Origin of the sequence: uncultured Psychrobacillus sp., assembly GCF_938022135.1 — a bacterium.
GTDB lineage: Bacteria > Bacillota > Bacilli > Bacillales_A > Planococcaceae > Psychrobacillus.
In genome coordinates this window covers 57,672-115,342 of the sequence record NZ_CALIED010000023.1, presented here as the reverse complement: position 1 = coordinate 115,342, position 57,671 = coordinate 57,672, and the positions used below count along the sequence as shown (strand labels likewise).

61 protein-coding genes and 1 other RNA gene (2 of these 62 cut by a window edge) are annotated in these 57,671 nt (G+C 37.2%); 8 read left to right on the top strand and 54 right to left on the bottom strand.

All coding sequences use genetic code 11. From position 1 onward, the window contains the following. The 6 genes in view from Q0371_RS06140 to Q0371_RS06115 are tightly spaced (at most 18 nt apart) and all read right to left on the bottom strand, a layout consistent with a single transcriptional unit that may run on beyond the window. A protein-coding gene (locus Q0371_RS06140; protein WP_169359556.1) for a biotin--[acetyl-CoA-carboxylase] ligase crosses the window boundary here: on the bottom strand, nucleotides 1-316 show its beginning. It extends 671 nt beyond the left edge of the window; 316 of the gene's 987 nt are visible here — the first part of the coding sequence; the start codon lies at nucleotides 314-316; its stop codon lies beyond the left edge, outside the window. Further along, the gene (locus Q0371_RS06135; RefSeq protein WP_169359557.1) at nucleotides 300-1,481 is read right to left on the bottom strand and encodes a CCA tRNA nucleotidyltransferase; all 1,182 of its coding nucleotides are present in this window, start codon (nucleotides 1,479-1,481) and stop codon (nucleotides 300-302) included. The genes Q0371_RS06140 and Q0371_RS06135 overlap by 17 nt, the downstream gene beginning before the upstream one ends. After that, on the bottom strand, nucleotides 1,482-2,612 hold the full coding sequence (gene bshA / locus Q0371_RS06130) for an N-acetyl-alpha-D-glucosaminyl L-malate synthase BshA (protein WP_169359558.1): 1,131 nt from the start codon (nucleotides 2,610-2,612) through the stop codon (nucleotides 1,482-1,484). It lies immediately after the preceding gene. Between the two features lie 18 nt (nucleotides 2,613-2,630). Further along, nucleotides 2,631-3,038: a methylglyoxal synthase gene (gene mgsA, locus Q0371_RS06125; protein ID WP_169359559.1), complete on the bottom strand. Its 408-nt coding sequence runs from the start codon at nucleotides 3,036-3,038 to the stop codon at nucleotides 2,631-2,633. 12 nt (nucleotides 3,039-3,050) lie between these two features. Next, nucleotides 3,051-3,827, bottom strand: coding sequence for a 4-hydroxy-tetrahydrodipicolinate reductase (gene dapB / locus Q0371_RS06120; RefSeq protein ID WP_298469467.1), 777 nt, complete (start codon nucleotides 3,825-3,827; stop codon nucleotides 3,051-3,053). A 2-nt stretch (nucleotides 3,828-3,829) separates the two neighbouring features. Next, nucleotides 3,830-4,162 (bottom strand): nucleotide pyrophosphohydrolase, encoded by a 333-nt coding sequence (locus Q0371_RS06115; protein ID WP_251555909.1) that lies wholly within the window; start codon nucleotides 4,160-4,162, stop codon nucleotides 3,830-3,832. A gap of 102 nt (nucleotides 4,163-4,264) precedes the next feature. Between Q0371_RS06115 and Q0371_RS06110 the strand changes: the two genes are divergently transcribed. Further along, a complete protein-coding gene (locus tag Q0371_RS06110; RefSeq protein ID WP_298469464.1) occupies nucleotides 4,265-5,134 on the top strand; it encodes a YitT family protein in 870 nt (289 codons plus the stop codon). Nucleotides 5,135-5,403: 269 nt separating this feature from the next. Here the strand turns inward: Q0371_RS06110 and Q0371_RS06105 are convergent, their stop codons facing one another. From Q0371_RS06105 to Q0371_RS06035, 15 genes are all read right to left on the bottom strand, one after another. Next, complete coding sequence (locus tag Q0371_RS06105; RefSeq protein WP_169359602.1) at nucleotides 5,404-6,078, bottom strand: zinc metallopeptidase; 675 nt, start codon at nucleotides 6,076-6,078, stop codon at nucleotides 5,404-5,406. 62 nt (nucleotides 6,079-6,140) lie between these two features. After that, on the bottom strand, nucleotides 6,141-6,725 hold the full coding sequence (locus Q0371_RS06100; protein WP_298469494.1) for a DUF1405 domain-containing protein: 585 nt from the start codon (nucleotides 6,723-6,725) through the stop codon (nucleotides 6,141-6,143). Between the two features lie 136 nt (nucleotides 6,726-6,861). Beyond that, nucleotides 6,862-7,641: a menaquinol-cytochrome c reductase cytochrome b/c subunit gene (locus Q0371_RS06095; RefSeq protein WP_298469461.1), complete on the bottom strand. Its 780-nt coding sequence runs from the start codon at nucleotides 7,639-7,641 to the stop codon at nucleotides 6,862-6,864. Nucleotides 7,642-7,682: 41 nt separating this feature from the next. After that, a complete protein-coding gene (gene qcrB, locus Q0371_RS06090) occupies nucleotides 7,683-8,357 on the bottom strand; it encodes a menaquinol-cytochrome c reductase cytochrome b subunit (RefSeq protein ID WP_144536871.1) in 675 nt (224 codons plus the stop codon). A gap of 20 nt (nucleotides 8,358-8,377) precedes the next feature. After that, nucleotides 8,378-8,881 (bottom strand): ubiquinol-cytochrome c reductase iron-sulfur subunit, encoded by a 504-nt coding sequence (locus tag Q0371_RS06085; protein ID WP_251555915.1) that lies wholly within the window; start codon nucleotides 8,879-8,881, stop codon nucleotides 8,378-8,380. Nucleotides 8,882-9,038: 157 nt separating this feature from the next. Continuing rightward, complete coding sequence (locus Q0371_RS06080; protein WP_169359566.1) at nucleotides 9,039-9,485, bottom strand: DUF2487 family protein; 447 nt, start codon at nucleotides 9,483-9,485, stop codon at nucleotides 9,039-9,041. Nucleotides 9,486-9,495: 10 nt separating this feature from the next. Next, nucleotides 9,496-10,047, bottom strand: coding sequence for a ReoY family proteolytic degradation factor (locus Q0371_RS06075; RefSeq protein ID WP_169359567.1), 552 nt, complete (start codon nucleotides 10,045-10,047; stop codon nucleotides 9,496-9,498). A 20-nt stretch (nucleotides 10,048-10,067) separates the two neighbouring features. Next, nucleotides 10,068-11,312, bottom strand: a complete 1,245-nt coding sequence (locus Q0371_RS06070) for a tetratricopeptide repeat protein (RefSeq protein WP_251555917.1) — start codon at nucleotides 11,310-11,312, stop codon at nucleotides 10,068-10,070. A 98-nt stretch (nucleotides 11,313-11,410) separates the two neighbouring features. Further along, a complete protein-coding gene (gene aroA, locus Q0371_RS06065) occupies nucleotides 11,411-12,700 on the bottom strand; it encodes a 3-phosphoshikimate 1-carboxyvinyltransferase (protein ID WP_251555921.1) in 1,290 nt (429 codons plus the stop codon). A 13-nt stretch (nucleotides 12,701-12,713) separates the two neighbouring features. Then, nucleotides 12,714-13,811 carry a prephenate dehydrogenase gene (locus Q0371_RS06060; RefSeq protein WP_169359569.1) on the bottom strand — a complete coding sequence of 366 codons (1,098 nt, stop codon included), beginning with the start codon at nucleotides 13,809-13,811 and terminating at the stop codon, nucleotides 12,714-12,716. After that, nucleotides 13,812-14,912: a histidinol-phosphate transaminase gene (gene hisC, locus Q0371_RS06055; protein WP_298469445.1), complete on the bottom strand. Its 1,101-nt coding sequence runs from the start codon at nucleotides 14,910-14,912 to the stop codon at nucleotides 13,812-13,814. A gap of 19 nt (nucleotides 14,913-14,931) precedes the next feature. Next, nucleotides 14,932-15,300 carry a chorismate mutase gene (gene aroH, locus Q0371_RS06050; RefSeq protein ID WP_169359571.1) on the bottom strand — a complete coding sequence of 123 codons (369 nt, stop codon included), beginning with the start codon at nucleotides 15,298-15,300 and terminating at the stop codon, nucleotides 14,932-14,934. Then, nucleotides 15,301-16,389: a 3-dehydroquinate synthase gene (aroB, locus tag Q0371_RS06045; RefSeq protein WP_251555922.1), complete on the bottom strand. Its 1,089-nt coding sequence runs from the start codon at nucleotides 16,387-16,389 to the stop codon at nucleotides 15,301-15,303. It lies immediately after the preceding gene. Nucleotides 16,390-16,392: 3 nt separating this feature from the next. Then, nucleotides 16,393-17,574: a chorismate synthase gene (gene aroC / locus Q0371_RS06040; RefSeq protein ID WP_169359573.1), complete on the bottom strand. Its 1,182-nt coding sequence runs from the start codon at nucleotides 17,572-17,574 to the stop codon at nucleotides 16,393-16,395. A 147-nt stretch (nucleotides 17,575-17,721) separates the two neighbouring features. Next, nucleotides 17,722-18,492 (bottom strand): protein-glutamate O-methyltransferase CheR, encoded by a 771-nt coding sequence (locus Q0371_RS06035; protein ID WP_298469440.1) that lies wholly within the window; start codon nucleotides 18,490-18,492, stop codon nucleotides 17,722-17,724. A gap of 501 nt (nucleotides 18,493-18,993) precedes the next feature. Between Q0371_RS06035 and Q0371_RS06030 the strand changes: the two genes are divergently transcribed. Further along, on the top strand, nucleotides 18,994-19,203 hold the full coding sequence (locus Q0371_RS06030; RefSeq protein ID WP_298469437.1) for a hypothetical protein: 210 nt from the start codon (nucleotides 18,994-18,996) through the stop codon (nucleotides 19,201-19,203). Between the two features lie 588 nt (nucleotides 19,204-19,791). Here the strand turns inward: Q0371_RS06030 and ndk are convergent. The 18 genes from ndk to sleB all read right to left on the bottom strand — a co-directional run bounded on the left by ndk (nucleotide 19,792) and on the right by sleB (nucleotide 34,895). Then, the gene (ndk, locus tag Q0371_RS06025) at nucleotides 19,792-20,238 is read right to left on the bottom strand and encodes a nucleoside-diphosphate kinase (RefSeq protein WP_169359576.1); all 447 of its coding nucleotides are present in this window, start codon (nucleotides 20,236-20,238) and stop codon (nucleotides 19,792-19,794) included. Between the two features lie 80 nt (nucleotides 20,239-20,318). Then, nucleotides 20,319-21,284 (bottom strand): heptaprenyl diphosphate synthase component II, encoded by a 966-nt coding sequence (gene hepT / locus Q0371_RS06020; protein ID WP_285841705.1) that lies wholly within the window; start codon nucleotides 21,282-21,284, stop codon nucleotides 20,319-20,321. Nucleotides 21,285-21,313: 29 nt separating this feature from the next. Next, nucleotides 21,314-22,018 carry a demethylmenaquinone methyltransferase gene (locus tag Q0371_RS06015; RefSeq protein ID WP_169359577.1) on the bottom strand — a complete coding sequence of 235 codons (705 nt, stop codon included), beginning with the start codon at nucleotides 22,016-22,018 and terminating at the stop codon, nucleotides 21,314-21,316. 15 nt (nucleotides 22,019-22,033) lie between these two features. Continuing rightward, nucleotides 22,034-22,783, bottom strand: a complete 750-nt coding sequence (locus Q0371_RS06010; RefSeq protein ID WP_169359578.1) for a heptaprenyl diphosphate synthase component 1 — start codon at nucleotides 22,781-22,783, stop codon at nucleotides 22,034-22,036. Between the two features lie 88 nt (nucleotides 22,784-22,871). Beyond that, a complete protein-coding gene (gene mtrB, locus Q0371_RS06005) occupies nucleotides 22,872-23,093 on the bottom strand; it encodes a trp RNA-binding attenuation protein MtrB (protein ID WP_169359579.1) in 222 nt (73 codons plus the stop codon). A 67-nt stretch (nucleotides 23,094-23,160) separates the two neighbouring features. Next, nucleotides 23,161-23,730 carry a GTP cyclohydrolase I FolE gene (gene folE / locus Q0371_RS06000; RefSeq protein ID WP_169359580.1) on the bottom strand — a complete coding sequence of 190 codons (570 nt, stop codon included), beginning with the start codon at nucleotides 23,728-23,730 and terminating at the stop codon, nucleotides 23,161-23,163. Nucleotides 23,731-23,903: 173 nt separating this feature from the next. Beyond that, on the bottom strand, nucleotides 23,904-24,176 hold the full coding sequence (locus tag Q0371_RS05995; RefSeq protein WP_169359581.1) for an HU family DNA-binding protein: 273 nt from the start codon (nucleotides 24,174-24,176) through the stop codon (nucleotides 23,904-23,906). Nucleotides 24,177-24,350: 174 nt separating this feature from the next. Then, complete coding sequence (gene spoIVA / locus Q0371_RS05990; RefSeq protein ID WP_169359582.1) at nucleotides 24,351-25,829, bottom strand: stage IV sporulation protein A; 1,479 nt, start codon at nucleotides 25,827-25,829, stop codon at nucleotides 24,351-24,353. Between the two features lie 80 nt (nucleotides 25,830-25,909). Next, nucleotides 25,910-26,617, bottom strand: coding sequence for a hypothetical protein (locus tag Q0371_RS05985; protein WP_169359583.1), 708 nt, complete (start codon nucleotides 26,615-26,617; stop codon nucleotides 25,910-25,912). Between the two features lie 13 nt (nucleotides 26,618-26,630). Continuing rightward, on the bottom strand, nucleotides 26,631-26,810 hold the full coding sequence (locus Q0371_RS05980) for a DUF2768 domain-containing protein (protein ID WP_277347097.1): 180 nt from the start codon (nucleotides 26,808-26,810) through the stop codon (nucleotides 26,631-26,633). A 109-nt stretch (nucleotides 26,811-26,919) separates the two neighbouring features. Beyond that, complete coding sequence (locus Q0371_RS05975) at nucleotides 26,920-27,939, bottom strand: NAD(P)H-dependent glycerol-3-phosphate dehydrogenase (RefSeq protein ID WP_298469426.1); 1,020 nt, start codon at nucleotides 27,937-27,939, stop codon at nucleotides 26,920-26,922. A 20-nt stretch (nucleotides 27,940-27,959) separates the two neighbouring features. Continuing rightward, the gene (der, locus tag Q0371_RS05970; RefSeq protein ID WP_298469423.1) at nucleotides 27,960-29,270 is read right to left on the bottom strand and encodes a ribosome biogenesis GTPase Der; all 1,311 of its coding nucleotides are present in this window, start codon (nucleotides 29,268-29,270) and stop codon (nucleotides 27,960-27,962) included. A 120-nt stretch (nucleotides 29,271-29,390) separates the two neighbouring features. Next, on the bottom strand, nucleotides 29,391-30,533 hold the full coding sequence (rpsA, locus tag Q0371_RS05965) for a 30S ribosomal protein S1 (RefSeq protein ID WP_169359586.1): 1,143 nt from the start codon (nucleotides 30,531-30,533) through the stop codon (nucleotides 29,391-29,393). Between the two features lie 278 nt (nucleotides 30,534-30,811). Beyond that, nucleotides 30,812-31,399, bottom strand: coding sequence for a lysophospholipid acyltransferase family protein (locus Q0371_RS05960; RefSeq protein WP_169359587.1), 588 nt, complete (start codon nucleotides 31,397-31,399; stop codon nucleotides 30,812-30,814). Then, nucleotides 31,400-32,074, bottom strand: coding sequence for a (d)CMP kinase (gene cmk, locus Q0371_RS05955; protein WP_205964054.1), 675 nt, complete (start codon nucleotides 32,072-32,074; stop codon nucleotides 31,400-31,402). A gap of 74 nt (nucleotides 32,075-32,148) precedes the next feature. Next, complete coding sequence (locus Q0371_RS05950) at nucleotides 32,149-32,796, bottom strand: flagellar brake domain-containing protein (protein WP_169359588.1); 648 nt, start codon at nucleotides 32,794-32,796, stop codon at nucleotides 32,149-32,151. Nucleotides 32,797-32,867: 71 nt separating this feature from the next. Then, nucleotides 32,868-34,151 (bottom strand): PepSY1/2 domain-containing protein, encoded by a 1,284-nt coding sequence (locus Q0371_RS05945; protein WP_298469417.1) that lies wholly within the window; start codon nucleotides 34,149-34,151, stop codon nucleotides 32,868-32,870. Between the two features lie 9 nt (nucleotides 34,152-34,160). Further along, nucleotides 34,161-34,895, bottom strand: a complete 735-nt coding sequence (gene sleB, locus Q0371_RS05940; protein WP_298469490.1) for a spore cortex-lytic enzyme — start codon at nucleotides 34,893-34,895, stop codon at nucleotides 34,161-34,163. Between the two features lie 694 nt (nucleotides 34,896-35,589). On the opposite strand from sleB, the gene Q0371_RS05935 reads away from it, so the two are divergent. From Q0371_RS05935 to Q0371_RS05925, 3 genes are read left to right on the top strand one after another with little or no spacing between them, the layout of a single operon-like run. Continuing rightward, nucleotides 35,590-35,712 (top strand): cytochrome c oxidase subunit 2A, encoded by a 123-nt coding sequence (locus Q0371_RS05935; RefSeq protein WP_298469414.1) that lies wholly within the window; start codon nucleotides 35,590-35,592, stop codon nucleotides 35,710-35,712. Nucleotides 35,713-35,732: 20 nt separating this feature from the next. Beyond that, complete coding sequence (locus Q0371_RS05930; RefSeq protein ID WP_298469411.1) at nucleotides 35,733-36,209, top strand: cytochrome B5; 477 nt, start codon at nucleotides 35,733-35,735, stop codon at nucleotides 36,207-36,209. A 1-nt stretch (nucleotide 36,210) separates the two neighbouring features. Continuing rightward, the gene (locus Q0371_RS05925) at nucleotides 36,211-37,878 is read left to right on the top strand and encodes a b(o/a)3-type cytochrome-c oxidase subunit 1 (RefSeq protein WP_298469408.1); all 1,668 of its coding nucleotides are present in this window, start codon (nucleotides 36,211-36,213) and stop codon (nucleotides 37,876-37,878) included. Nucleotides 37,879-38,142: 264 nt separating this feature from the next. Here Q0371_RS05925 and Q0371_RS05920 read toward each other — a convergent pair whose 3' ends face one another. The 14 genes from Q0371_RS05920 to aceA form a co-directional block, all read right to left on the bottom strand. Beyond that, complete coding sequence (locus Q0371_RS05920) at nucleotides 38,143-38,883, bottom strand: CsxC family protein (protein WP_340883687.1); 741 nt, start codon at nucleotides 38,881-38,883, stop codon at nucleotides 38,143-38,145. 413 nt (nucleotides 38,884-39,296) lie between these two features. After that, nucleotides 39,297-41,168 (bottom strand): hypothetical protein, encoded by a 1,872-nt coding sequence (locus Q0371_RS05915; protein ID WP_298469405.1) that lies wholly within the window; start codon nucleotides 41,166-41,168, stop codon nucleotides 39,297-39,299. A 182-nt stretch (nucleotides 41,169-41,350) separates the two neighbouring features. Next, nucleotides 41,351-43,252, bottom strand: coding sequence for an ATP-dependent DNA helicase (locus tag Q0371_RS05910; protein ID WP_298469402.1), 1,902 nt, complete (start codon nucleotides 43,250-43,252; stop codon nucleotides 41,351-41,353). A 57-nt stretch (nucleotides 43,253-43,309) separates the two neighbouring features. Beyond that, on the bottom strand, nucleotides 43,310-44,437 hold the full coding sequence (locus tag Q0371_RS05905) for a class I SAM-dependent RNA methyltransferase (protein WP_169359540.1): 1,128 nt from the start codon (nucleotides 44,435-44,437) through the stop codon (nucleotides 43,310-43,312). After that, on the bottom strand, nucleotides 44,437-46,161 hold the full coding sequence (locus tag Q0371_RS05900; RefSeq protein WP_298469399.1) for an EAL domain-containing protein: 1,725 nt from the start codon (nucleotides 46,159-46,161) through the stop codon (nucleotides 44,437-44,439). The genes Q0371_RS05905 and Q0371_RS05900 overlap by 1 nt, the downstream gene beginning before the upstream one ends. A gap of 218 nt (nucleotides 46,162-46,379) precedes the next feature. Next, an RNA gene (rnpB, locus tag Q0371_RS05895) (RNase P RNA component class B) lies at nucleotides 46,380-46,763 on the bottom strand. Nucleotides 46,764-46,828: 65 nt separating this feature from the next. Continuing rightward, nucleotides 46,829-47,125 (bottom strand): cell division regulator GpsB, encoded by a 297-nt coding sequence (gpsB, locus tag Q0371_RS05890; RefSeq protein ID WP_169359541.1) that lies wholly within the window; start codon nucleotides 47,123-47,125, stop codon nucleotides 46,829-46,831. A 79-nt stretch (nucleotides 47,126-47,204) separates the two neighbouring features. Next, complete coding sequence (locus Q0371_RS05885; protein WP_298469394.1) at nucleotides 47,205-48,479, bottom strand: ribonuclease H-like domain-containing protein; 1,275 nt, start codon at nucleotides 48,477-48,479, stop codon at nucleotides 47,205-47,207. Continuing rightward, the gene (locus Q0371_RS05880; protein WP_298469391.1) at nucleotides 48,469-50,748 is read right to left on the bottom strand and encodes a DEAD/DEAH box helicase; all 2,280 of its coding nucleotides are present in this window, start codon (nucleotides 50,746-50,748) and stop codon (nucleotides 48,469-48,471) included. The genes Q0371_RS05885 and Q0371_RS05880 overlap by 11 nt, the downstream gene beginning before the upstream one ends. 1 nt (nucleotide 50,749) lies before the next feature. Further along, nucleotides 50,750-51,109, bottom strand: a complete 360-nt coding sequence (locus Q0371_RS05875; RefSeq protein WP_298469388.1) for a YppE family protein — start codon at nucleotides 51,107-51,109, stop codon at nucleotides 50,750-50,752. Between the two features lie 75 nt (nucleotides 51,110-51,184). Next, entirely contained in the window at nucleotides 51,185-51,340 is a 156-nt protein-coding gene (locus Q0371_RS05870) for a hypothetical protein (protein WP_169359545.1), read from the bottom strand. 555 nt (nucleotides 51,341-51,895) lie between these two features. Beyond that, nucleotides 51,896-52,018, bottom strand: a complete 123-nt coding sequence (locus tag Q0371_RS05865) for a YhfH family protein (RefSeq protein ID WP_205964027.1) — start codon at nucleotides 52,016-52,018, stop codon at nucleotides 51,896-51,898. A gap of 12 nt (nucleotides 52,019-52,030) precedes the next feature. Beyond that, nucleotides 52,031-53,626: a malate synthase A gene (gene aceB / locus Q0371_RS05860; protein ID WP_298469382.1), complete on the bottom strand. Its 1,596-nt coding sequence runs from the start codon at nucleotides 53,624-53,626 to the stop codon at nucleotides 52,031-52,033. A 27-nt stretch (nucleotides 53,627-53,653) separates the two neighbouring features. Continuing rightward, the gene (gene aceA / locus Q0371_RS05855; protein WP_298469379.1) at nucleotides 53,654-54,937 is read right to left on the bottom strand and encodes an isocitrate lyase; all 1,284 of its coding nucleotides are present in this window, start codon (nucleotides 54,935-54,937) and stop codon (nucleotides 53,654-53,656) included. Nucleotides 54,938-55,135: 198 nt separating this feature from the next. Here aceA and Q0371_RS05850 point away from each other — a divergent pair, with 198 nt between their 5' ends. From Q0371_RS05850 to Q0371_RS05840, 3 genes are all read left to right on the top strand, one after another. After that, on the top strand, nucleotides 55,136-55,792 hold the full coding sequence (locus Q0371_RS05850) for a LytTR family DNA-binding domain-containing protein (protein WP_298469376.1): 657 nt from the start codon (nucleotides 55,136-55,138) through the stop codon (nucleotides 55,790-55,792). 145 nt (nucleotides 55,793-55,937) lie between these two features. Beyond that, nucleotides 55,938-56,294 (top strand): nuclear transport factor 2 family protein, encoded by a 357-nt coding sequence (locus Q0371_RS05845; protein WP_298469373.1) that lies wholly within the window; start codon nucleotides 55,938-55,940, stop codon nucleotides 56,292-56,294. Between the two features lie 19 nt (nucleotides 56,295-56,313). Continuing rightward, complete coding sequence (locus tag Q0371_RS05840; RefSeq protein ID WP_298469496.1) at nucleotides 56,314-56,484, top strand: hypothetical protein; 171 nt, start codon at nucleotides 56,314-56,316, stop codon at nucleotides 56,482-56,484. Nucleotides 56,485-56,498: 14 nt separating this feature from the next. Here the strand turns inward: Q0371_RS05840 and Q0371_RS05835 are convergent, their stop codons facing one another. Beyond that, on the bottom strand, nucleotides 56,499-57,671 hold the 3' portion of the coding sequence (locus Q0371_RS05835; protein WP_298469370.1) for a DUF4652 domain-containing protein. Its footprint extends 186 nt past the window's final position; only the last 1,173 of its 1,359 coding nucleotides appear in the window; the start codon falls outside the window, past its right edge; it ends in the stop codon at nucleotides 56,499-56,501.

Genomic DNA, 57,671 nt, shown 5'->3' with positions numbered 1-57,671 from the left:
CCTCTCTCGCTTTGTTTGTAGCAATCGTCTGAGTAGAATCACAAACCGGATAATATATAATATTTTTACCTAGTTCTTTTGTTTCGAGATGAAGTGAAATACGTTCACTAGCTAAAGTATCCGGCATCTGTTTAAGAATATAGCCCTTTTTCTTTATAGCTTCAATTTCGTAGCCTTCTTCTCCAAGTCCTTTAAGATACTTCCATACCATCGTTCTAGAAATCTCTAGTTCTTCTGCGAGTGCTTGACCAGAAATTGGGTCTCCCTTTGCAGCCTGGAGTCTAGAAATAATTCTTTCTTTAATTGATATACTCACGAAAAAACCATTCCTTTATCTGTGCTCTGTCGTTTTTTAGTTCTTCGTTCAAAATCATTATCGTTAACTTATCTAAAGCTTCTTTAATCCAAGGGCCTCTTTTTTCCTGCTTCCATTCCATTAAATCATTCCCACTAACTACTACATCTCGCTTAGACGAAATAGCTAACTTCTTTTTTTCTTCTCTCAAGAGCTCTGGGGTATATGAATGCTCGATATTAAATAGGACCCTTCCATAGCTCGCTGCTGCAATCAATACTTCATCCGAAAACTGAAACAGCTCCACAGAATCCCAGCTCCCATTATTCAAAGATTCCACAGCACGGAGCACTTCCTTGACGTGTTTTTTTTCTGAATTGGAGCATTTAAAGGCAGAAAGTAGCTCAGTATGGTTAGAATCTTTATTCATTAATATGAAAAATGCCCATCCATTTGCTTTCATCCCAAAGCTATTAAAATCTCTCCATTTAGAGATTGAATCTACCCAATTTCCTACAAAATGTCTCGATAGCCCTGTAGAAACAAACAGTTCCATTCCTTTTGAGGGGTAATTACTAACCCAAATTTTCTCTAGCTCTACTTTTACTCTCTCTATAGAGATATGACTGATTAAAGGATGCAGCTCTTTGATGGCAGCTTGTGTCGAGCTATCTAAGGTGAAATTTAATTGTGCTGAAAAACGTATAGCTCGTAGCATCCTAAGGGCATCCTCGGAAAACCGTTCCTTTGGATTCCCTACTGCCTTGATCGTACCTTTTTCTAAATCGGAACTTCCTCCGAAGAAGTCGATTAACTTATCTTCTTTAGTTAAAGCCATCGAGTTAATCGTGAAGTCCCGTCTCTTTAAATCTTCCTTAAGCGTGTGAACAAATTTAACTTCGTCCGGTCTTCTATGGTCACTATACGTAGTCTCCGATCGAAAGGTTGTAACTTCAATTGGTTCTGATAAAACAACAAGAACAGTTCCATGTTCAATTCCCACATCAATAGTATGTTCAAATAATTCTTTTACTTGTTGTGGTAAAGCATTAGTTGTTATGTCTACATCGTTAGCTTGAACACCTCTCACGAAGTCTCTTACTGCTCCACCAACCACGTATGCTTCGAAGCCAGCATTTTCAAGTACGGAGATTACTTTATAAGCATCTGGCCATCGATTTTCCATTTATTTTTTCGCCACTCTTTCATACATCTCTTCATATTGATCTACTATTTGCGAGGAGCTAAAACGTTCCTTTACAATTTGGACTGCCCTTTTCTTTAACTGGTTATGTAAATGAGGATCCTTCAATATTTTCAGACCATATTCGGCAACACTGTCTATATCTCCAAGAGGTACCAAATATCCATTTTCACCAGGTATTATTACTTCAGGTATACCACCGACGGCAGTTCCAATACATGGAACCTCACAAGCCATTGCCTCCAGTAATACTAAACCAAATGACTCTTTTTCAGATAACAGTAGCATCAGATCTGAAATAGAATATAGCTCTGAAACATTTTCTTGTTTTCCAAGAAAGAGAACGTCTTTCTCAATTGGCTTACCCTTCACATATTCCATTACTGGATGCTTTTCTGGACCATCCCCTACTAATAGGAGTTTTGCTGGGACTTCTTTATGCATTAATTCAAAGCTTTTTACAACATCCGGAACGTGCTTGACTTTCCTAAAATTGGATACATGGATGACAACCTTTTCATTCTCTTTAATGCCTAATAATTCTTTTAGGTTGTTTGCATCCTTTTTGTGATACTCTCTTTCATCCACAAAATTATATATCGTCTCAATATCTTTTTTGGTCGTAATCAGCTCTCTAGTTTGTTTCACTAACGATGTAGAGACGGCTGTAACGACATCTGACTTTTCAATTCCATACTGAATGGCTCCCGTCAACGATGAATCATAACCTAGAACTGTAATGTCTGTCCCATGCAAAGTAGTAACAATTCCAATATCAGAATTAGCCATATCCTTAGCAAGGATTGCGCAAACCGCATGTGGTATTGCATAGTGGACATGGAGAACATCTAAGCCCTCATCTTGAATTACTTCAGCCATTTTATTAGCCAAAGCAATATCATAAGGGGCATACTGGAATACAGAGTAACTATTTACCTCCACCTGGTGGAACGTAATAGTTGGATAAATTTTGTTTAAACGAAAGGGAACACTAGATGTGATGAAATGGATCTCATGCCCTTTTTCAGCAAGCATTTTTCCTAGCTCAGTAGCTATAACTCCGGAACCACCAACAGTAGGATAGCAAGTGATACCTATTTTTAGTTTACGCATGTATATGTCCTCTTTTCTTTATCTACCCCGACGTTCTTCTAAAAGACGCCAGTCTAGAAACCCCTCTTCTATTCCTTTAAGGAGAATTTCCGCAGTACCCATATTAGTTGCCAATGGGATTTGATAAACGTCACAAAGGCGGATTAAAGCAGTAACATCCGGCTCGTGAGGCTGCGCTGTAAGGGGATCACGAAAGAAAATAACCATATCCATTTCATTATTAGCGATAGCAGAACCAATTTGTTGGTCTCCGCCTAGTGGACCTGATTTATACCTAAAAACAGAGAGACCGACCTCATTTATAATCCGTGTACCTGTTGTACCAGTAGCAAATAACTCATGCTCTTCAAGAATAGGCTTATATGCTGTTACAAATTGTATTAAATCCTCTTTTTTCTTATCGTGAGCCACCAATGCGATTCTCATCACGTTTTCCTCCTATAAAATAATCTCTTCTAATCCATATATTAATTTATTTTGACACATTACTTCTTTAATAGACAATACCACACCAGACATAAAAGAGCCTCTATTGAATGAGTCATGTCTCAATGTTAATAGTTGACCGTCTCCACCTAATAACACCTGTTGGTGAGCGATTAAGCCTGGCAGTCGAACACTATGAATTCTCATGCCTTCAAAATTCGCCCCTCTTGCTCCAGGAAGGATTTCTTCCTCCTGTGGATGTCCTTGCGTTGCTTCTGTTCTAGTGTTTTGTATCATTTGAGCAGTTTTAATAGCAGTGCCCGAAGGTGCATCTATTTTTTCGTCATGATGCATTTCAATAATTTCTACGTCCGGTAAATACTTTGCAGCTGTTTGAGCAAATTTCATCATTAATACTGCACCAATAGAAAAGTTAGGTGCAATGATACAGCCAATTTGTTTTTCTTCCACTAAATTCCTAATACTATCTAGTTGTGCATCAGAAAATCCAGTCGTTCCAACTACAGGTCTTACACCATATTCTAATGCTGTTATTGTATGGTCATATACAGCAGACGGAACTGTCAAATCCACTAAAACATCTGGAGCAGTTTCTTCAATTAATTCAGTTAAGGATGTAAAGATAGGTATATTATCTCCTAGAGTTTCTTCATGTTTTTTAGAATCTAGTAGTCCAACCAATAAAAATTCTGCATTTTTAATAACAGTACTAACTGCTTCTCTTCCCATTTTCCCTCTTGGTCCTGCTATAGCTACTTTAATCACCATAGTTAGTCCTCCTTTTTAGTCCAGCGATCTTTATCTCGAGTGTTATATTTATGTAAAACTTTTTGTAAGGCATCTTCTAAATCTATGCCCTCAGAGTTAGCCAGACAGATCAACACAAAGAAGAAGTCTCCCATTTCATCAGCTAATTCTTTTTGTACTTCCGTATGCTTCTTTTTCTTAGTACCATACTTATGTTGTACCTCTCTCGAAAGCTCACCTAGCTCCTCTGTTAATCTTGCTAGAAGCTCCATAGGAGGAAAATAACCTTCTTTAAATTGGTTTATGTATGTATCAACTTCTTGTTGAAGCATATTTAATGATTTTGTTTCTTTCATTAATCTCACTCTCCTTCATTCATCGTAATAAAAATATAAGGGTGTTGTCAAAAGCAAAAAAATAATATAGATTTAGTATGGACTATAAAATGAGGTGGTACAATGGGGATTGGTTTAAAATTAAAGAATATATTAATGATTATTTTAGGTTCTGCAATATTTAGTTTCGGCTTTGTACACTTTAATATGCAAAACGAACTAGGGGAAGGCGGCTTTTCCGGAATAACATTAATTTTGTACTTTGTCTTTCATTTAGATGTATCTGTAATGAATTTAGTATTAAATATACCTATGTTTATTTTAGGTTGGAAGCTTTTAGGTAGGAGAGTGTTCTATTATACATTAATCGGAACCTTTTCTGTTTCCGTATTCCTGAAAATTTCCCAAATCTACGAAATTCAGCTAGGAATTAATGATGATTTATTTTTAGCCTCTCTTTTTGCTGGTGTGTTTATCGGTGTTGGTTTAGGTATTATCTTCCGAGCTGGCGGAACGACTGGTGGCGTTGACATTATTGCTAGACTAGCTCAAAAGTATCTTGGTTGGAGTATGGGTAAAACCATGTTTATGTTTGATGCCGTGGTTATCATGGTTTCTTGGTTAACCTTCTTAGATATTCGTTCTATGATGTATACGCTTGTAGCAGTATTTGTAGGCGCACGTGTAATTGACTTTGTTCAAGAAGGTGCATATGCTGCTCGTGGAGCATTTATAATTTCTGAACATCAGGACGCTATTGCAAATAGGATTACAAATGAAATGGATCGTGGGGTTACCGTCTTAAAAGGATACGGACATTATACGAAAAAAGATCGTGAAGTATTGTATTGTGTCATTTCTAAAAATGAGATTATCCGTTTAAAAACGATTATATCTTCTGTTGATCCGCATGCCTTTGTTTCGGTAACAGAAATGAACGATGTCATGGGCGAAGGCTTTACGTTAGATGAACAAAAAAAACCGTTGCTTTAAATTATGAAAGAGCATGCTCACACTTTTACAGTGTAAGCATGCTCTTTTGTTAAGAATAGTTGTTATTCATTAAAAGAGACTATCTTAACTTGCTAAGATAGTCTCCATTGTTTTTGTTTTGGAAATTATAAAATTCTGAAACTGTGGATAAATCCACCGCCTTGCCCCTCGGGGTCAAATGGTAAAAAGCTCCGGTGGCTGTGGAACTGCCTCCTCGCTTTTTCCCATTTGCCTGTCGGGGCAGAGACAGGCGATTGCGCTTTTCTTGTTTATTCGCTTCTTGACATACCTGTATAGATTAATACTAAACGTAATAATTCTAATACTGCAACTGCTGCTGCTGCAACGTATGTTAATGCTGCTGCACTTAATACTTTTTTAGCGTGACGCTCTTCTTCGTTTCTAATTACTCCTAATGAAACCATTTGGTTCATAGCACGACTAGAAGCATTAAACTCTACAGGAAGTGTAACGATTTGGAATACAACCCCCATAGCAAGAAGAATGATACCTAATAACAGCATATTAGTAGAAGTAGCAAAGATACCAATCATGATAAATACCCATGAGGCATTGGAAGAAATATTAGCTACTGGTACTAACTTGTGTCGTAATGTTAAGAAAGAGTATGCCTCTTTATGTTGAATCGCATGACCAACTTCATGGGCAGCTATTGCAGCTCCAGCTACAGAAGCCTCATGGAAGTTATGGCTAGATAAAGCTACTATTTTCGTCATTGGGTTATAATGATCACTCAAAAACCCGCTACTTTCCACTACCTTAACTTCATATAAACCATTCTCATCTAATATTCGTCTAGCTACTTCTGCACCAGTCATTCCTGAAGTGGAGCGGACTTTGGAATATTTCTTATAGGTACTTTTTACTTTCATTTGTGCGTATAGTGGCAACAATAAAATTATCGCAAAATAAACGATATACATTCCCAACAGAAATTCCCCCTCTCGATATCTAATTAATATTTTATATGCTATTTACGTTGTAATCAACTGATATGATTTGTCCTTTTCTGATATACGAAATACGATAAAAGAATACACGCAATCGATAACCAGAAGGTAAAATAGCCTATATTACTAGCGTACTCACTTAGGCTTCTATAGGTAGGCATTTGACCAAATACATAGTCTATCACATCATTGTGGAGCGTCCAAATGGCCGCGATCACAATATGGACAAATTTAAATCGGTAAAAAGGAATATATAGAATAGCTTGGAGTGCCATAGCAAAATGTGAGCCTACTAGCATCCAGCCCATCCAGCCTATATCTCCAGTTTCTACTAGCGTCCATAAATTCATGACAACTGCCCATAGTCCGTATTTCACAAGTGTAATAAGCGCTAAAGCTTCTATTAGTTTCCAGTTTTTATTCATTAGCCACCCTAAAAGAGCAAGCGTAAAAAATAGACTCGCTGTTGGACTATCCGGTACAAATATTAGAAATTTTGTTTCAGTAACAGATAATTGACCCTTATACCAGTAATACCCGTAAGTCGTTCCAATTAGGTTAACGTAAAATAACAACCACATGAATGATTTATTGTAGAGCACTAATTTTAGATGCGTCATCATATATATTTCCCCATACTCCCTTATTTTATTATAAACAGAATAACTATAATTTTTTGTAAAGAATTTGTAAAATTTCATAAAAGGAATAATTGCTAAAAAAAGAGAGTCAGTTACCTGACTCTCTTTTTTTGGATTATTCTGCTGGTTGTAAAGTTGTGATAAACTCAGCAAGCTCTTGTAATTCCTCTTCCGTTCCTTGGAATGAGCCTGGTGGCATTGTTCCAATTCCTTCATGAGCAATTTCAACGATTTCTTCAGCAGTATATTCTAAACCGATTAGTGGCTTACCTATACCGCCTTCAAAAGCATTACCATGACAGCCTATACATGATGAGCCCTGATAAATTTCAAATCCAGGTGCAGTTTCATCAATTTCTACAGCCACTTCTTCTCTGATTTCACCTTGTGCTTTAGCAGCTTCCCAGTCGTGGTTTGCTACAGATTCCCAAGTTAAGAAAATGATTGAAGCGATAGCTAAAAGCATGAAACCAGTTGGTAATGGACGTTTCCATGGGCTTCTTTCCTTGCTTGTATCTAAGAATGGTACTAGTAAAAGTGCTCCGAAAGCAAGACCTGGCATAACGATTGCTCCAATGATGTTGTATGGTCCAGAAGCAAATTCGTATTTTAATAATTGATATAAAAATAGGAAATACCAGTCAGGTAAAGGAATATAAGCTGTGTCCGTTGGATCAGCTGGTCGCTCTAACGGCGATGGATGTGCAACTGTCAATACTAAATAACCGACTAAAAATACTGCTCCGACTAACCATTCTTTTAGCAAGAAGTCAGGCCAGAAAGCTTCTGTTTTACCTGGATACTCAGAATAGTCTTTAGGAGTTTTCTTTTTACGGCTAGAAGGATCCGTTACACGAGAATCTCCAACAAATTTCAAACCTTTTCCGCGATGCATATTGTCCCCTCCTTTTAAGAATTATCTGTTCCACTTACCCATTATAGTGGTCCAGAAATACCTTGACGACGAATCATGATAAAGTGAGCTGCAAGTAAAGCAAAAAGAGCAGCCGGCAAGAAGAATACATGAATCGCGAAGAATCTTGTTAATGTTTGTGCACCGATGATTGTCTCATCACCAGCTAATAATGTTTTGATCATGCCACCGATAACCGGTACAGATGCGGCAATTTCAATACCTACTTTTGTAGCGAACAATGCTTTCATGTCCCAAGGAAGTAGGTAACCTGTAAATCCTAAACCTAACATAACAGCGAAGATTAATACTCCGACCATCCAGTTTAGTTCACGAGGTTTTTTGTAAGAACCAGTAAAGAATACACGTAAAGTATGTAAGAACATCATAACAATTACAAGAGATGCTCCCCAGTGATGCATTCCACGCACGATTTCACCGAATGCTACTTCATTTTGAAGGTAGTAAACTGATTCCCATGCATTCTCGATATCCGGTACATAATACATTGTTAAAAACATACCAGATAGAATTTGAATAACTGTAATGAAGAATGTTAATCCTCCGAAACAATAAACAAATGCTGAGAAATGATGTGCAGGGTTTACGTGTTCTGGTACTTCATGGTCTGCAATATCACGCCATATAGGTGTAATATCAAGACGTTCATCCACCCAATCATAGATTTTATTAAGCACTGATGTCGTACCCCCTTACATTAAACTAATGTGTTAGTTATAGCTTTTCCAATTTCTAAGAAACCGTTATTTTCACGTACTTCAAATTGATCCAACGGACCTAGAGGTGGTGTTTTTGCAACATTCTGTCCGTTTTTCTCGTAACGGCCTGCGTGACATGGACAGAAAAATTGATTTTTGTGTGCTGGGTCACCTTCCCAGTTAACTGTGCATCCTAAGTGCTTACATACTGGAGACAATGCAATAATGCTATCTCCTTCTTTGTAAACCCATGCAGCGCTAGTTACATCAGACTTGTACCAGGCATCTACCTGCTCGAAAGTAAAGTCTACTCGTTCAGGAACCTCAGTAAGGTCTGCAATCTTCTTCTCAGTCAGTACGAAATCTCCACCTTCTGATTTTTGCAATACAGGATCAACTGCAAAACGTACCATTGGCATAAGCATACCTGCTGCCATGAATCCGCCAACACCTGTTAATGTATAACTTAAAAATTGGCGTCTTGATACTTTATTGTTACTCATCCTTTTCCCCCCTCTAACTTAAAGGTCAGTCCAATGGACATACTTGCTTGAATTAATAATACTAGGACATTTCAATGATATATCAATAAAAAAGGAAGGTCAATAATTCCTGCTACGAATTATGAACTTTGTGAACAAATAATGAAACATATTGTCACTAATTCGCCCACTTATTCGCAAAACGAGGGATTAATTGTCTTAATTGATCCTCCAATACGGATAATTTCATTTTTTGATCCATGGAATCAAGTGGTATTGATGGGAACCACAGGACATTTTGTTCCTCTCCCATTGTACTCCACTCTCTGTCAGAAGTAACGTAAAAGATATGTTTAAATCCAGCTTTTTTAAATTCTTCATTCCAGGCCTCTAATAATGATAGCTTGTCCTGAGATCCTGTATAAGAGAAGGAAGGAAATAAAACTATCCTTCCTTTGAACTGATTTTCAATTGTATTTGCTAGCGACAAAGTAAAATCTGCAGCTGAGGCAGCAAATGGAAATCCATGCTCTGAACCATCTATTAATATAAGTGGGACTATCGCTGTGTCGATATATTCTTTTTGTGCTTGAAAAACTGTGCTATCTTTTCCGTTCCAATGCATGTTATCTCTCCTATTTTTCTCTATACGGTAGATTTTTCCATAGTGCGGAAAGTTCGAGAAACTTTTCTTTATTATTATCATCAATTGCTTGATCAATCTGTTTTTTTAGCTGTTCGGCCTGAAAAGATTGCAAGCTTTCGGTTAAAATATCCTCTGCAATTAGCTTATCTTTTTCACTAATATGCAGATATTTGGGCATATACGGGTTTTCTTCTAATACTGCTAAATACTCGGGACTTGGGGGCAGTGTTTGAAAGTTCAATTGTATATACATCTCTTCATCTGGGTTTAAGCGAAGATCGTGAAAAGATTTTTCAGCATCTGCTGTCATGATACTACCTTTATAAAATCTAAAAGGTATTCCGGAGGATGTAGTAACAGACATAATCATAGCTCTTGGACAATAATGGGCTTCCTCCACAAAGTGTACATTGTTCAACATTGTTTCGTGGCTTATTAAGTAATTTAAAATCCACACACATTCTCTTCTCTTCATTTGATACTTTTTCAGAAACCAACGGACAAATTCTTTTTTCTCACCAACTGAAACAGAAGCAGTCACATAACCTCTCCTTCCTATCATTATTCCATCATGTCAAACCATTCACTGTTTTCTGGCTGAAGCTCTTGTAATATCAAAATAATTTCTCTTGCTTCTTCACGTTTACCATCTTCTAAAAGGAAGTATAAGTACTTTTCCAAAAATGCTGCATCCTCTTTATGTTCAGTATATGCAAGCTTATAAAATTCGTATGCTTTTTCATACATTTCTAACCGCTCATATGCTGAGGCTAAAAGGGGATACATAGAAGACATCTCAAATTGCTCTTGCTTTAAGGTTTCATAGAGGTCAATTAACTCCTCATCCATTTCCTCCTGGGAGAACAAGGAAGAAAGTATGTAAATAGCATCCATGTACTCAGGGTCTAATGCGATTGCTTCCTGAAGAAAACCTTCTGCTTCTTTCACTCTACCCAATTTTAGAGAAATTTTACCTGCAAATAAATAATATTCTTTTTCAAATTCATCTCTAGCGATTCCATCTGTAATAGCACTCAGTGCTTCCTCATTCTTTTCAAGCATAGCGTATGTTTCCGCTAAAAGCATATAGCCAGAGAAGAAATCTGGGTCTATTTCTAAAAGATGATTTAAATGTTTTGCAGCCGTTTCATACTGTCTAACTTGGAAAAATGCATATCCTGCCTGAAAAAGAACCTCTGGTGCAGCTTCCTTTTGAAGGGCCTCTGTATAATAAGGGATAGCCTCTTCATACGCTGCTCCAGCACTATAGATTTCAGCTATTTTTAATGAAAGATCCACTCCTTGCAGCTCACTTTTAGAAGCTAAAAGATCTTCCATAAGTCTCGCAGCCTCTAAATACCGTCCAGTTTCAAATAAAAGTTCTCCTTTTGCATATTGCAAAAGTGGCTCTCCCGGTAATAGAGCGATTGCTTCTTCTATTTTATGTTCGGCAACCTCATATAAACCAATCATTTGATAATAATCAGCTAATGTAAGTAAGGCCTGTGGATAGGACTCGCTGTTCTTCTCTATATTACTTAGCATTTCCAAAGCATCGTCCTCTTTATTCAATTCTAAAAATAATTGTGCGAGGTCTATTTTCAGTTGGTCTTCCTCTGGAAATAAAAAGTTTAAATGCTCTAACGTTTTTATTGCCTCTTGTATAAAACCATATTCTGTTAATAAGTCTGCTAATCCATACTGCTCGTCAGGATTTTCCTCTAGTAAGAAAGCATCTACCATGCCATCAAGCTTTTCTATATCTCCATCCTCCATAACTCGGATAAAGGGAATCATTTTTTCCATAACATCACCATTCCTTCTCTACTATTTAATCGTACAAGAACTTTGAAGGTTGAACAAGAAAAAGACTCTCCTTGATCAGGAGAGTATGGGAAATTTATTTATTTTATGACATTTTCTAAGTGTTCAAAGAAATTTGGATAGGAAACGGCTATACATTCCTGATTATCAATTGAAACTATACCATCGGTTACTAACGCAGCAATAGCTGCCATCATTCCAATACGATGATCTCCGTATGTAGAAAGTTCGCCACCATGCAATGGAGTTGGCCCCTCAATGACCATTCCATCTTCTGTTGGATTAATATTCGCTCCAAGCTTTCTCAGTTCATTGACCACGGCATCAATACGATTAGTTTCTTTTACCTTTAACTCCTCCGCGTTTTTAATAATTGTTTTACCTTTAGCTTGTGTGGCAAGAAGTGCTATTACTGGTATCTCATCTATTAACCTTGGAATGAGATCTCCGCCAATTTCAGTTCCTACTAAATTAGAAGTTTCTATCGTCAACGTACCGATTGGCTCGTGACTTGCATTATTTTGTGTCTCAATAGTTAATGTGGCACCCATTGCTTTTAGCACATCTATAATTCCTGTACGGGTTTCGTTCAACCCAACATTAGTTAGCACAAGCTTACTATCTAAAGCGATAGCCCCAGCAACTAAGAAAAATGCTGCAGAAGAAATATCACCAGGGACTACAACGTGTGCTCCTGTTAGCTTTTGTCCACCCTGAAGGCTAATTACATTGTCTTTTACTGAAATTTCTGCTCCGAAATGCTTGAGCATCTTTTCTGTATGATCTCGAGTGGTTTCTAGCTCTTCTACAACAGTCTCTCCTTCTGAATTTAGAGCAGCTAGCAATATAGCAGATTTCACTTGAGCACTGGCTACAGGCATTTTATAATGAATCGCTTTTAGGGTTGTCCCCTCTACGGCAATAGGGGTGTATTGTCCATTCGCTCGACCTATTAGCTTGGCCCCCATTTGCTTGAGCGGCTCTGTGACTCGCTTCATTGGTCGTTTTTGAATAGACTCGTCGCCTATTAACACAGAAGAAATACTAGAGCCTGCTAGAATCCCAAGCATTAGACGAGTCGTTGTACCTGAATTCCCTGTATATAAAATTTCATCAGGTTCCTTCCAAGTAGAAATCCCCTGGCTATCGATTTGCACATGCTCACCGTCTACCTTAATATCTACACCAAGCTTGCCGAAACAATCAATCGTACTTAGGCAATCGTCACTTTGTAGAAACCCCTCTACCGTTGTTGTTCCTTCCGCAATAGCCCCAAACATAATCGAACGGTGGGAGACTGATTTATCTCCTGGTATTTTAATGCTTCCTTGTAAGGAAGGCTTACCAAAGTTTAAAAGTTTAACTGTCATAGTTGATTCCTCCCTACGCAATATAAGTCTCAAATGATGTATGTGCAGCAATACATCGAACTGCCTGTGCTCGGTCCTCCATTGTTTGAAAACTAATAACCAAAATACCAAACACATCTTCTCTAGTTTCGACAATGCGCAAGTTTGTAATGCTTATATGCTCTTTCGCTAAATAACCAATAACTTCGGCGATAACCCCCGCATAGTCAGGGATATCCACATACAGGTCATACACTGTATATAAAGCACCTTGCGCTACTGGGAGTTCGTCTCGGACTTGTTTAGCCTGAGCAAAATAAGCTTCAATTTCTGTTTCATCGGCCCCATCTATTAGATGCTTTAAACGAAGCATTTCCTCGGTCCATTGCTGAAGCTGCTTACTGATTTCTTCACGATTTTGCATCGTTATATCTCGCCACATGACGGGATTGGAAGAGGCAATTCTTGTGATATCGCGAAATCCTCCAGCTGCGAGCTGTCTCGTAAAAGGATAGCTCTTATTCTCTGCCGATAATTGATGAACTAAAGAGGCAGCAATTAAATGAGGAAAGTGACTTACAGTAGCAGTCATATGATCGTGCTCATGTGCACTTATCTCGATTATCTTCGCCTTCGTTACTAGTAATAACTCTTTTAATCTATTAACGTTCTCTATTGGTTCATCAACAAAGGGAGTTAACAAATAATAAGCGTTCTCAAACAAGTAGGCCCGTGCCGCTCCTACTCCACTCTTGTGGGAGCCAGCCATCGGGTGTCCTCCGATAAACGTGATTCCATGGTGCTTCAAGTTTAGAGCGGCATTCATTATTTCATTTTTGGTGCTGCCTGTGTCGGTTATAATCACATTGTTTTTTAGTTCCCAGTCTGGAAGGAGTTTCATAAGCTCTATCGTGATGCTTACTGGAGTAGCGAATATAATGATATCCGCATGCTTCGCAGCTTCCTCCATATTAGAAGCAATCTCATCTATAACCCCTAGCTTTTTCGCGGTTTCAAGAGATTTGGCATTAGAATCATAGCCTACAATTGTTAAATCGTCTCTCCTCTTTAACCCAAGTGCAAGAGAGCCTCCAATAAGACCAAGCCCTATTATCAGGATGTTCTTATTCATTTAAACTACTCCTAACTCAGTCAACACTTCATCGAGTTTTTGAAGTAGCCCCTCATTTTGTTCCTTCGTCCCAATTGTAATACGCAGGTATCCTGGTTTCCCTAAAGCATTACCACTGCGAACGATATATCCACGTTGCATAAGCCCTTGAAAAACTTCGTCGCTATCTGCTTTGACTTCCATCATGATGAAGTTTGTTTGAGATGGATAAAAGTGTAGGCTACGCTCATTACAATATGCTTCAAACTGAGACTTTCCATCGTTGTTTTTCTTCTTACAATCTGCAATAAATTGCTGATCGCTCAATCCTAGAATGGCTGCTTCCTGTGATATAACTGTATTGTTGAATGGCTCTCTTGTCGGCTCTAACTGGCTAATTACTTCCTCGGATCCAACAGCATAACCAACGCGGAAGCTAGCTAGCCCATACGCTTTAGAGAAAGTACGCATTACTAAGACATTCGGATGATTTTCTATTAACGAAATAGAATCTTCATAGTTGGGGTCCGTAATATATTCGGTGTATGCCTCATCTAAGACGATTAACACGTCTCTTGGGGCTTGCTCCACAAATGCCTTAATTTTATCACTTGGAGTTAATGTCCCTGTAGGATTATTCGGATTACAAATCCATACAATAGCTGTATTTTCATCGATAGCTGCTAGCATCTGCTCTAAATCATGTTCTCCATCCACAGTCAATGGAACAGTTCTAGTTTCAGCGCCTTCAACTATAGCATTGTGTTTGTATTGACCAAAAGTTAAATCAGCCATAATAGTATTTAAGCCTGGCTCAAGCATAGCTCTGGAAACGATTAGAATATTCTCATCAGAGCCATTACCAAATAATAATTGCTTTTCTGAAACGTTCAAATGATTAGCAACTGCTGTACGAAGCCTAGAAGCATATCCATCTGGGTATAAAGCAAAATCAATAGAAGCATTTGTCAGAAATTCCTTTACTTTTGGTGAAGCTCCATATGGATTTTCATTAGAGGCTAGCTTTGTAACTGTTTCTAGATTAAATGCCTTCTTCACTTCATCCATTGTTTTTCCAGGTTGGTATGCTTGCAATCCAGCAATTTGTTTTTTAAATTTCATCCTATTTACCCCAATTCTATTATGATCTTTTTAATAAATCTGGTCTCAATTGAACTGCCTTGTTTAAATATATGTGCTGTATTTCCTTTTGTGATTTAACCGTGTTAACGTGTATCATTAGCCGTATACATTTCTCAAGCGCACCTGGAACATTCATTTCGTGCGTACACATAACAGGGACGTATGCCCACCCACTTATTTCTCGAACTGCTCTTGCTGGAAATGCAGATGTAATATCCGATGTAGTACTTATAATGACAGAAGCAATCGACTCTGGTTCAATATCGTTTGCCTTCGCCATTTCTAAAGCAAGACGGGACGTTTCCTGAAGAACCTCTTCATTAGAATCTGCATTGACTGTTGTTGCTCCTCTAATGCCTCTTATCACTTATTTCCCCTCCCTAATCCATTGTCGTAATTCTTCATCACACAGTCTTACTGCATCTACCGGTACTACCTGTATAAATGGCTTGCCTATAGTTTCAAGCAATGCAAAATGCAATTGCTTATTTATAGTTTTTTTATCTTTTTGCATGTAGGCTGCCAATTGCTCAAACGGACAATCTAAAATCTGCTCAAAATTATATTCCAACCTATTAGCTAATGAATAAAACCTTTTAGCAAAGCCTTTAGGGAGTTGCCCATACTTCTCACTAAGCAATAGAGCAGGAATCATGCCAATCATGACAGCTTCTCCATGAGAGATCTTTCCATACCCAATTGCAGCTTCAACTGCGTGACCATATGTATGTCCAAAATTTAAATATTTGCGAAAGTTGCTTTCTTTTTCATCCATTTCCACAATTTTTGCTTTCACACGGATGCCTTTATTTATCCACTGTAATAATTGGTCTTTTTCCAAATTGCTTAATGAAGTGATTTGGAAAAATTCTTCAACCCACTCACTGTCGCTAATGAGGGAATGCTTAATCACTTCAGCCATTCCCGATTTAACTTCTGAAAGAGGTAGAGATTTCAAAAAATGAACATCATAAATAACTTCCTGTGGCTGATAGAAAGCCCCTATCATGTTCTTTCCTAGAGGGTGATTAATAGCGGTTTTACCACCAACCGAGCTATCATGAGCTAAAATAGTAGTTGGTATTTGATAAAAGTCTATTCCCCTCATAAACGTAGCCGCAACAAATCCGGTCAAATCGCCTACAGCCCCTCCCCCTAAGGCAAATATAGCTGAATTTCGGGATGCACCGTTCTGTAATAGAAAGGATTGTACATTAAAATAGGATTCAAATGTTTTACATGACTCACCAGATGGAACAAGGAACAGGTTAAATGGCGCAGTAAAGTTTTTTCTTACATAACTTTCATGCAGATTCCATACATTTTCATCACTAATCATGATTAACTGATCATAATTTTCGAGTGTCTTTTTGTTTCTTTTAGAGAAATCCTCCAAAATGTTCTCACCTAAATGAACCTCATAATTAGATGCATTCGTTTTTACTGGGATAATCATGGCTTAAAACCCCTTTGTATACGCTCTATGTTTCTGAATATCTGATTTCAGTACTTCCATTTGATCTGCTTTAAACGTATCTAATATTGCAGAAGCTATCTCCCATGCAATAACATTTTCTGCCACAACAGATGCTGCGGGTACTGCACAGCTATCGGAACGTTCAATACTAGCTTTAAAAGGTTCTTTGGTATCAATATCTACACTTTGTAAAGGTTTATATAAGGTTGGGATAGGCTTCATAACCCCTCTAATTACAATCGGCATACCAGTAGACATACCACCTTCGATACCACCGAGCCTATTCGTATCTCGAATGTAACCATCTTCTTCATTCCAAGAAATTTGGTCATGCACTTGGCTGCCAAATAAGTTAGCCATTTCAAACCCTAAGCCAACCTCAACACCCTTAAATGCATTGATGCTAAGCATTGCCATTGCAAGCTTTCCGTCTAGCTTACGGTCATAGTGAACGTAGCTTCCCACACCGGCAGGCATTCCCGTAATGATGACCTCTACCACTCCGCCTATCGTGTCACCAGCTTTTTTAGCTTGGTCAATAGCTTCTACCATTTTCAATGACGCTTCAGAATCTAAACAGTAGACAGGGTCGTTCTCCACTTTTTCACGTATATCATCTATTGTCATACCTTCAGCTAAATTCAGGTTAGCTTCAATGCCACCTATTTTCGTTACATGAGCAACGATAGAAATGCCTAGTTCGTTTAATAGTTGCTTTGCAACAGCTCCCACAGCCACTCGGACCGTAGTTTCCCTCGCAGAGGATCGCTCCAATACGTTTCGTAGGTCACGATGTCCATATTTCATACCTCCAACGAGATCGGCATGTCCTGGACGAGGTCGTGTTATCTTTCTTTTTATTTCATCTGGATTCATGTCCTCATCTAGTGGCTCTATTCCCATAATATGAGTCCAATGTTTCCAATCATCATTATTTACTACTAGACAAACTGGAGATCCTAATGATTTACCATGTCGCACTCCCGCTGTAATTGCTACTGTGTCTTTTTCTATTTGCATGCGTCTTCCTCGACCATGTCCACCTTGTCGTCTTTTTAGTTCTTTATTTATCTTTTCACTTGTGATATCTAATTGTGCTGGTAACCCTTCAATGATTGCAGTAAGCTGTGGACCATGTGATTCACCTGCTGTTAAATAACGCATAACGCTTTCCCCCTTCAACTCGCTAAAGTATTTGTTTTCAACTATATCATATTTACTTAGAGTATAGAAGAAAAACTGTCCGTTTTTTAGCGGACAGTTCCTCATTAAAAATCGACAAATGAAAATCAATTACCAATCAAATTCGTTCTACATTTTCCGGTAGAAAAACGTATCCTCTGTTACAAAATCGTACTTGGTAGGATTAAAAATTTGTTCTGTGCTTCCAACAAAAAGGATTCCGCCAGGACGTAGCGACTTGCTAAAGTTTTGATAAATCTGATCCTTAGCTTCTTCTGTAAAATAAATCATTACGTTACGGCAAATGATTAAATCGAGATTTCTCTCGTATGTATCCAATAAAAGATTATGCTTTTTAAAAGAAACAGTTCTTTTAATGGTGTCGTCAATTTTATAAAAAGGCGCTTGCTTCTCAAAATATTTATTTTTCATATCTAAGGGAACCTCTGCTAACGATCGTTCCGGATAGATCCCTACCTTCGCTCTTTGAATAGCATTTTCGTCAATATCCGTTGCTAGAATAGAAATTTGGCTAATCGGTAGATGATTAGACAATACCATTGCTGTAGTATATGGTTCTTCACCTGTAGAACATGCTGCACTCCATATTTTAAGCCTCTTGTTATCAGCTAGTAGCTTTGGAAAAATTTTTTGTTGTAATACTTCCCACCTCTTGTTATTTCGATAAAACTCAGACACATTGATTGTCATTCGGTCGAGGAATTCATTTAGAAGATCTCGGTCCGTGTCAATCGCCTCAAAGAAAGAAACAAAATTTTTATATCCCTTCTTTTCATATAAAGATGTCAGGCGTCGTTTCATTTGAGCTTCTTTATACAGAGCTAAATCGATGCCAGTTTTCTTTTTAATAGACTCTACAAACTTTATGTAATCTTGCAAATAATATCGTTCCCTTCCACCAGCCTATCTATAAAGTATATCGCAATATAGTCATTTCGAATACAGTAAAAAAACAGAGAAATGTGAACATTTACGCATATACTTTATATATGTATTACAAATAATCCAAAGCAAAGCGTGAGTCATCTAAGGAATAACCGCATGAGGACTATAGGCACAGACAACCTTCATCAGGAAGTAAACACTTTATCAGAGAACAAATATTAAAAAATGCCTATCCATACGCTATAAAACATAAAAACCTCTCTGGTAAATCGAGTTCTTTCATAAGAGGAGTGAATTTTCTTGAGGTGTTTTTTGTTGTGAAATGCTAAACTTAAAATAATGAATCAGCTTTTTGAAATAAAGGATAAAAATGAAAAAATAGATATTAGTTAGGAGAATTCAATGAAAAGCCTTTTAAAGTCAACCCTAATTTTTGTAATACTCCTTTTCATTAGTTTAATATGGGTAATTTATTGGGGAGGTATCTATTTAGAGATGAACATTGATATTGAAAAGTATGGTTGGACACCTTATGCCTCTATTCTTATTCTACTTCTGGTGTTTACTAGAGGTAAGTTACTATTTAATAGCAGGAATAGAGGAAAAGATGGAGAAAAACTACCGAAATTGATTTATATCATACTGATTTTAACTGCCATTATTCTGTTACTCTTCCCTCCTGTACTAAGCTTCCTTAACAAATAGGAGGTCTTTACTTTAATGAAGTATTTAATTATTTGAATTAAAGCTGTCCGTTATTTAAAAGAGAGGTGATTTTAATAATTTTTAGTATATTCTGTGGAATTTCAATGCTAATTATGGGATTTAGCCATCTAATAAAGAAGGACTACTTTTTACCTGAAAAAACTAAAGATCTTTTAAGCGTGGCAAAGTTTCAATCTTATCAGAAAGGCTTAATTTTTCCATATTTCTTTACCGGAACCTTAATGATTTGTATGGCAATAGTTGATATGAGTGATTTTCTCCAAACTTCAACATTTATCATTTTATATACAATATTAGGTAGTATTCCTATTATAATGTTGATCGTAAATAACAAAATAAATACTGGGCGATATTGGTTTTGGCTAAAAGATATTTAGTATAACTACATTAAAATACGAGGAGCTAGAAGATACATTTTCTAGCTCCTTTTATGTAAATTGTTAAATCTACCCCTATCATTCTCCAATGAGTTAATTTAGCCTAAAAAAAAGACTGTAGATAAACTTAAATTAAGTTTATCTACAGTCTAAGCCATCTCCTTAACAGAGAATAGCTTTGTTTTTTTAATTAGTTAATCCAGTTGTTAGCATCTTTAGCGTAAGAAACTAATTCTTCTTGTTTGAAGAATAAGCCAATTTCACGTTCAGCGCTTTCAGATGAATCAGAACCGTGGATAATGTTTTTACCAACAGTTACTGCGAAATCTCCACGAATTGTTCCTGGAGCAGACTCTTTAGGGTTAGTAGCACCCATCATTAAACGAGCTGTAGAGATAACATTTTCCCCTTCCCAAACCATTGCAAAAACTGGTCCAGAAGTGATGAATTCTACAAGTTCTCCGAAGAACGGACGCTCTTTGTGCTCACCATAATGTTGTTCTGCTAATTCAGTAGGAATTTGCATTAATTTTGCTCCAACTAATTGGAATCCTTTTTTCTCGAAACGACTAACGATTTCACCGATTAGGTTACGTTGTACGCCGTCAGGTTTTACCATTAAAAATGTTTTTTCCATTATGAACACTCCTTCAAATATAAAATGGATTTTATTTCTCCACCGTTAAAAATACTATCATTACAGCCAGTTAATTTCAATTAAAAGTTACGTTTACTCATAAATAATGCGACATTTTGCAAGGATTTCTTTGCAGAATTTGACGGAAGCTGCTTCACCTCATGTAAAGCCTTTTGCAAATACATATTACTTACTTGTTTTGCTCGTTTAATACCTTCCGATTGTCGAATCTCTTTAAGCAGCAATTCCATATCTTTCTCTTCGATATCACCATCGAAAACCCTTTTCAATAACGGATAGATAGCTGGATCATTTTTTGAGTATATCACTGGTAAAGTAATATTACCTTGAAGTAAGTCTCCTCCAGCTGGTTTACCTAACTCCTCCTCAGTGGAAGTGAAATCGAGGATATCATCGATAATCTGGAAAGACATTCCTACATAGTAACCAAATCTCTTAAGATGCTTAATAGTCTTTTCATCGGCACCTGAAGAAATTGCACCCAGTTCACAGCTGGCTGAGATGAGGATTGCTGTCTTTCTTTTAATTCTTCTTAAATAGTCCCGGACCGTCTGATCAACAAATCCCTTGTCCTCAATTTGTATTATCTCCCCAATACAAAGCTCGACCATCGTATTAGAGAGAACCTCATGAGCATATGTATTTTTTACTGCTGTTATGTATTCAATAGCCTTAGCGAAAAGAAAGTCACCTGTATACATAGCTACTCGATTGTTCCATTGAGACTTAACAGTTTCTCGGCCTCTTCTAGTTTCAGCATCGTCAATCACGTCATCATGGACCAAGGAAGCCATGTGTATCAACTCGACAGAAACAGCAACCTGCTTAATAGACTCTATAGAATAGTCGCCAAATTTAGCTGAAAGCAGTACAAATACAGGGCGGATTCTTTTTCCCCCTGCGAGCAACAAATGAAGCGAGGCCTCATTCAATAAGTGGGAGGAAGAATTCACAGCTGCTGCTAATTCATTTTCAATGACTTCTAAATCCGATTTTAGATCGGAATAAAGCATTTTTAATCTCATCTTATCCACAGAAACAAACCTTCCCCTACTTAAAAATCTTTCTTATAGCCAATATGTCGGGCAGCTGCACCACCACTGTATGGTTTACTACTCACGTTAACCATTCCTACTGTTTCAAATAACTGAGTTAGCTCAGCTCTATTTGGAAATTCTTTTGCGGACTCTTGTAACCAAGAATATTCTTTATAACTCTTAGCAAATAACTTTCCAAAAACTGGCATAATGTATCTAAAGTAAAAGCGGAATCCTGCATTAAAGAGCTTGGAATCTGGCTGTGAGGTTTCTAAACAAACAATCATTCCACCCGGTTTAGCTACTCGGTTCATCTCCTGTAGCACTTGTTTATAGTCGGGAACATTTCGCAAGCCAAATCCAATTGTTACATAGTCAAATGTATTATCCTCAAAAGGCAGCTCCATTGCATTACCATGAATCAATTCAATTTGTGGTATATCTTTCACTTTTTCTTTTCCTACATTTAACATATTTTGACTGAAGTCTAATCCTTTAACTGTACCAGTAGGACCAGCAGCCTTTGCTAAAGCGATCGTCCAGTCGGCCGTGCCACAACAAACGTCTAATGCACTGCTTCCTTCTTTGACCTGCATAGCTTTCATCGTGTCGCCCCGCCAGCTTTTATGTTGCTGAAAGCTTATGACAGAATTCATAGAATCATAGTTCGTGGAAATCTTCTCAAAAACCTCGTGGACATGTTGTTCTTTTGTTTTTCCCATCTGTTAAACCTTCTCTCAACTGCTCTTTATAGCTTGTTCGGTTACTCGCTCTAAAATAGCATGCTTTACGTTTTCTTTTAATATAGTGGAGTATCGCACTTCCCGCACCAAATTATTTTCTACCGTTTCTATTTCCTCACGAAGCAAATCGATCTTTGTCTGCAACAGGAAGGAATTTCGGATATAGAATGTTTCTTCCCTGTTTTCAAAGGCATGTAACTCTCTTCTTAAGGCTATAAGGAGTAATGCTTCCTTCATGATAAAGATATATTCATGATACGAAAAGTATTCCATGAATTGCTCGATTGGCTTACTTTCTATCAGCTGTATAGACTGAATAAGGTCTTCGAAAGGATAAGCTAGGTGGTCATAAAATTTTGTTTTGTGCTCTGTGATAGATGAGACTCCAGCAGAAAAAATTTGAATCAGCTCTAGCTGCTTTCCCTTCGCCAGCAGCTGATAATATTTTCCACTGTAATAATCTCCCGCCAATACTTGTAATTGTTGCTCTTTGGTGGTCGCATTTTGCTCCTTTACTAAATCGTGAGCTGCAAGAGCTGCAAAAATCAATGAGACAGCAATGGTCGCTTGATTGTTTGAGTCATCCCACTGTTCTCCATTTAGCATGGGTAAAAGCGTAAAGAACAAACGTTCTTCGTCGATAACAGGCATTCCTGCATATTTTAACAGAGTATTATGTTGTATTTGCATGAGAATATCTCTTTTGTATTTTTCTAAATGATGTTTTATCAAAGATTCATTCATACACTTTACTCCATTTCCCAATCGCAGTTAGCATTAGTCTGTCACGACATATATAATTTAACTCGCGATTATTGGCCTTTTAAATTATTTATTTCTTAGATTCACTTTTAATAATACCGTTGTCTGTATGAATGGAAGCTTTGCCTCTTATCTTCATAGCAGATGTATGCTCTGTAAATTGAGCAATCATCACTTCACCTGTATCAAGCTTTTCAGAATGATGGAATTTTGTATCCGTACCTCGGGTTAAACCGATCACTTGTACTCCGTCTTCCTCTGCCTTTATAACGATAAAATCTGAACTAGACATTACAATAGTCTCCTTTGTTCATAATCTAAATTCATCATACCATATTCTCATCGAACCTCAAAAGGAGTTATTTCATTTGGATAAATGATAAAACCTCTGAGCGCTTTATATCGTCTGTCTCATAGATACCTCTTGCTACAGAAGTAACGGTCTTGGCTCCCGGCTTTTTAATCCCGCGCATGGTCATGCACATATGCTCTGCCTCTATCACGACATAGACTCCATGAGGGTTAATCATTTCCATAATATCATTAGCAATCGTGGAAGTGATTCTTTCTTGAAGCTGTGGCTTTCTTGCTGTAACTTCCACGGCTCTAGCGAGTTTACTTAGGCCGGTTACAACGCCATCTCTAGGTATGTATGCAACATGTGCCTTACCGTAAAAAGGAACAAGGTGATGTTCGCACATGGAGAAAAAAGGTATATCTTTTACTAAAACTAATTCCTCATGCTCTTCATGAAAAACTGTCTTGAAATGTTCTTTTGGATCTTGGTGTAGTCCTTCAAACATCTCAGCATACATTTTAGAAACTCTTTTTGGAGTATCCAATAACCCTTCTCGATTAGGATCTTCTCCTACCGCTTCTAAAATCATTGTTACTGCATTTTCTATTTTTTTCAGATCGACCTTCGTCATCTGCTGACCCCCCAGAAAAAACTGCATAATATGTCGTATGTATCTTAGCATATGAAATGAATATAGGAAATTAATTTCACTTCAGGCAACAAATTTTTATTATATAATAAATTGAAAAGAACGGCTACTATGAAGCAAGCTTCACAGTAACCGTTCTATGTACTACGACACCATTATTTTACAGCATCTTTAAGTGCTTTACCTGGTTTGAAAGCAGGCACCTTGCTAGCAGCGATATCGATTTCTTTACCTGTTTGTGGATTACGTCCTTTACGTGCAGCACGTTCACGAACCTCAAAGTTACCAAAACCGATCAATTGAACTTTTTCACCATCTGCAAGAGCAGTTTGAATTGATTCAAATACAGCCTCAACTGCTTTAGTTGCGTCTTTTTTCGATAATTCTGCAGCCTCTGCAACAGAGTTCACTAATTCTGTTTTATTCATACTATTCACCTCCTCTCAAAGGAAGATAAGCATCAATCCTGTAAAAAGAGTATCACAACAGAAATGCCTTCGCAACACTATTTATCCGTGTTTAGCTAACTTTCCTTAAAAAGAACGTAAAAAAAACAAAGAAAAGGACTTTTTGCATAGGCACAAAAAGTCCAAATCCGTATTTTATAGAATAAAGGTAACCATTCCACGGTCTCCCTCATTTACCATTCTTTCAATTGTTTGGCGCATTCTTTTCTTAGCAACCTGACTTACACTTTCCGTTTTATACCGTATACTTTCCTTCATAACCTCTAACAGAGACGTTCCAAAAACCTGCGTTGACCAAAGTGCATCTCTATCATGTAAGAATCCATGCTTTAAGTCTTTTAAAAGCTGCTGACTATGGAATTCTGAACCTAAAAGCGGAGCAAATTCTGCTTCCATATCCACTCGAATGATATGAAGCGAAGAAGCCTTAGCTTTTAAGCTGACTCCAAAGAAATTATTTTGTTTAATAATTTCTGGTGCAGTAGGTTGGAAATCCTGAATGGATGGAAGTGACACACCATATCCTGTCGTATTTGCTGCTTCTAGCGCATCCGCAAACCGATGATATGTCTTTTTAGCTGTAGACGCTTCCTTAACAAACAATAACCAGTCTTTTTTAGAAGTAATTGGCTCATCAAGCCATTCATCACAAACCTCTTGAAATACTTCAGGTTTTAAATCTATTTGAATACAAGCAGACCCTCTACCAGGATCTGCCTCTATAACCTCTGCAGACTTGATAAATGGGACTTCCTTAAATTTTTCTGCAAGCTCCTTCACGTCTCTCATTTTGGAGACAATTTGCAGCCATTCTTGTAAGGAAGTAGTAATTTGATTGTTAACAAAATGATCTGGCTCAAGTACATCTGTCCAATCAGGCTTCATCAATTCAATGTCCGTTATCGGAAATTCATATAGCGCCTGTTGTAGTATGTACTGAATTTCCTCTGCTGTCATTCTATCCACAGCAACCGGAATTACAGGTACTTCATGAGTTTTTTGAAGTTCTTCGCACAAATGAAGAGTTTCTAAATGACCTGGCGTTTTGCTGTTAACGACAATAACAAATGGCTTTCCAATTTCCTTTAACTGACCTATAATTTCATCTTCTGCTTTTTCTGCTGCTACCCTAGGAATATTATTGACAGAACCATCCGTTGTAATCACAATGCCAATAGTAGAATGATCCCGAATAACCTTATCAGTTCCAATTCTTGCAGCTTCCTCAAACGGAATTGCTTCCGTATGCCAAGGAGTATGGACCAGCTTCTGCCCTTCTTCTCCAGAATGGGTTTTAATGCCATCAATCATGTACCCTACGCAATCTACTAATCTAATTTGTAATCGAAGCTGCTCGTCACCCAAGTATACATTCGTACCATGAGCAGGAACAAATTTAGGTTCTGCTGTCATAATGACGTTTCCAGGAGAGCTTTGTGGAAGTTCGTCTTGTGCTCTTAATCTTTCTGATTCGTCAACAATATTCGGTAATACAACTAGCTCCATTACTCTTTTTACAAACGTAGATTTACCTACCCTAACTGGACCTACTACACCAAGGTACACATCACCATTTGTTCTCTCTGCTATTTGTTCATACAGTTTGCTAGACATCGGTATTCTCCTTTCTTCGCAATTTAATATATGCACGAAAAAAACGTTTCATGCATAGAGCATGAAACGTTTCTTATAAGTTATTTGTTTATCATAAAAATAGGTTCGTTATTTTCATCAACCGTATAAGGCAATGAATACGCAGGGACGATCGCAAAGTTATCCGTTATTAAAAAACGAATATCATCACCTGGCTTGACGTCAACCTCTGTCTCTTGAAGCAAACGATAAAGCTCAATAGAATAGTCCACATATACTTTTCCATCGCCCGTCGCTACTAGAGGGAGCAGAGTGTCTGAATAAGGGCTTTGAACGGTAATTTCGTCTTTATAACCCATCTTTTTAAAATCTAGCTTATAAACACCTTCTACAATCGTCTCAGCGATAGGACCATAGCCGTTTATCCCTTTGCGATAGTTAATATCTCGCAAAGTATCTGCAATTCGTAAATCTACCAACTTTACAGTTGGGTTTTCCTCTACGTCCATTAAGACATATTGATAAATCCCACCTGTTTCATACGAGTTAGCAGGAGCTTTCCCAAGATAGTTCGGAACAATTTTCTTAAAATCTATCGGATATTTTATATATTGATCTGTTTCTTGCTCACGTGTTTTGATAGGCAGCAAGCCACCTGAGGCTTCTTGGAAGCTTTCAACTGCAGTTTGTACGGAATTAAGCTGATCTTCATAAGGTAATAGGTTTTCTGGCTCATAGCCGCCTTTAAAACCACAACCACCTAAGACGAGTGTTGTTATAGAAATAGCAGTTAGTAATAGTTTTTTCATTCGAATCTCCTTACTAGGCTTTTGTTGGATTGAAAATGATATAAACCATTGTGATAAAACCAATGAAAAGCAATATGTATGCAACCAGACCAAATATAAACTTTATGAATCTGTTTTGGATTTTTGTTTTTACAAAAAACATAAGTAACATGGCCATAAACATGCATCCCATAGAACCAAAGGATATCCACATTTTGTCCATTGAAGAGACTAATAGCAACTGTTCCCCCACCTTTCATGAAAATAGTATATCACATGAAAAAAGAGTTGCTTTTTTATACAACTCTTTTTTATGACAATTTTTAAAACGTCTTATAATCTTCCAGTTCATTCTTCTTTGTACGATGCATTAGGGAATCAACTGCTTGTTTTGGATGTACCTGCTCAAACAGAACAGAATGTAATGCAGCGGTAATAGGCATATCAATAGATTGCTTCTGTGCAAGCTGAAACGCTGCTTTTGTCGTCCTAACGCCTTCCACTATCATACCTACTTCTTCTAGCACCTCATCTAAGCTAGAGCCTTTACCGAGTAGGTTACCGGCTCTCCAGTTACGGGAATGTACACTTGTACACGTTGCTATTAAATCACCCATTCCTGTCAGACCAGAGAACGTGTACGGCTTGGCACCTAAACTTATACCAAGTCTTGAGATTTCAGCTAAACCTCTAGTTATAAGTGCAGCTTTAGCATTATCACCATAACCAAGCCCATCTACAATACCAGCGGCTAATGCGATGACATTTTTTAAGGCAGCCCCTATTTCTACTCCAATGACATCATCATTAGTATAGACACGAAAGTAATTATTCATAAATAGATCTTGCACTTTTTCTGCAGCCATCATATTATCACTAGCCACCGTAATCGTAGTTGGATGCTGTAAAACTACTTCCTCGGCGTGGCTAGGGCCAGATAATACTACAATACCCTCTACCATAGATTCAGGAACTTCCTCAGCAATCATCTCTGATATTCGTTTTAAGGAATCAGGTTCGATTCCTTTCGAAACATGCACTAAAAGCTTTTTGTTTTCCATCAGCTTTACAATATCCTGACAAACTTCTCTAATTGCCTTTGTAGGTACTGCTAAAACAATAATAGATGCATGCTTTATTGCTTGAGTTAAATCGCTTGTAGCTTTAAGATTTTCAGGCAGTATCGTATCCGGCAAGTATTTTTTATTGGTATGATTCTGGTTTATTTCCTCGGTTTGAGTTTCTCTGTGTGACCAGAGAAGGCAATCATGAGAATTATGCGCAAGAACCATCGCTAAAGCTGTTCCCCAACTACCTGCTCCAAGAACGGTTACATTTGTCATCTTTAAGCCCCCTTTGCTAATTATGTTCTAGCACGAGTAATAATTCTTATAGGCGTGCCTTCAAAATCGAATGATTCACGAATGCGATTTTCTAAAAATCTCTCATAAGAGAAGTGCATTAATTCCGGTTCATTAACAAATACAACAAAAGTAGGCGGTTTAATGGCCACTTGAGTAGCATAGTAAATACGCAATCTTTTCCCTTTATCTGTTGGAGCAGGGTTTCTTGCTACTGCATCTTCTACTACCTCGTTTAGAACGGAAGATGTAACGCGCATTGCATGGTTTTCACTTACTTGATTGATAACTGGGAATAAAGAATTTACACGTTGTTTTGTTTTTGCTGATACAAATACGATCGGTGCATAATCTAAAAATTGGAAATGCTCACGAATCTTTTTAGTCATTTCACTCATCGTCTTATCATTTTTTTCAATAGCATCCCATTTATTCATCACAATAATAACTGCTTTACCGCCTTCATGAGCGTAACCAGCGATTTTCTTATCCTGCTCTTGAATGCCTTCTTCTGCATTTAGAACAACTAAAACAACGTCTGAGCGTTCAATAGCCTTTAATGCACGAAGTACAGAATACTTTTCAGTTGTTTCATACACTTTCCCTTTTTTACGCATACCAGCAGTATCAATCATTACATAATCTTGATCGTCGAAAGAATACTCTGTATCGATAGCATCTCTTGTAGTTCCGGCGATATCACTTACGATGACACGCTCGTGACCTAAGAACGCATTGATCAAAGATGATTTCCCTACATTTGGACGACCGATAAGAGAAAACTTAATAACCTCTTCACCGTATTCCTGTTCTTCCATATCTGGGAAGTTTTTAGCGACTTCATCGAGCAAATCTCCTAGACCTAGACCATGTGAACCTGAAATAGGGTATGGTTCGCCTAATCCTAGGGCATAAAAGTCGAAAATCATTTCGCGCATATCTGGATTATCAATTTTATTGACTGCCAATACAACCGGCTTCTTTGTTTTATAAAGTATTTTAGCAACGTATTCATCTGCTGCTGTCACACCCTCACGACCATTTGTTAGGAAGATGATTACATCTGCCTCATCCATAGCGATTTCAGCCTGTTGCTTGATTTGCTCTAAAAATGGCTCGTCGCTCAATTCAATTCCACCGGTGTCAATGATATTGAATTCATGTGTAAGCCAATCTGCTGAGCTATATATACGATCACGCGTTACACCTGGGATGTCTTCCACAATGGATACGCGCTCTCCTACAATTCGATTAAATATAGTCGATTTACCTACATTAGGTCTACCAACAATTGCTACTACTGGTTTTGTCATTAATATTACATCCTTCCAAACTTCGTCTAAACTGTATTATACAACAAAACAATAAAAGCAGGCGACTTTATTGAAGTCACCTGCTTGAATAAGTTAAGATTATGACGAAATTAGCTATTATTATTTGTTAGTAAAGTCTTTTAAACGATCGCCTAGAACATCGCTAATAGAAAAACCTTTGGATTCTTCAGGCATTTGATAATCAGCTAAATTGAACTCATCTTCGTTCTTCACTAGCTCTTTAATACTTAGAGATAAACGTTTTTCTTTACTGTTTACATCTAAAACTTTTACCTCTACCTCTTGACCTTCTTTCAGTACTTCCTGAGGAGTACCGATATGCTGATGAGCAATTTGAGATATGTGAACTAAGCCTTCAACCCCAGGGAAAACTTCAACAAAAGCACCGTAAGATACTAGTCGTCTAACTTTCCCAGTTAGAACAGATCCTTTTGTAGCCTTGTCTTCCAGATCAGACCATGGTCCAGGTAACGTATCTTTAATAGATAAAGAAATTCTTTCTGCATCTCGATCGATAGACAATACTTTTACCTTAACTTCTTGTCCCTCTTTTAACACATCAGATATGTTATCTAAGTGCTCGTGGGATACTTGAGAAATATGAACAAGTCCATCCACGCCTCCAATATCTACAAAAGCACCAAAAGAAGCTAGTCTTTGGACAGTACCTGGAACAATGTCCCCAGGTTTAATGTTATCTAACGTTTTGTTTTTATTTACTGATTTTTCGTCCTCAACTACTGCTTTATGAGAAAGAATTAATCGGTTTTTGTCTTTTTCTAATTCAACGATTTTAAAAGTCAAAACTCGCCCTTTATAATCTTCAAATGATTCTACAAAATAATCTTCTATTAAAGAAGCAGGTATGAATCCACGGACACCCAAATCTACAACTAGTCCGCCTTTAACAACCTCTTTAACTTCTGTTTCAATAACTTCCCCAGATTGAAACTGTTTTTCTAACGTTTCCCATGCTTTTTCAGCATCGACTTTTCGTTTGGAAAGAACGTAGTTAGATTCTTCTACCTTAGTAATCATGAGTTCAAGTTCATCGCCGATGGAAACGGAGTCGGATGCTTTTTCAATATGCAGGCTAGAAAGCTCGCTAATTGGAACTATACCATCGAAAGGTGCACCTTCAATTGATACAATTATTGATTTCTCATCTACTTGTGCAACCGTCGCTTTAACCAGATCTCCTTCTTTAAACTCTTGCGTGTTTAAGTTCATTTCTTCTGACATATGATATTCCTCCTTCACAACGTCTCTTCTCTATTTTATGCGAACTTTCTCAGAAATACAAAAAGAAGCACTTTTGAAATAGAAATTTCCATCCAATTAATCATTTTGCTTCGCTATCAAACTAAAAAACTGGATAAAAACAAGAGAATATTAAAAGCTGGTGACATATATGCTAGTTTATGAAAATAGTTGATTTTCTCTCTCTCCGTAGGATGATTGAGAGCCCGCCACACTGTAGCTATTAAAGATGTGTTAAGAACAGATTAAAGTATTTAAAATCATTTCGTTTTATATTGGTCTAGTATTTTACCGATGTGTTCCATAATAACTTCTGTAACTTCATCTGCAGAAGCTCTTCTTTCTCTGTACGGCTCCATATCTATAACTTCTCCAAAAACTATTTTTAAACGTCTAAAAGGTTTATATGGCCCAATAATTGCACATGGCACTACGTTTGCATTTCCTCTAAGGGCAAAAAAACCAGCACCACTAAAACCTTTTCCAAGCTTTCCATCCTTACTTCTTGTTCCTTCTGGAAAAAGACCTACAACCTCTCCTTCTTTTAAAAGCTTTAACGCTTTTCGAAGCGCATCACGGTCGCTCATTCCTCTTTTTACTGGGAATGCTCTTACGCCCGGTAGTAAACTTTTTAATACAGGTATTCTAAAAAGCTCTTCCTTTGCCATGAAGTTAACAGGTCGTGGTGCGTTAATCCCAACGACAGGAGGATCTAAATTTTCTATATGGTTTGAGCATAGTAAAATCCCTCCCTCTTTTGGGAAATTTTCAGCTCCTATTACTTCAAATCTATATATTGGTTTTAACGCTGCAAAAACAATTGTTTTCGCAAAGGAATACAGTTCCAATTAAACCATCCTTTCTTTTGCCAACTGCATAATCTTATTAGAAACTTCATGAATCGTAAGAGATGTGGTATCAATGAAAATAGCGTCTTTTGCTTTGATGAGAGGAGATGCTTCTCTCTCGCTATCCAGTTTATCTCTTAATGCTATATCATGAATTAATTCTTCTAAGCTTGTATGAATTCCTCTTTTTTCGTTTTCTAGAAATCTTCTGTTTGCTCTTTCTTCAACACTTGCAGACATAAATATTTTAAGTTCAGCATTTGTAAGGACGTGTGTTCCAATATCTCGTCCATCCATTACCACTCCGCCAGATTTACCCATCTCAATCTGTCTTTTCACCATTTCTTCTCTTAAATCAGCATGTGCTGCTACAACTGATACGTTCGAAGTGACTTCTTTTGAACGTATTTGGTCCGTTACTTCCACGTTATCTAAGAACACAAGTTGTCCTTTAGAAGATGGCTTAAGCTCAATAGAGGTATCTTTTAGAAGCTCAGTTAGTTTGCTTCCATCTTGCAAATTTATGTTAAGTTGAAGTGCTTTATACGTAATTGCTCGGTACATTGCTCCTGTATCCACATATGTATAACCTAATAATTCAGCCGTCTGCTTCGCTATTGTGCTTTTACCCGCTGCTGCTGGACCGTCAATTGCTATTTGAATTTGTTTCATCATTTTATCCTCCACTCTATTCGCCTATATTTTATCACAGAATAATACGAAAAAAAAAAGCCTGTAAATACAGACTTTTAACTTAGTCCTTTTTTTCGCATAAGCAACTGTCTTTCAAAGCAAAAACGAACGATTTGTTGCCTGTCTAAATCATCTGTATTCGTAAATTGTAAAGACGCAATTTTTAACGATTCTCTCTCCCAGATGCGTATGACTAAAGCAGTAGTAAATACATATCTCATTTCTCCATTATTAAAAGATAATGGAATAATTAAAGATACCTCATCTCCACCACTAAATTTCACTTCCTCATTTAGAATGATGGCTACCCCACCCGCACTTATGTCATCTGTTACCGATTGATATTTTTCATCTCCAAATTGAATCGCAATATCAATTGGTGATACAACTCTTACAAAATTACGACGCTGTATTTTCATAAAGTCTTCCGTGTCTGGATAAGACAGTCTTATCATTGGAATTTGTCCTAACTTTCTTCCTAACACTTCTGTTGGAAAAGCAAAGACAGATTTCGTTTCTTCTATAAACGTGGCACGTAATTGAGTACCTTCCATCATGACAACGGTTTTGTTGGTAATTGTATCTATAGGATAATCTACATATATAAAATGATCATCCATATCTACTACTTTACAACGATATTTCTCAGCCTTCTCTGTGAAAGTTGGCTCAAGTATTAAATTTGTCCCTAGTTTAATTTGCATAATTTTTACCCTCTTAAATGTCATATTAATTTCATTATGACATTTAAAGAGGGAGAATTCTATATATTATTTTAAGGTAATTTTTCTGAATGCAGAATCTCATGTGATTCTGTATCAATATACACTCTATATGTTCCAATGTCTTCACTTCGAGTTAGTAACTCATATGCTAGACGCTGCTGTAATTGATCATTTTCAACGTAAGCCATTTTTGCTTCTTCTATTTTTAAATTATCAGCGAATATGGTTTTATAATCTAAAGGAATTACTTTTTGTTTGGCTATTTTTTCCTCTTGAATATACTCCATTGCATTTAGGCCTAGTAATTCTCCGTTATCTTTTGCAATTTTTAATTGTAATCCATCTGCATAAACGATTGCATCATTTTCTGCGTCCTTCCGAGCAAACGCTAAATGCCACCCAATGTGGTTTTCACGGAATTCTATAAGCTCCGTATCTGTATACCCTAACTTTTTCATATAATCCAAAGCACTTTTCTTCATGCTTTCCGTATCAATAGCATTTTTATCAAAAGGTCTTTCCATTAGAAAGGATAATAAATGGCCTCCCTTTTTTGTAAAATCGGCGTAACCAATACGAATGTCTTTATGAAATTCAATATGGTAGAAGGGATATGGAGCATCCTTTCCACTTTCTGTAACATAAATTTTGGCATCCGCTAGTTCTGGAAAAATCTTTGCAAACTTTTCTTTTACATCCTCTACGCTTACAGGTTTATCCGAAATATGTTGTAAATCTTTTTTCTTCTGTTGATCGGTTTCACTTGCTGTCATTGGAAAATCACTTTCCGTATATGCTTTTACAGATGCTCCAAGGGATTTCCAATTCTTTTCGTTTTCTTTATTAACTTTATTTTGTACAAAGGAATTAACAATGTAATCTTTGTTTCCATCGTTTCTATTTGTGAATGCCCATTGATCGGCTAAGCTTCTTAAATTTTCACGTGCACTTACCATATTCCCTTGCCACTCTTCGATTGGTACTTTTCCTGTTCTAACTTGAGTAGCTCCATTACCTATTCTCGTTAAATAGTTCAACCAGCTTGAGGAAGTTTCCTGATCTATAGGTAGCCCTGAAATAGATGCTCGAATATCTGAAGACAGTCTCCATACATCTTCCAGCGGACGATCTAATGACTCTTTATCTTTAAATATTAATGTTTCATCAATGGAATCACTTAATTCAGTCAGTTTTTCGGAGGCAGAATTTAATTCATTCGAATATTGACTTGCTAAAGCATTTTTAAGGTTGGTGTTTTGTTCTTGTACTGAAAAATGATAAACAACAAATACGGCAAGAGCAGCTATAGCGATTACCCATCCAAATTTTTTCATATGGTCTCCTTATGAGCAAAAAATATGCTGTCCAATTTTTTTGATATGTGGTCTTGACCAGATCCACTTACTAGTAGCAGTTTCAGGATTGAAATAGTAAATTGCATTTTCTGAAGGATCCCATCCATTTAATGCGTCTAGTACTGCTTCTTTAGCTCGCTCGTTCGGTTCTAGCCAAATTTGTCCATCAGCTACTGCAGTGAATGCTAAAGGTTGGAAGATTACTTCACTAATAGTATTTGGAAAGTCCGGGTGTTCTACTCGATTAAGGATTACCGCTGCAACGGCTACTTGCCCTTCATACGGCTCCCCTCGTGATTCTCCATAAACTGCGTTAGCAATCAGCTTTAAATCTTTTTCACTATACTTCGGTGGTAGTTGCATATTTGTACTTTCAGGTTTTTTATTATTTGCTTGTTGGTTCTGGTTTGTATTTCCATGTACTGAGAAACGATTACCCTTATTGATTTGATCATGTACATATTCTTTGTCAAACTTTGTAGCCTTCACTAGCTTGTCCTTAGTACCTTGTCCTAAAAGACCATCCACTGGTAAACCAAATGCTTCTTGGAAGTTTCGAAGAGCCCAATACGTGCCATAACCAAATTTACCGTCAATTTCCCCGGTGTAATAGCCTATGTATTGTAATCTGGCTTGTAATTCAATTACATCGTCTCCGTATGCTCCACGCTGAACAGTTTGCTCGGAGAACGCTTGAGTAGTTTGCTCTTGAGTTAAGAACATATAGCTAGCTGTAAAAAAGATTACGCCAATAAGAACATATTTTAGCTGTTTCATAAGTCATCTCTCCTTTTTAACTAGCTTGGTAAAAAAAGATTGATTTATACATGATGACTTTCATGAAAACAGAAATTAAAAAGTAAAAACTTTGTTAAAGTTATTGGTTGATTTTGACTAACAATTCTTTTTAATAGTGAATGTAAACATTAAAAAAGGAACATTTTGTTTATGCGAGTAAATTGTTTCGATTTATAGATGCTAAAGCTGTTCCCATTTAATGATTGTAGCTCCAGACGGCGACTCCTACGGGATGAGTGAGACAGATAAGACATCACAACCACGCGCGTAAGCGATGGGTGATGGCTTATCGCTCACCCCGAGGAAAGCGTCCGGCTGGGGCGGAAATCAATTCTACTCTCTGATTTAAAGTTTGCTTTGCTTCATAAAATTAACCTTACTCTTTAACAAAGCCAACATAAAAATGCGTTAATCCTTCCATACACTTATATTTCCCCACTAAAAATTAATATATAACTTTTATCACAATTCCTATTTACTTTTTTGTTACTTTCAAATTATTTCACAGTATCTTCACATATAACCTTTGTATGTGTGATAAATATCACATCAACTTTGTTTTTTTAAATTTATGATGTACCTATAGAAAAAGAAGGAAAGTTTTGGAGGTGTAAGACAGATGTCCAAAAAACAAAATAAAGAACCAGAACTAAAAGGGACGCTCATATCAGTTAGCGTTGTCGGTTTATTTATATTAGTCACTTGGTTTTTCGCATTCTATTTATTTATTGACAGATTTTAAACTAATGGAGGTTAAAGGTTATGCATATTCACAAGTATGAAAAATGGTGGATAACATTTGGTGTTAGTTCACTAGTTTTATTTTTAATAATAGTTGGTTTTAGCGCCTTCCACTATGGTTCACATCCACCAAGTGCAAAAGTATATATTGATCCTGAGCGAGTAGACGAGATTGCTCCATTCAATAACCCAGGAGTTCACAAAGTAGAAGGTAAAGAATGGGATTATGAGATAGTAGTAGTTGCATCCGCATTCTTTTATAACCCACAAGAATTTGAAGTTCCACTAGGTTCTACGGTTAAATTTATAGCAACAACGAAAGACGTTATACATGGCTTTCAGATAGTAGATACAAATATTAATATGATGCTTGAACCAGGTTACGTTTCAGAATATGTAACAACTGTAGATAAAGCTGGAGAGTATTTAGTTTTATGTAACGAATATTGCGGTGTAGGACACACGTCTATGACATCGAAGTTAAAGGTGGTTGAGTAACATGGCAACAATAACAGAAAAAGCCCAAAGCTTTGTGAAAGTTGACCGTCGTGATGGCAAGCTTGCAATGGCTCATATTCATGTAGCTTTTATTGCACTATTAATAGGAGGACTTTGCGGACTCTTACAAACCCTTGTACGTTCTGGGCAATTCACCCTTCCTTGGGGTATAGGTTACTATCAATTATTAACTGTTCATGGTGTTTTATTAGGACTTATTTTAACTACTTACTTTATATTTGGTTTTCAAATTGCTGCTGTTAGCCGTACTTCCGGCACATTAACAGATAAACAGAGAACACTAGGTTGGATTGGTTTTTGGACAATGACAACCGGCACTACTGCTGCTGCAGTAATGGTTTTATTAAACGAAGCATCTGTGTTGTATACTTTTTATGCACCACTTCAAGCGCATTGGATTTTCTATGTTGGGATGGCATTAGTTGTAGTAGGCTCATGGATTGGCGGAGCTGGCTTGATCATGAAATATATCGAATGGCGTAAAGCAAATCCAAAGCAACCTAGCCCATTATTAACTTTTATGGTTATTGTAAATTTAACTATGTGGATTATTTGTTCACTTGGTGTAGCAGTTGAGGTAGTATTCCAATTAATCCCCTGGTCTTTAGGCTGGGTAGATAAAATCGATGTTTTACTCTCTCGTACACTTTTCTGGTATTTCGGTCACCCATTAGTATACTTCTGGTTATTACCAGCGTATATGGTTTGGTATGTGATCATCCCGAAAATTATTGGAGGTAAAATTTATTCGGACGCACTAGCAAGATTATCCTTTATGCTTTTCTTAATCTTCTCTATCCCAGTTGGATTCCATCATCAATTGACAGAGCCAGGTATTGATTCATTTTGGAAGTACTTGCAAGTTGTTTTAACAATGATGGTAGTTATACCTTCCCTTCTGACTGCTTTCTCTATGTTTGCTTCATTTGAGATTCGTGGAAGACAGCTTGGAGGAAAAGGCGTATTTGGCTGGTTTAAAAAGCTACCTTGGAAGGATGCGCGATTCCTAGTACCATTTATCGGAATGGCTGCCTTCATCCCTGCTGGGGCTGGTGGTATTATCAATGCATCTAACCAAATGAACCAAGTAGTACATAATACTATCTGGGTTACAGGTCATTTCCATCTTACTTTGGCAACAACTGTCGTTTTAACATTCTTTGGAGCAGCCTATTGGTTAATCCCCCACCTTACTGGTAGAGTGTTGACTAAACAAATGAATAAGCTAGCTATTATACAAGGTATTGTTTGGGCAGTAGGTATGTCCATCATGTCTGGGGCAATGCATATTGCTGGATTATTGGGAGCCCCCCGCCGATCAGATTTCTCAACCTATGGTGAATCTGCCCAGGCAGCCGAGTGGGTTCCCTACCAAATCGCACAAGCAGTTGGCGGTACAATTTTATTCATCGGTATCATCTTAGTCTTATATATAGTAGCTCAATTAGTATGGTTTGCTCCTAAAGGTGATACAGAATTTCCAATTGGAGAAGTATCCGAAAATGCAGAAAAAACACCGATGGCACTCGAAAACTGGAAAATATGGTTAACGATTTGTATTTTCTTAATTTTATTTGCTTATACGGTTCCGGTGTTTGATATGATTCAAAATGCTCCTCCAGGTTCAAAAGGTTATAAATTCTGGTAACTATAATTCTTTTAAATATATACGAAGGAAGAGAGACTGTTCATATAAACAGTCTCTCTTTTTGTTTTTATAATCTTGCACTTGTTGATCGTCTCGTCGTTTACAAACTTTAGCAGTTTCTATGTATGGACAAGGCGTTAGAGGGACTACCCGTAAAAGCCAAACTTCTGACTTTTAGAGCACTCCCTTTTAAAAATGTATATATCATTATACATATTTAAGCACACGCCCACCCAAATAGGGCTTTGTCTATTATTTAAATTTTTACCCCTCTGACCGTACTCTTACTTGTCTAATTTGTAGTACTTTTAAAGTTAGGTCTACTACCATTTTCTCTGTAAGCGTATCAAAAGTATCGCGCATATCCACTAAGCACGGAGAGTAGTCAAGCTCGAAAAACTCAGCTCTCACCAATTCACAATAAGGCTGCTCATTATAGAAAGTACTGTTTTCAAAGAAATACTTATCTAAACGAGGCATTTCACTGTTTTTCGGATTAATGAAACGGGATTGACTTTCAGAAGATTTAGTAATGATAGGATATAGAATAAAATCAGACCCATTTAAGTCAGCAAAGCCTGTGAAAGGTACGGAAGCAATACGATCGTAAATTACACCGTTACAATCATCAGTTGCGTATTCGATGTCCTTTCTAATAAATCCTTCAACAAATAATTTAGCTCTAGTAACTCTGCGAGAGCCATCGCAAGAATCCATCGGATCAAACCTTACCGGTACAAGCTTACATTGTGTCAAGAATACATCCTTGTGTACTCTTTTGATTTCGCTTGCAGGTGGATCTAATAATATATCTGCTTCTACTACTATTTGAATTGTAGTTTCCGCCAATACAGCTGGCACCTTAATAATCGGGTAAAAATTATCGGGTACTACGCAAGGATCAACAGGTTCATCCTGTAATTGTGGTAGAGACCTTGCATTATCTACCGGACATGGGTAAACATTGGACAAATCGCCATTGTTTAAACCGTTCTCTTCATTCATTTAAAATTTCCTCCATTCATTTTTTGCGAAATTAATTCATTTCTGTTTTAAGTTATGTAAAATCACCGATGGATGTATAAGCAATAGACACAGAAACGTAAATTATGTCGATATTATTTATCTATTTAACTGTTTAAATAACTCTTCTGTGTAATATAGCTTAGAGATTTCCTCATACTATTCACAACCAATAATTTAAATTTTACTAGCTCTATGAAATTCATAATCGCCATTCTCTTGAATGGGCTAGGAACCGTATATAGCAGTAATCCCACTGGACTCGTCGCCTACTGCTTAAAAGATTTATATAAATAATGAGCAATTAAATAAGCCATCACCAACGAACACATTCGTTAGAGATGGCTACATTAAAAAAGGTACTTGCACTAACAAAATTACAGTACAAGTGGAGTTTATTTTTTTGTAGATGGATAATACACTTTCTGAACTTGTAAAAGCTGCAAAACTAATTCAATTACAGCATTTTGTTGCACTTTAGGCGATTCAGACGGTACATCTTTTTTCCTTTGCTTTTCCTCGCTTTCCGACAACACGGTATATTCAATTCTTTGTATAATAGTCCCTTCTATTAACAGCTTTCCTCTCGTTGCCTGTTGAACACCTTCTTCGTTGGATTGCTCGAAAGAGGAAGGTATGAATTTACAAGAAGCCAATTGAATATCCTTTGATAATTCTTTAATATTAACTACTCTTTCTTCTAAATCCAAGGCTCTTTTTAAGCATATTTCAACATCATACTCCCCTATAATTACAGGTACTTTAATATGCACCGCTAACGGGAGCTTATTTTCCTTTTGTCCTGAATTATGTCTAACTTTAACTTGGGACTTATATAGGTTATTTTCTGCTACAGATAGTTTTTGTGAGTCATTGTTATGAGCAGAAAAGAGAATTTCATGCACTTTATAACCTAACAGATGGCAATAGAGATCTTCTTGAAAAAAGTACATACTATCAAAAAATACTGTATCTAAAAGTGGGAAATGATCGTTGTTTGTAGGTAAAAAATTATACCCTTCCTGCTTTGCACTACCATAAAGTGCAGGGTTCATAAAATCTTCAATATCTACGTAGGTAGAAAACGGAATATATATGGTTTTTGTTTTTATATTAGAGGTGGGTCCCTTTACCTTATAAATTACTTCCTCTAAATCTTGAGAATCTTCTTCTGCAACCAAGTTAGTGAGTAATATCTCCTCTTCCTCTAAAAGAGATTCTTTTTCTATAGTAGATATGTTTTCCTCTTGATGATGAGTGTTATCTGGTAACGTGTTGAAGTCGTCACTTTCATCCGCTTCTTTACTAGCAATATTTTTTTTCAGACTACTAATCATTACAGACAAATACGTGTCTCGAAGACTTTCATCCATAAATCTTATACTATCTTCATTAGTAAATTCTAATTCTTTAGTTATGGAATCTAATGGATCTATTTCATGAGCAATTTCTATGGAAGAATAATCTACATCATTTCCTAAAACCAGCATTTCCTCTTTACTGTCGTAGGAAGGTATTGCAGGAATGTTTGTTTCTTCTATAGATTCCTCTTCTTTTGAATCTTCTTGTAGGGAAGGGATCTCAATTGCTTGCGCCTCAATAAAGAAGGAAGAATCCTGGAGCGGTGTTTGTTCTGTGGCATTCCATTCTGTTGGTTCTTCTTCTGACTCAATGTAAGCCATCACTTCTAATTCATGATTATAATCTGCATTTTCATACTCTAATACATGATTTATTTTACGGCTCGGTGTTGGCAAATAAGCCCTAATATATTTTAGTTGATTTGGCTGTTTACTTTTATTTTTATGATTTGATAGCAGATAGTATGGCTTAAGTGAATTTTTTTCTTCCCTTAAAAAATTGAATAAACTATTTTCCTTTGTATTTTCTTGAGGGCCATTTATCATTATATTATCTTCAGATGGTACTGTGTCTATAAATCGTCTGCGCCGTTTTCTTTTAAAAGTACGTCGTTTTACTTTTTTAATATCAGACGCATATATTTCTTCTATGTCAGTTATGCTATCATCTGCTGATACTTGGTCATCACTTTCCACTTCAGCCGATTCTACTGGTTGTAAAACTGAAAAGCATATACATTTCTTCTGATTGTTATTTATTTCAACGAACGCACCATAATCAAACCATGGAACAGTCAATTTTCCCGCTGAATTATTGTAGTGAAAGTCACTAGCAATATTAAATGTAACAGCCTCTTCTTTCGTAAAGACAACTTCATCCTCTATATTTGGTATGATTAACCCCACCTTTCTCTTATTACTTGAGACGTTTGCCCTGTATTATTTATATTATTCAGTTAGAAGGAATTCGTTCAAAAAAAAACCTTTTACTTCAAAGATCGTCATATGATTTCACAAATTCCTTATAATAAGAAGGAATTCGAGTAATTTCATGGCGATACTCTAAAGTAAAAGGTTAAAATTTAGTACTATTCATTTGAAATGGTTGTAGGTAAGATACGTGCAAAGCGATCTTCTATTAACGCTTCAGACTCATTTAGAAGAAGGTGTATTTCACCGTGATCATCAGACGTACGGATAAGACGTCCTATTCCCTGTTGAAGTCGAAGCAGCATAAACGGTAATTCTACTTCTTCAAAGGGATCGTTAGAAAACGAACGTTTTGCATCGAATAAAGGATCTACAGGTGGGAATGGCAGATCATAGATAATTACTCGAGTTAAAGCTTCTTTAGGTAAGTCTAAGCCTTCCCATAAATGATAAGAACAAAGCGTAGAGAATTCTCCATTTTGAAATTCCTTTACAATAGTCGAAAGCTCACGGTCCCCTTCAAAAGCAATGTCCTTGGCTTGAGTCGATGCTCTAAAATGATCCATCGCAGCTTTAGACTTAAACAAAATGAGGGTTTGACTAGTAGAATCCAATATCTTATCTGTTTCTTGAACTTTTTCTACTTGACTAACATGATGAGCTGTAACTTTCATAACCTCATCATAGTCGAATGGTGATGGTACAGAAAATGATTGATACTTCTCAATTCCTAAAGAATCTGCCAAATAAGTAAAATCTTTTTCTATGGATAAAGTTGCAGAAGAAAAAATGACAGGCAGTTTAGTACTAAATAGCTTTTCATTTAAAATATCCGTTACTAGCCTTGGCATAATAATAAGTGTTTCATAGCCATCGATTATTTCTAGCCATTCAACGCCATCACCTTTTTCTGTAAACAGCCTTAGCGAGAATGAATACTGCTCTAAAAATTCTTCTACCATTCTTAGCTCATATTCTGGAATCGTAAACAGTTCCGATTCAAATACAAATTCCTCAAGCAAGTCGTCTGTAATTTTAATCGCCTGCTTACATAGCTGCATTAGTTGAGGTGACTTATCAATTTTCATACGTTCGGTTTCCTCAGTAACACTTCCCACTCTTAATACACTAAAAATTTTCTCATGTGTATTTTGAAGTATTTCCATAAGATTTAACGTTTTTTCTCGGACCCCGTCAACCATCACCCGTTCTAGTAAACGGATCAGTGTTTCACTCTGCACTTCATATGTAAGTGCTTTTTGAGCTGCAAATTCTAACAGATGTCCTTCATCCAGTACAATCATAGAGACTTCAGGTAAAAAAGGTAGCTGCCCTTCACGAATGCGAGAGTCTTTTGTCCAAAGATGCTCCATTAAAAAGTCATGCGAGCAGATGATTAAATCAGATGATTCCCGGTAATGTTGACGGTGAATAGTTTGCCCACATCGATTGCGTAAATCACAAACTGTACATTGTTGAGTAGGATGGAAGTTAACTTTTTGCCAATCTACATCCGAAACTCCAGGAAACTGGCTTCTTTCACCAAAAGGAAATATGCTTTGTAGAGAAGCAGAACCATAAACAAAATCAGGAACACCATCTTCAATTTCTTCTATGAAGAAGTCATTCTCTCCATTTTTTTGAGCCTCTTCTAGTCTTTTAAGACACAAATACTGATTGCGTGATTTAGCTAATCTCACATCTATTTTTATATCTAAATAATTTTGTAACTTAAAAATATCGCCAGCCTCTTTTACTAGCTGCTCTATTAGTGTTTCATCAGCGCAGGCGATAAGTGCTGGTTTTCCAGTATATCTCGCATAAGAAATAGCAGGTAGTAGATAAGCTATCGTCTTTCCTGTACCTACTCCAGCCTCTGCAAACAAGACATTTTTCTCTTTTAAAGCTTTTTCAATTTGATAAGCCATGAAAATTTGCTCATCACGACATTCAAATCCTTTTTCGGGTAATTCATCGTATAAAACGTCTCCCATCCAGTCTCCTAATGATTCAAAGAAAGAACGGTCCTTAGATAATTTAAATGGTAAAGCTTGCTTCATTTTCTAACTCCCTTAAATATAATATAACAGCAAGGGAGAGCTTAGTCTCCCCTACTGTTATGAACGTTTACCCCAAAACTGATAGTAATCTGTTCTTATAAACCCATTGAACAATTTACGTTTCTTCGTTGCTCTACGACCATACAGATTTTCAAAATTCTCCATGGAAGATAACATATAAACTGACCAAGAAGGATATTTTTCCATCATATGTCCTAGGTCACTAATAGCTTTCTCAATTTCTTCAATTTCGCCTATACGCTCTCCGTAAGGTGGATTACCAATCATCACGCCATCCATTAGGTCCGTAGAGAAGTCGCTTGCCTGCATTTGTTTAAAGCTGATTAAATCAGCAAAGCCTGATTCAAAAGAGTTCTGCTCTGCAATTTGAATCATTTTATGATCAATATCTGAACCAATTATTTCTAAAGGTTGGTCATAGTCGGCTAAATCTTCAGCTTCATTTCTTACATCATCCCAAATTTTTTGAGGCATCCAAGCCCAAGCCTCACTATGAAAATCACGGTTAAATCCTGGAGCAATATTTTGCCCAATCATGGCTGCCTCAATTGGAATTGTACCGGAACCACAAAAAGGATCAACAAAAGGTCTATTGGGACTCCATTTAGAGATTTTTACTAAAGCTGCTGCTAAGGTTTCTTTTAAAGGTGCTTCCCCTTGACCATGTCGGTAACCGCGCTTATGCAGTCCAGCTCCGCTAGTATCAATGGTAATAGTCGCTACATCCTTCAATATACTAATTTCTATCTTGTATGTAGCCCCGGACTCATCTAAAAACCCAATTCGTTTATAGGCTAGCTTTAATCTTTCTACAATCGCTTTTTTAACAATAGCCTGACAATCAGGAACACTAAATAATGTTGATTTGACTGATTTGCCTTGTACAGGAAAAGCAGCATCTACAGGGAGGAACTTCTCCCATTGAATCGCTTTAGTATTCTCAAACAGTTGATCAAAGGTTCTGGCAGGAAACTGAGCAGCTACAATCTTTACACGGTCTGCAACTCGTAGCCATGTATTAGCTCTTGCAATTGCTCTTTCATCTCCTTCAAAATATACCTTTCCGTTTTCAGTTGTTGTTTCATATCCTAGTGCTTTTACTTCTTCTGCAACGATTGCCTCTAGCCCCATTGCAGCAGTAGCTACTAATTTAAATGTTGTCATTATACCTTCCCTTCTTGCTTATGGATCTCCCATAACTCTAAGAAATCCATTAGCCCTTTACTTGGAACTGGCTTGCTATAATAGTATCCTTGGATAATATCGCAATTCATTTCCCTTAGAATTTCTACTTGTTCCTTCGTTTCTACACCTTCAGCTACAACCTTAATATTCAAACGATGTGACATTAAAATAATAGATTCCACTATTGCTTGTTTATCCTTTAAGGTAGTTATGTGCTGAATAAAGCTTCTATCAATTTTTAAATAGTTTATAGGAAATTGGTTTAAATAACTCAAGGACGAGTATCCTGTCCCAAAATCATCAATAGAAATTTTAAATCCATTACTTTTAAGCTTTATAAGCTTAGATATAATATTATTAGAATCCTTCATAATAGTGCGCTCAGTTAATTCTAATTCAAGCTGCTGTGGACTACAATTATATTGCATTACCAAGTTGTTTATTCTTTCAATAAAATTATCTTGTTGAAAATGTATAGATGCAATATTAATGGATACTGAAATATTACTAATATCAAGTGTTCTCCATTCAAGGATATCTAAACATACTTTTTTAATAATTAACTCACTTAATGGGATGATTAGGCCAGTTTCTTCAGCAAGTGGGATAAACTCTGCTGGAGATACAGTACCTACCTGATCATTTTCCCACCTTACTAAAGCCTCTACTCCAATAATGGTTTTTGTTTCCAAGGAAACTTTAGGCTGGTAATGGACGGAGAAATCATTTGCTTGTATCGCCTTTCTCAGTTCAGCCTCCAATAACAGCAGCCTTTTCGAATCTCTCTTCAACTCTTCAAAGTAAAATGCATATTGATTACGGCCATTATGCTTAGCAAAGTACATTGCCTTATCTGCCTTGTGAATAAGTTCATCTATTTCTTGTCCGTCTTGAGGAAAAAAGCTGATTCCTATACTAGCGGTTAAATAAATTTCCAAATCATCTATTATAAATGGCTTGCTTAGCATTTTAATAATTTCAATAGCAATTTGGCCAGCATCTATATGTGATTTAATATGTGAAAGTGCAAGTAAGAACTCGTCTCCACCATACCTTGCCAAGATACTATCCTTTGGTGTTATATGCCTGACACGTTTCGTAAATTCAACTAGAATTCTATCTCCTATTTCATTTCCAAGTGATGCATTCACTTGCTTGAAACGATCTAAATCGATAAACAAAAGTGCACTGAAGCTATTTGGAGTCGAGTTTTCAATTAACTGTAAAAACAATTCATTAAAAGAGAACCTGTTAGGTAAACCTGTGAGATAATCCGTTGAAGTCAATGTCTTTATTTCTTTTTCTGCACTTTTTTTTATGGAAATATCAGAAAACACTCCAAAATAATGTGTAGTTTCGCCTAGTTCGTTTTGAATTCTAGTAATTTTTAAGTGCTCAGGGTATACTTCACTATTCTTCCTTTTGTTCCAAATTTCACCTTGCCAAGTTCCTTTTTTGTCTAACTTTTTCCACATGGATTCGTAAAATGATTTGTCCTGCTTTCCGGATTTTAATATGCTAGGAGTTTTATCTCTAACCTCCTCCAAGCTATATCCAGTAACCGCTTGAAAGGCAGCATTCACTAAAGTAATTTTTAAATGTTCATCCGTAATCATAATACCCTCAGTAGTGGAATTAAATACTTTCTCTACTAGCTCTTTTGGGTACAAAGAAAAGCTTTCGGGATGTTGCTCTTTTTTCACTTTCTAGGACCTGCTTCCCCTCAGTACTAACTCGATGATAAAATACAATTCTATTAAAGCATTAATAACCTGCCTTTAAGACATCAATCAAGCAACCTGAGATAAATAATAGTATAGGGTGAGGTTTTACTCTCTCATGATAAAATATGTAGTCAAGAAAAGAAAAGCTCTCCGTGATTGGAGAGCTTTTCGTATTATTAATTATAGCCACTCATAAACTCAATAAGCCATGTTTTGTTTCCACGGTACTCAAACGGTGAACTACCTCGTACGTATGTGGACGGCAATCATCTATCTACAGATTAATATCTGTTTTTCTATCCGTTCAATTCCTTCAAGAAAATGCCCCTACCATAATTTGGGTTTCTCACTCGTGGGGTTTACCTCGTTCCACCTGTATAGTTTCCTATCCAGCTTCGTCACTGTGGCACTTTCAGAGATTGTTAGCCATATCCGAAGACTTAGGCCTTCATCCCGCCGTCAGCCAAAAGGCTGCCTTAGTTTATTTTTTCACTAAGCACGAACACTACATTCATCGCAGAATTGTGTGAGCATGGACTTTCCTCTACAATGTCTAAGCATTGCAGCGATTGCCCGAATAAATAAGTGGTAATTACATTGTATATGATTTGACATGAAAACACAAATTTTCTTTTTTGATATAATATTATTCGTACAATTTAGCTCCAAATACATGTTTTTCTAAATGAGATAATCTTTTTAGAATATCAAAATTAGTTGCACCTGCTGCTGGTTGTACGGGAGCAGATCTACGTGGTGCTTCCTCTAGCTCTTCTCTAAGTTGCTTGTTTTCTTGCTGCAGTTGAATGATTTTCTTTTCAAACGCTTCGTAGTCTTGAATAATATCGTCTAAAAACATATCTACTTCTTCTTGGTTATAGCCTCTAAGACCCGTTTTAAATTCTTTTTCTAATATATCAGAAGCTTTAAGTTTAAATTCCATGTAGCATCTTCCTTCCGTCTACAATTAGCTACTCGTATTATAGCATAATGGTGTCGAATAATGGAGTAATTTCGCGTGATTATGTGCGTTTTTTGTTAGGTTGTGCGCTTTCCCGGGAAATATCTATTTTTCTTTTTATTCTTATTTCCCGCTTAAGAAGCTCACCTTCAAAACCTTTAGGAGAATCCATCCTAGTCTTACTCCAATAATCTAAGCATTCCTGCGTTTTTTCTAATGCTTTTTGATAATCTTTCTTCTGATGTTCATAAAGCTTTGCAAGTTCCACTAAAACCTTTAGACGATATTTCCCGTCGATTTCCTTTAAAGCTATTTCAAATGCTTCTACACTTTCTTCTATTAGATTTTGTCTTTTTAAATGTAATCCAATATAAAAGTATGCGACGCTTGTTTCACTTTCTGAAAATTGGTCTACGACGAATTCAAACCATTTATTGCTCGCATCTTTTGATTTTAGGTCTTTAAACCATTTACCGATATTCGTGTAAGTGTTAGCAGTTTCTAGTGATTCTTCTTTTTTTAAAAGATCTATCGATAAAGTATAGAGAGTTGCAAGTGATAAGATATCCCATTCGTTATGCTTTAAAATTCTCATAAGATTAGTAGGATCACCTTGTTTTACTGCATCAAAATAAATAATGGGTGCCAAGTGTCCTGGAAGATCATTTTTTCTTGTAAAGCCCAGTTTGCTCTCTTCTATTTGCTTTAGTTTAAATCTCTCTAAATCACCTTTCCATATTCTTTTGGAGGAATGCATTAAATCAATTTGCTCATGATCTTTTAATGGCGGAAGATTATTGCGATTCATCGTCCAGCGAGTATTTAACTGTGGAATATCGAAACTCTTACCATTATAAGTAATAATAGTTTGTGTATCTTTCCAAAATTCAGTAGCTAACAGAAACGCTGCTTCCTGCCCAGGCTCTACTAACACATATTGAGAAAGCAAGTATCCCCCGGGCGCTTTTTTTAATATACCATTTAAAAAAATGAGCACACCTGTCCCTTTTAACCCAGTTGTTTCTGTATCATAGAAGCAAAAAGGATTACCTGGTGAAACCGTAAGTGGATGATTTGGGTATCTCTCTTGCATAAAGGAAATTGCCTCCTCCAGCTTATCCAAACCAATAGTTCCATGTATATGCTTCTTACGATAAAATGTTTCTTTTAAAAAGAAAAAACCCTTCTCGTTTTTTATAAGCTTTAAACCAGCTTGTTTCCATTGTTCTGTATAAAAAGGAAGTGCAATTTCTGGCACTTCCTTTTTGGGCTGTTTCTCGGGCACATTCTTCTTCAGAAGTCCCTTCATCTCTAATAGTTTTTTCTCATATGACATAACGATCCACCTGTAGCATATGCAGTAATTTTATAACTTCTTTCTTTAAGTTATTTTCAGCATCTTGTGCTCCAATACAAGCTGGACACCCACCAGTACATGGGCAGCTCGCGACTTGCTCTGTAACTTTTGGAACTAAGTCATTCCATAGGTCAAACATTCTCTCGGATAAACCAATACCGCCAGGATAGCTATCGTACATAAAGAAAGTAGGCTTCTCCACGTTTACTGATTTTACTTGTGGGACTACATGAATGTCCTTAGAATCACAATGAATAAATAATGGTATAAATGAATGCAAAGCATATGCTACACCCGTCATCGCATCTGAAAGCAAGGTTTCCGACCAGTCATTTGGCTTATCAAAGCTAAACCAAGTGGATGTAGTGTGAAGCTCTAAAGGTGGTAAATGTATTTTACCTGATCCAATATTATCGTGCGTATCAAATTTAATCTTTTTGAAGATGGTCGGCTGAGCAAGAACAATAATGTCTCCAAAACGTAGTGTTCCAATATCAGCTTCTTTTTCCTTATCCTCACTTAGCACCTTTAGCTCGATTGCAATATTAGCATCTGTAAAATAATCCACGTCCACTTCTTTAACAAATGCCTTTTTCTCTTCCCAATCTAATTTCTCTACTTGAAACTGTGTTCCTTGATGAAGGTATATAGCTTCCTCGTGAAGCAGGGTCATCGCACTATAAAGATCCATCTCTCCTATGACTCGAGTTTTAGTAGGTACTGACTGATCAATTATAATGACATTGTCTTGGGAGGCAGAACGAAGACTAACATTACTAGCAGGAAAGCTTTCGGACATCCAATGCCATTTATCTGCTGTTTTTAACAGAACCCCTTCACTTTCTAAGAACTCTAGCAATTCCTGAATTGAAAATTCACCATAATTGTCGCTAGTCGTAAAAGGAAGCTCAAAAGCGGCACATTTAAGATGATCCATCAAAATAATCATGTTATCAGGATGGATTCGAACCTCTTCCGGTGATTGTCCAAGAAAATAGTCTGGATGCTTAACTACGTATTGATCTAGGGCAGTAGATTGTGCCACATAAATTATGAGCGCTTCATCCTGCCTACGCCCAGCTCGTCCTGCCTGCTGCCATGCACTAGCTATATTGCCAGGGTATCCAGTCATAATGCATGCTTGGAGCTGGCCAATATCTACACCTAGTTCTAATGCATTTGTGCTTACTACAGTACGAATTACTCCATCCCGGAGTCCTTTTTCAATATCTCGTCGTTCAGAAGGTAAATAACCGCCTCGATAACCACGAATAGATTGGTCATTTATTTTTTTACTTACTAGAGCCTGCAAATAAGTCACTAGCATTTCTACTCTTACTCTGCTTTTAGCAAAAACAATCGTTTGAATTCCATTGACATATAACTCTTGTGCAAGGTCTCTCACTTCTAATACTGCACTTCGTCTCACATTAAAAACGGGATGTACAATCGGAGGATTATAAAAAACAAAATGTTTTTTTCCAGCAGGTGCACCGTTCTCATTTATAAGTAAATGTGATTCGTTTGTTAAGTTCTCAGCAAGCTCCTTAGGATTTTTAATCGTGGCAGATGTACAAATAAACTGAGGGCTACTACCATAAAATTCACAGATTCTTTTTAATCTACGAATGACATGTGCAACATGGCTTCCAAATACACCTTTATATGTATGAATTTCATCTATAATAATATATTTAAGGTTTTCAAATAGTGAAACCCATTTTGTATGGTGCGGCAAAATACCTGAGTGCAGCATATCTGGATTGGTCAGCACTATATGTCCTGATTTCCTAATCTTTTGGCGTATTCCCGGCTCGGTATCACCATCATAGGTATAACTTAAAATCTCCTCCCCGCTTTCCCGAATCAATTCATTTAAATCACTTTTCTGATCCTGTGCTAACGCTTTAGTCGGAAATAAGTAAATTGCTCGAGAGGTGGGATCTTCCATAATAGATTGCAATACGGGAAGATGATAACAAAGAGATTTTCCAGAGGCGGTGGGGGTAATTGCAGTAAACGATTTCCCTAAGGAAGCAGCATCGAAGGCTTGTCTTTGATGAATATAGAGTTGTTCCACCCCTCGCTTTTTTAAAGCATTTGTGATGGATGGATGCATTTGATGTGGAAAAGGAGCATATACGGCTTCTTTCTCCTCCACAGTATGGATATGCTCTATTTGTGGAAATCGATTATTATCAATTCTCCAATCATCTAATAGCTCAGCTATACTTTTGTTTTTTAGCATGTTACTCCCCGACCTCCTGTAACGCTTGAAGAATGGTTTCTAAAGTATATTTAGAAGAATGTACAGACTTTAAAAAACGTTTTTTACTAGTGGCTTTATAAAAGGACTGTACGACAAATTGTCTCATTGATTCAAGTAACGAATCAATTTGACTCGGATGTACATATTTTGGTCGCTTTAATTGGATCCAAGGACGTACTAGTTGCTCCCATTCATTCAGTAATTCATCTATATCATACGCATATGGCTTTACTTCTTCAAAAAAATCCGGTTCACGGTCTTCTTCACGAAAACGGTGAAACCTTTCTATACAACTATCACATTCAATTAGCAGCTGTTTATTTACGTTTGTTAATGACAAAGTAATCCCTCTCATTCTAGTAATAGTTTATCAAAAAGCATAGCATATTACCAGCTTCGAACGAACATACATTCCTTACAGATTACTTTCTAATTTTTCCATCTTTCCTAGCAAGCGAAAAGATGATTTACTAAAATCTTCTTCAAATTGATCCTGTTCTTCGTTTAAACGGTTCTCCAATAGATATTCCAAAAGCTCTAGTTGATCAATAAGACGTTCAATTTTATTCATGTTAACACTCTCCTTTTACTGTTTAGTTCCTTCCTTCTTGATAAATCCCTTCCTACTCGACAAAGGTTCTATACATAAGACAAAACTAGCGGCACATCGACAGTGGTTAAGATGAAAAGCTTTGTTAAATTTATTGGTTGATTTTGACTAACAATTCTTTGTTATAGTGACTTAATGAGTGTAAACATTATAAAAAGGACATTCAAATAAAAATCATAAATAGATGACGAAATTGGTGTTGGTGACAGTTTTTCAACTTTGCTGCTTATGCGAGTAAATTTTTAGCACTATCGATACATTAAAGCTGTTTCCATTCATTGATTGGAGCACCAGACGGCGACTCCTACGGGATGAGTGAGACAGATAAGCCATCACAACCACGCGCGTAAGCGATGGGTGATGGCTTATCGCTCACCCCGAGTAAAGCGTCCGGCTGGGGCGAAAAATCAATTCTACTCTCTGATTTAAGATTTCTATGCATCATAAATCAACCCTACCCTTTAACATAGCCAAATAATAAAAGAGCTTGGATCACCTCCAAGCTCTTTTTCTAGTTTATTCACTTCTATCATTCAGACAACGTTCACATTCAAATAATGGAGATTCGACTTGCTCTTGGATGACGCATCCACATTCGCGACAAATCTTTGGATTTTTTTCACTCGTTGGCTTATTCATTCCAATCACCTCCTATAATTTTGCATAGCCTGGAATAGTTAAAAATTCAATGAAGTTATCCTCTTTCACTAATGTCAAAAATAGCTCTGCTGCTTCCATATATCTACCGGTCAAATAGATGTCATTACCGAAGTCAGCTTTTAACTTCCCAAGCTCCTCAGTTAGTACCTGTTCTACAAGTGGCATTGTAATTTTTCGCCCGTCCTCTAGCTTTCCTTCTGGATGTCGAACCCATTGCCATACTTGTGTACGAGAAATTTCTGCAGTCGCTGCATCCTCCATCAGGTTGTTAATAGGTGCAGCCCCGTTGCCTCGTAGCCATGAAGCAATGTATTGAACTCCAACGCTACAGTTTAGACGGAGTCCTTCTTCGGTGATTGTTCCAGTTGGTACTTCGAGTAGGTTGTCTGCAGTTACCTGAACATCCTCTCGTTTACGGTGGATTTGGTTAGGGGTTGGCATATACTCGTCGAATTGCTCCCAAGCGACTGGTACAAGTCCAGGATGTGCTACCCAAGTTCCATCGTGTCCATCCGAAGCTTCTCTTCTTTTGTCTTCTCGAACTTTTGCAAATGCTGCCTCGTTTGCTTCCTCATCATTCTTAATAGGAATTTGTGCTGCCATTCCCCCGATAGCTGAAGCATTGCGTTTATGACAGGTTTGAATACAAAGCTGTGTATATGCTCTCATAAATGGTGATGTCATAGTTACTTGGCCACGGTCAGGTAAAATAACCTCTGGTTGGTTGCGAAGACGTTTGATGTAACTAAAGATATAATCCCAGCGTCCACAATTTAAGCCTGCAGAATGATCTTTTAATTCGTATAAAATCTCATCCATTTCAAACGCAGCCATGATTGTTTCTATAAGCACCGTGGCTTTGATCGTTCCTTGTGGAATCCCTAGCTTCTCCTGCGCAAAGATAAAGATATCATTCCACAGTCTTGCCTCTAGATGACTTTCTAGCTTTGGCAGATAAAAATATGGGCCTGTTCCGCGCTCGATCGCCTCTTTCGCGTTATGGAAAAAATATAATCCAAAGTCAAAGAAGCTACCAGAAATCGGCTTACCATCTATATGAATATTCTTCTCCATCAGATGGAGGCCACGAGGACGAACTAATAACACTGCTGTTTCATCCTTTAAGTGATAGCTTTTACCAGTCTCAGGCTGCGTATAAGAAATCGTCTTTCTTACTGCGTCTCTCATATTGATCTGACCTTCAATCATATTCTCCCATGTAGGAGATGTTGCATCCTCAAAGCAGGCCATGAATGCTTTTGCTCCAGAGTTTAGGGCATTAATAACCATCTTTCGATTGACTGGTCCAGTAATCTCTACCCTTCTATCCTGTAAATCCTTAGGGAGTGGAGCTATTGTCCAATGCCCTTCTCGAATATGCTTTGTTTCTGTAAGAAAATCTAATTTCTCTCCATTATCTAGTCTTTCCTGGCGATCTCTCCGAGCAATGAGCAAATCCTTTCGTCGATCATCAAATGTTTGATGAAGAGAAGCGACGAATTCCAATGCTTCTGGTGTTAAAATCTCATGCATTCCTTCCACGTCTTTACCAACAATTTCAATCTTTTTTTCAGTTATTTGTTCCATTCCTTTACCCTCCCATTTCTTCAATGATCAAGCAAATTGTGCTGTTTCAGTTGAACCTTTCATGGCAGTCGTAGAGGAAGTACCACCGGAAACGACTTGAGAAACCTCATCAAAGTATCCAGTACCAACCTCACGCTGATGTTTGGTAGCAGTATACCCCTTTGATTCGTTTGCAAACTCTGCCTGCTGCAATTTGGAGTATGCAGCCATCCCTTTCGTTTTGTACTCATGAGCAAGCTCAAACATACTGTGGTTCAATGAATGGAATCCAGCAAGTGTAACGAATTGGAACTTGTAGCCCATCTTACCTAGCTCTACTTGGTACTTAGCAATCGTCTCTTCATCTAAGTTTGCCTTCCAGTTAAACGATGGAGAACAGTTGTAAGCAAGCATTTTATCTGGATATTGAGCATGAATGGCATCCGCAAATTGCTTTGCTTCCTCTAGGCTCGGGTGGGAGGTTTCGCACCATACTAGATCTGCATATGGAGCATAAGCCAATCCACGAGCGATTGCTTGTTCTATACCAGCCTTCGTACGATAGAAGCCTTCTGGAGTTCTTTCTCCCGTAATAAATTCGTGGTCACGAGGGTCAATATCGCTTGTCACCATATCTGCAGCGTCTGCATCTGTACGTGCGATTAAAACAGTAGGAACACCAGATACGTCAGCTGCTAAACGAGCTGCCACTAGGTTACGGATAGCATTTTGTGTTGGAAGAAGTACTTTACCTCCAAGATGACCGCACTTCTTTTCTGATGCCAGCTGGTCTTCTAAGTGAACGCCAGCTGCCCCTGCTTCAATCATTCCTTTAATTAGCTCAAATACGTTCAGTGGGCCACCAAAACCTGCTTCAGCATCTGCGACAATTGGTGCGAACCAGTCAAACTCATCCTCACGACCTTCAGCCTGGTCAATTTGGTCTGCTCGCTGAAGCGCTTGGTTTATACGCTTCACTACTGCTGGAACGCTGTTTGCCGGGTAAAGACTTTGGTCTGGATACATTTGACCGGAAAGGTTAGCATCAGCTGCTACCTGCCAGCCACTCAAGTAAATCGCTTGTAGTCCTGCTTTTACCTGCTGTACTGCCTGGTTTCCAGTTAAAGCTCCTAAGGCATTTATAAAATCTTCTTTATGAAGGGAATTCCATAGACGTTCTGCTCCCTTGCGCGCTAATGTATGCTCGATTTGTAGTGATCCACGCAGCTTAATAACCTCTTCTGGAGTGTAAGGACGTTCTATTCCCTTCCAACGGTTATCCTCTTTCCATTGCTTTCTAAGCTCTTCTACTTGCTGTTGTCTTTTTGTCATTAATCAACACACCTCTCTACAATTTTTTAATAATTAAAAATATGTCTTTTTTACTGTATCATAACAGTGTCTTTTCTTGTAATCTAATATATAACAGAATAGTTTATTCTGTATCGGTTTTTGGATAAGATACTTTTTTTCAAGGACGAACAAGAAATAAGGCAGACGAATGGTAAAAAAGAACTTGGAGGTGTATGAATGGAAATAACGAAAGACCAATTAAAGAGGTATAGCAATTTATTAGAAGAATGGATTCCTAAAGAGGCTTCCATTGCCATTGCCGTTAAAGACCAGTACATCTATTATTATGCCGGCGAGCATGACCTACAATTGCAGGAAGGACAGAAGGTTCAGCCAGGTAGCATTGCTGATTTAGTTTTTAAAAATGGCTGTCGAACAGAAGCTGTATTAGACGATAATTTGTTTCAAATTCCTTACTACGGAGTAGGCTATCCTATCGAGATTAATGGCGAAAATGCTGTATTAGTTGTTATACTCCCACCCAAGCATGCTGTTCCAAAGCAATCCCTGGTTCGATTTCTTACAGGAAAAAAAGAAGAAGAGTGGAAGCCTGTACCTATTGAAAAAATAGAATACCTGGAAAGCTTGCAAAAAAAGATTTGGTTTTATGCAGAGGGTGAGGCTTATAAAACCACTATCCCTTTAAAGGATCTTCAAAGAAAATTGCCTGATGATTTCATAAGAATACATCGTTCTTATATCGTTAATATCTCATTTATCGATCGAATCATTCGAGACTTTTCCTCCAATTTATTAGTTGTATTGACCGACGATACGGAATTGCCGATTAGCCAATCTTATATGGCTGAGGTGAGGGCTGTTTTAGGATTTTAAAAGAAGAGGTCATAAGCCTCTATCAATAGACATAAATAAAAGAGCTACCATTTTAGGGAAGCTCTTTTTAGGTTGCCAAATACCATTTGTTTTCTACAAACAACTTCTTTATTATAAAAAATAAGTAAACTATCGGAGGATAATCATGGAAATTCTAAATACGTATATAGCAGCCACGAACACGCATGACTTTGAACAGGTCCGTAAAGCATTGCACAACAATGCCATTTACTTTTTCTCCGATCAAACCTGTACTACTCATCAAGAGATACAGAATTACTTTGAAAACGCTTGGACGGTTGTAAAAAATGAAAACTATGAGGCTCGGAATGTCCATTGGCTCCATCAAGATGAAGACTCAGCGACATGTATCTATACCTATTTTTATGAAGGGTACGTGAATGGTGAGTATGTTAATGGAGAAGGCAGAGCTACAAATGTATTCGTAAAGAATGAAGGAGATTGGAAACTCATTCATGAGCATTTAAGTGACCAACTATAATAAGAAAGGAGAAATTTGATTGATGAACACGTTTATTGCAATTATCCCTTTAATTCTTTTCTTTGCATTCTGGTGTTTTGTTATTTGGTTTATCATTACATTAGTTCTTTCGAATAAAGAGCGTAATGAATTATTAAGAGAGATTTCTAGAAAGCTCGATAACCTACCCCATTCTAACAAGGCAGAATAAAAAAGAGAGGGTAATTAATCCCTCTCTCCAGGCTTTGGTAATGGTAGTGTATTTTCTTCCACATGGCTTTCTGAGCCTTCCATTGCATCTGTATCATATACATGTAATTGATATGTGAAAGTATCATCGTTGTTCACCTTTATAGACATAACCTCTTCTTTGTTAGTTAAATCTGTAATAATTGGCTTCACTTCATTCCTCTCTACGTCTAACACATACAGCTTGCCACCAGCAGTCACCATTCCGTAGGCATAGCCAATAATAACAAACAGACGGCTTTCATCAATCCAAGCTACTTCCTTCGGTGTATATTGCCTGTAAGGTTCTTCCTCCAGTAATTTAAAGATAAATGAATCCTTTGTATTCCTGTTTTCGATAACTAAAGCACCGATTCCTTCTTCTCCCGCCTGTTCTCCACGACCTTCTATTGTGGCACGATATGTACCATTGGGTGAAGGAACCCATGGGGAGTGGAAACTCGGTTTGTAATTAGATACTATAGTTTTCTCAAATGTTTCGGGAGTTGCTTTTTTTCTAACATCTTCAGACTCTGTTGCATACACAAATTCTTTTATTTCCTCTGTTACCCCAATAATATAATCGCCTTTTTCTTCATCCCAGTATTCAGATACCCCTTTTATATATCCATATCCAGGAGCATAATAGCTTCTAGCTCGATACGCATCCGCACTTGTCTCTACAACCATCACATTGTTCAAGGTACCTAAAGGAGTTGCAATCTCTTCTTCTAAGGAAACAATAACCCCTTCACCAAGGGTACCTCCATACCCATATGGATCTCCCACTTCAAATGGAGCTTCTAGTATCAGCTCTATGGTAGGCAAGGACTCTAACTCTTTGAATGTCATATTCGTTGGCGAGACGCCCTCCAGCATTTCTCTGTAAACGAGCACTACCTTATTGTCCTTAATCCGATAAATGTTTTCGAACGCTGCCCCTGTATTACTCACTATTTGCTGAACATAATCTACGTTGAGCCAAGTTGTTTCAATAGTAGAACCGCTATCCTCATAACCACCATCAAAAGTAGACTTGCTATTGGCCGGAAAATATTCTTTTAATAGCAATGTAAGATCTTCTTCATGATTTGGTTCTTCCAAGGGAGGGACCACAGTGGTTGGCGGTTCCTCTGCAGGTTGGAACGGCTTTTCTTGGAGAAGGTTTGG

Coding starts and splice junctions, on each gene's coding strand:
- Q0371_RS06135 (WP_169359557.1), bottom strand. CDS start 1,481: ATGGAAAATCGATGGCCAGATGCTTATAAAGTAATCTCCGTACTTGAA.
- bshA (WP_169359558.1), bottom strand. CDS start 2,612: ATGCGTAAACTAAAAATAGGTATCACTTGCTATCCTACTGTTGGTGGT.
- mgsA (WP_169359559.1), bottom strand. CDS start 3,038: ATGAGAATCGCATTGGTGGCTCACGATAAGAAAAAAGAGGATTTAATA.
- dapB (WP_298469467.1), bottom strand. CDS start 3,827: ATGGTGATTAAAGTAGCTATAGCAGGACCAAGAGGGAAAATGGGAAGA.
- Q0371_RS06115 (WP_251555909.1), bottom strand. CDS start 4,162: ATGAAAGAAACAAAATCATTAAATATGCTTCAACAAGAAGTTGATACA.
- Q0371_RS06110 (WP_298469464.1), top strand. CDS start 4,265: ATGGGGATTGGTTTAAAATTAAAGAATATATTAATGATTATTTTAGGT.
- Q0371_RS06105 (WP_169359602.1), bottom strand. CDS start 6,078: ATGTATATCGTTTATTTTGCGATAATTTTATTGTTGCCACTATACGCA.
- Q0371_RS06100 (WP_298469494.1), bottom strand. CDS start 6,725: ATGACGCATCTAAAATTAGTGCTCTACAATAAATCATTCATGTGGTTG.
- Q0371_RS06095 (WP_298469461.1), bottom strand. CDS start 7,641: ATGCATCGCGGAAAAGGTTTGAAATTTGTTGGAGATTCTCGTGTAACG.
- Q0371_RS06085 (WP_251555915.1), bottom strand. CDS start 8,881: ATGAGTAACAATAAAGTATCAAGACGCCAATTTTTAAGTTATACATTA.
- Q0371_RS06080 (WP_169359566.1), bottom strand. CDS start 9,485: ATGCATTGGAACGGAAAAGATAGCACAGTTTTTCAAGCACAAAAAGAA.
- Q0371_RS06070 (WP_251555917.1), bottom strand. CDS start 11,312: ATGGAAAAAATGATTCCCTTTATCCGAGTTATGGAGGATGGAGATATA.
- aroA (WP_251555921.1), bottom strand. CDS start 12,700: ATGACAGTTAAACTTTTAAACTTTGGTAAGCCTTCCTTACAAGGAAGC.
- Q0371_RS06060 (WP_169359569.1), bottom strand. CDS start 13,811: ATGAATAAGAACATCCTGATAATAGGGCTTGGTCTTATTGGAGGCTCT.
- hisC (WP_298469445.1), bottom strand. CDS start 14,912: ATGAAATTTAAAAAACAAATTGCTGGATTGCAAGCATACCAACCTGGA.
- aroB (WP_251555922.1), bottom strand. CDS start 16,389: ATGATTATCCCAGTAAAAACGAATGCATCTAATTATGAGGTTCATTTA.
- aroC (WP_169359573.1), bottom strand. CDS start 17,574: ATGCGTTATTTAACAGCAGGTGAATCACATGGTCCACAGCTTACTGCA.
- Q0371_RS06030 (WP_298469437.1), top strand. CDS start 18,994: ATGAACATTGATATTGAAAAGTATGGTTGGACACCTTATGCCTCTATT.
- ndk (WP_169359576.1), bottom strand. CDS start 20,238: ATGGAAAAAACATTTTTAATGGTAAAACCTGACGGCGTACAACGTAAC.
- hepT (WP_285841705.1), bottom strand. CDS start 21,284: ATGAGATTAAAAATGCTTTATTCCGATCTAAAATCGGATTTAGAAGTC.
- Q0371_RS06015 (WP_169359577.1), bottom strand. CDS start 22,018: ATGGGAAAAACAAAAGAACAACATGTCCACGAGGTTTTTGAGAAGATT.
- Q0371_RS06010 (WP_169359578.1), bottom strand. CDS start 22,783: ATGAATGAATCTTTGATAAAACATCATTTAGAAAAATACAAAAGAGAT.
- mtrB (WP_169359579.1), bottom strand. CDS start 23,093: ATGTCTAGTTCAGATTTTATCGTTATAAAGGCAGAGGAAGACGGAGTA.
- folE (WP_169359580.1), bottom strand. CDS start 23,730: ATGACGAAGGTCGATCTGAAAAAAATAGAAAATGCAGTAACAATGATT.
- Q0371_RS05995 (WP_169359581.1), bottom strand. CDS start 24,176: ATGAATAAAACAGAATTAGTGAACTCTGTTGCAGAGGCTGCAGAATTA.
- spoIVA (WP_169359582.1), bottom strand. CDS start 25,829: ATGTCTAGCAAACTGTATGAACAAATAGCAGAGAGAACAAATGGTGAT.
- Q0371_RS05985 (WP_169359583.1), bottom strand. CDS start 26,617: ATGAAAAAACTATTACTAACTGCTATTTCTATAACAACACTCGTCTTA.
- Q0371_RS05980 (WP_277347097.1), bottom strand. CDS start 26,810: ATGTGGATATCCTTTGGTTCTATGGGATGCATGTTTATGGCCATGTTA.
- Q0371_RS05975 (WP_298469426.1), bottom strand. CDS start 27,939: ATGACAAATGTAACCGTTCTTGGAGCAGGTAGTTGGGGAACAGCTTTA.
- der (WP_298469423.1), bottom strand. CDS start 29,270: ATGACAAAACCAGTAGTAGCAATTGTTGGTAGACCTAATGTAGGTAAA.
- rpsA (WP_169359586.1), bottom strand. CDS start 30,533: ATGTCAGAAGAAATGAACTTAAACACGCAAGAGTTTAAAGAAGGAGAT.
- cmk (WP_205964054.1), bottom strand. CDS start 32,074: ATGATGAAACAAATTCAAATAGCAATTGACGGTCCAGCAGCAGCGGGT.
- Q0371_RS05950 (WP_169359588.1), bottom strand. CDS start 32,796: ATGCAAATTAAACTAGGGACAAATTTAATACTTGAGCCAACTTTCACA.
- Q0371_RS05945 (WP_298469417.1), bottom strand. CDS start 34,151: ATGAAAAAATTTGGATGGGTAATCGCTATAGCTGCTCTTGCCGTATTT.
- sleB (WP_298469490.1), bottom strand. CDS start 34,895: ATGTTCTTAACTCAAGAGCAAACTACTCAAGCGTTCTCCGAGCAAACT.
- Q0371_RS05935 (WP_298469414.1), top strand. CDS start 35,590: ATGTCCAAAAAACAAAATAAAGAACCAGAACTAAAAGGGACGCTCATA.
- Q0371_RS05930 (WP_298469411.1), top strand. CDS start 35,733: ATGCATATTCACAAGTATGAAAAATGGTGGATAACATTTGGTGTTAGT.
- Q0371_RS05925 (WP_298469408.1), top strand. CDS start 36,211: ATGGCAACAATAACAGAAAAAGCCCAAAGCTTTGTGAAAGTTGACCGT.
- Q0371_RS05920 (WP_340883687.1), bottom strand. CDS start 38,883: ATGAATGAAGAGAACGGTTTAAACAATGGCGATTTGTCCAATGTTTAC.
- Q0371_RS05910 (WP_298469402.1), bottom strand. CDS start 43,252: ATGAAGCAAGCTTTACCATTTAAATTATCTAAGGACCGTTCTTTCTTT.
- Q0371_RS05905 (WP_169359540.1), bottom strand. CDS start 44,437: ATGACAACATTTAAATTAGTAGCTACTGCTGCAATGGGGCTAGAGGCA.
- gpsB (WP_169359541.1), bottom strand. CDS start 47,125: ATGGAATTTAAACTTAAAGCTTCTGATATATTAGAAAAAGAATTTAAA.
- Q0371_RS05885 (WP_298469394.1), bottom strand. CDS start 48,479: ATGTCATATGAGAAAAAACTATTAGAGATGAAGGGACTTCTGAAGAAG.
- Q0371_RS05880 (WP_298469391.1), bottom strand. CDS start 50,748: ATGCTAAAAAACAAAAGTATAGCTGAGCTATTAGATGATTGGAGAATT.
- Q0371_RS05870 (WP_169359545.1), bottom strand. CDS start 51,340: ATGAATAAAATTGAACGTCTTATTGATCAACTAGAGCTTTTGGAATAT.
- Q0371_RS05865 (WP_205964027.1), bottom strand. CDS start 52,018: ATGAATAAGCCAACGAGTGAAAAAAATCCAAAGATTTGTCGCGAATGT.
- aceB (WP_298469382.1), bottom strand. CDS start 53,626: ATGGAACAAATAACTGAAAAAAAGATTGAAATTGTTGGTAAAGACGTG.
- aceA (WP_298469379.1), bottom strand. CDS start 54,937: ATGACAAAAAGACAACAGCAAGTAGAAGAGCTTAGAAAGCAATGGAAA.
- Q0371_RS05850 (WP_298469376.1), top strand. CDS start 55,136: ATGGAAATAACGAAAGACCAATTAAAGAGGTATAGCAATTTATTAGAA.
- Q0371_RS05845 (WP_298469373.1), top strand. CDS start 55,938: ATGGAAATTCTAAATACGTATATAGCAGCCACGAACACGCATGACTTT.